42 protein-coding genes, 1 tRNA gene and 2 pseudogenes (1 of these 45 running past the window's edge) are annotated in these 41,853 nt (G+C 60.1%); 21 read left to right on the top strand and 24 right to left on the bottom strand.

The window, feature by feature from the left end; all coding sequences use genetic code 11:
- From EN861_RS35885 to EN861_RS27950, 5 genes are all read left to right on the top strand, one after another.
- Positions 1-211, top strand: a 211-nt coding sequence (locus EN861_RS35885; protein ID WP_210235195.1) for a hypothetical protein, incomplete at its 5' end; no start/stop codon positions are given.
- Positions 212-1,242: 1,031 nt separating this feature from the next.
- Positions 1,243-1,428 carry a hypothetical protein gene (locus EN861_RS27970; RefSeq protein WP_135866875.1) on the top strand — a complete coding sequence of 62 codons (186 nt, stop codon included), beginning with the start codon at positions 1,243-1,245 and terminating at the stop codon, positions 1,426-1,428.
- A 2-nt stretch (positions 1,429-1,430) separates the two neighbouring features.
- On the top strand, positions 1,431-2,807 hold the full coding sequence (locus tag EN861_RS27965; RefSeq protein WP_135866873.1) for a phenylacetate--CoA ligase family protein: 1,377 nt from the start codon (positions 1,431-1,433) through the stop codon (positions 2,805-2,807).
- Entirely contained in the window at positions 2,804-3,997 is a 1,194-nt protein-coding gene (locus tag EN861_RS27960; protein ID WP_135866871.1) for an AIR synthase related protein, read from the top strand. The genes EN861_RS27965 and EN861_RS27960 overlap by 4 nt, the downstream gene beginning before the upstream one ends.
- 1,267 nt (positions 3,998-5,264) lie before the next feature.
- Positions 5,265-5,972: an SDR family oxidoreductase gene (locus tag EN861_RS27950; protein WP_135866867.1), complete on the top strand. Its 708-nt coding sequence runs from the start codon at positions 5,265-5,267 to the stop codon at positions 5,970-5,972.
- A 201-nt stretch (positions 5,973-6,173) separates the two neighbouring features.
- Here the strand turns inward: EN861_RS27950 and EN861_RS27945 are convergent, their stop codons facing one another.
- Both EN861_RS27945 and EN861_RS27940 read right to left on the bottom strand, forming a co-directional pair.
- Positions 6,174-7,184, bottom strand: a complete 1,011-nt coding sequence (locus tag EN861_RS27945; RefSeq protein ID WP_135866864.1) for a hypothetical protein — start codon at positions 7,182-7,184, stop codon at positions 6,174-6,176.
- A gap of 688 nt (positions 7,185-7,872) precedes the next feature.
- Complete coding sequence (locus tag EN861_RS27940; protein ID WP_245512120.1) at positions 7,873-9,264, bottom strand: MBL fold metallo-hydrolase; 1,392 nt, start codon at positions 9,262-9,264, stop codon at positions 7,873-7,875.
- 316 nt (positions 9,265-9,580) lie between these two features.
- Between EN861_RS27940 and EN861_RS35595 the strand changes: the two genes are divergently transcribed.
- Entirely contained in the window at positions 9,581-9,718 is a 138-nt protein-coding gene (locus EN861_RS35595) for a hypothetical protein (protein ID WP_189343751.1), read from the top strand.
- Between the two features lie 273 nt (positions 9,719-9,991).
- Complete coding sequence (locus EN861_RS27935; RefSeq protein ID WP_135866860.1) at positions 9,992-10,450, top strand: MucR family transcriptional regulator; 459 nt, start codon at positions 9,992-9,994, stop codon at positions 10,448-10,450.
- A 238-nt stretch (positions 10,451-10,688) separates the two neighbouring features.
- On the opposite strand, the gene EN861_RS35590 is transcribed toward EN861_RS27935, so the two are convergent.
- On the bottom strand, positions 10,689-10,829 hold the full coding sequence (locus EN861_RS35590; protein ID WP_189343750.1) for a hypothetical protein: 141 nt from the start codon (positions 10,827-10,829) through the stop codon (positions 10,689-10,691).
- A 218-nt stretch (positions 10,830-11,047) separates the two neighbouring features.
- Between EN861_RS35590 and EN861_RS27930 the strand changes: the two genes are divergently transcribed.
- The 8 genes and pseudogenes from EN861_RS27930 (at position 11,048) to EN861_RS27895 (ending at position 16,870) form a co-directional block, all read left to right on the top strand.
- Positions 11,048-11,272: a helix-turn-helix domain-containing protein gene (locus EN861_RS27930; protein ID WP_135866858.1), complete on the top strand. Its 225-nt coding sequence runs from the start codon at positions 11,048-11,050 to the stop codon at positions 11,270-11,272.
- Between the two features lie 118 nt (positions 11,273-11,390).
- Positions 11,391-11,549 (top strand): annotated as a pseudogene (locus EN861_RS27925) (JAB domain-containing protein); the annotation flags it as partial.
- Positions 11,550-11,700: 151 nt separating this feature from the next.
- Positions 11,701-12,579: a cytochrome c oxidase subunit II gene (locus tag EN861_RS27920; RefSeq protein WP_127872643.1), complete on the top strand. Its 879-nt coding sequence runs from the start codon at positions 11,701-11,703 to the stop codon at positions 12,577-12,579.
- A 20-nt stretch (positions 12,580-12,599) separates the two neighbouring features.
- Positions 12,600-14,369, top strand: coding sequence for a cytochrome c oxidase subunit I (gene ctaD / locus EN861_RS27915; RefSeq protein WP_127872644.1), 1,770 nt, complete (start codon positions 12,600-12,602; stop codon positions 14,367-14,369).
- Entirely contained in the window at positions 14,366-15,070 is a 705-nt protein-coding gene (locus tag EN861_RS27910) for a cytochrome c oxidase subunit 3 (protein ID WP_127872645.1), read from the top strand. Before ctaD ends, EN861_RS27910 begins: the two co-directional genes overlap by 4 nt.
- 13 nt (positions 15,071-15,083) lie before the next feature.
- Positions 15,084-15,803 carry a heme-copper oxidase subunit III family protein gene (locus EN861_RS27905; protein ID WP_127872646.1) on the top strand — a complete coding sequence of 240 codons (720 nt, stop codon included), beginning with the start codon at positions 15,084-15,086 and terminating at the stop codon, positions 15,801-15,803.
- A 9-nt stretch (positions 15,804-15,812) separates the two neighbouring features.
- Positions 15,813-16,214 (top strand): cytochrome C oxidase subunit IV family protein, encoded by a 402-nt coding sequence (locus EN861_RS27900; RefSeq protein WP_127276671.1) that lies wholly within the window; start codon positions 15,813-15,815, stop codon positions 16,212-16,214.
- 182 nt (positions 16,215-16,396) lie between these two features.
- On the top strand, positions 16,397-16,870 hold the full coding sequence (locus EN861_RS27895; protein WP_127276669.1) for an aminoacyl-tRNA deacylase: 474 nt from the start codon (positions 16,397-16,399) through the stop codon (positions 16,868-16,870).
- A gap of 55 nt (positions 16,871-16,925) precedes the next feature.
- Here EN861_RS27895 and EN861_RS27890 read toward each other — a convergent pair whose 3' ends face one another.
- From EN861_RS27890 to tig, 5 genes are all read right to left on the bottom strand, one after another.
- A complete protein-coding gene (locus tag EN861_RS27890) occupies positions 16,926-17,738 on the bottom strand; it encodes a DUF2189 domain-containing protein (RefSeq protein ID WP_127276667.1) in 813 nt (270 codons plus the stop codon).
- Between the two features lie 482 nt (positions 17,739-18,220).
- Positions 18,221-19,156, bottom strand: coding sequence for a heme o synthase (locus EN861_RS27885; protein WP_135866854.1), 936 nt, complete (start codon positions 19,154-19,156; stop codon positions 18,221-18,223).
- A gap of 22 nt (positions 19,157-19,178) precedes the next feature.
- Positions 19,179-19,559 (bottom strand): cytochrome c family protein, encoded by a 381-nt coding sequence (locus EN861_RS27880; RefSeq protein ID WP_135866852.1) that lies wholly within the window; start codon positions 19,557-19,559, stop codon positions 19,179-19,181.
- A gap of 285 nt (positions 19,560-19,844) precedes the next feature.
- Complete coding sequence (locus EN861_RS27875) at positions 19,845-20,369, bottom strand: hypothetical protein (protein WP_167531454.1); 525 nt, start codon at positions 20,367-20,369, stop codon at positions 19,845-19,847.
- Between the two features lie 151 nt (positions 20,370-20,520).
- Positions 20,521-21,996: a trigger factor gene (tig, locus tag EN861_RS27870; RefSeq protein WP_127872647.1), complete on the bottom strand. Its 1,476-nt coding sequence runs from the start codon at positions 21,994-21,996 to the stop codon at positions 20,521-20,523.
- 359 nt (positions 21,997-22,355) lie between these two features.
- Between tig and EN861_RS27865 the strand changes: the two genes are divergently transcribed.
- Positions 22,356-22,438, top strand: a tRNA-Leu gene (locus EN861_RS27865).
- Between the two features lie 110 nt (positions 22,439-22,548).
- Here EN861_RS27865 and EN861_RS27860 read toward each other — a convergent pair.
- Together EN861_RS27860 and EN861_RS27855 are read right to left on the bottom strand one after the other, a co-directional pair.
- Positions 22,549-23,130 carry a GDYXXLXY domain-containing protein gene (locus EN861_RS27860; protein WP_135866850.1) on the bottom strand — a complete coding sequence of 194 codons (582 nt, stop codon included), beginning with the start codon at positions 23,128-23,130 and terminating at the stop codon, positions 22,549-22,551.
- Positions 23,127-24,245 (bottom strand): DUF2157 domain-containing protein, encoded by a 1,119-nt coding sequence (locus EN861_RS27855; RefSeq protein ID WP_135866848.1) that lies wholly within the window; start codon positions 24,243-24,245, stop codon positions 23,127-23,129. Before EN861_RS27855 ends, EN861_RS27860 begins: the two co-directional genes overlap by 4 nt.
- A gap of 234 nt (positions 24,246-24,479) precedes the next feature.
- Between EN861_RS27855 and EN861_RS27850 the strand changes: the two genes are divergently transcribed.
- From EN861_RS27850 to trmFO, 3 genes are all read left to right on the top strand, one after another.
- Positions 24,480-24,620 carry a DUF1127 domain-containing protein gene (locus EN861_RS27850; protein WP_013531315.1) on the top strand — a complete coding sequence of 47 codons (141 nt, stop codon included), beginning with the start codon at positions 24,480-24,482 and terminating at the stop codon, positions 24,618-24,620.
- 49 nt (positions 24,621-24,669) lie between these two features.
- A complete protein-coding gene (locus EN861_RS27845) occupies positions 24,670-24,810 on the top strand; it encodes a DUF1127 domain-containing protein (protein WP_013895120.1) in 141 nt (46 codons plus the stop codon).
- 567 nt (positions 24,811-25,377) lie between these two features.
- Entirely contained in the window at positions 25,378-26,790 is a 1,413-nt protein-coding gene (gene trmFO / locus EN861_RS27840; protein WP_135866845.1) for a methylenetetrahydrofolate--tRNA-(uracil(54)-C(5))-methyltransferase (FADH(2)-oxidizing) TrmFO, read from the top strand.
- 29 nt (positions 26,791-26,819) lie between these two features.
- On the opposite strand, the pseudogene EN861_RS27835 reads toward trmFO, so the two are convergent.
- From EN861_RS27835 to yajC, 5 genes and pseudogenes are all read right to left on the bottom strand, one after another.
- Positions 26,820-27,128, bottom strand: a pseudogene (locus EN861_RS27835) (sterol desaturase family protein); the annotation flags it as partial.
- A gap of 130 nt (positions 27,129-27,258) precedes the next feature.
- The gene (locus EN861_RS27830; protein WP_189343749.1) at positions 27,259-28,107 is read right to left on the bottom strand and encodes a phytoene/squalene synthase family protein; all 849 of its coding nucleotides are present in this window, start codon (positions 28,105-28,107) and stop codon (positions 27,259-27,261) included.
- 1 nt (position 28,108) lies between these two features.
- Positions 28,109-28,501, bottom strand: coding sequence for an Mth938-like domain-containing protein (locus EN861_RS27825; protein ID WP_127872650.1), 393 nt, complete (start codon positions 28,499-28,501; stop codon positions 28,109-28,111).
- A gap of 26 nt (positions 28,502-28,527) precedes the next feature.
- Entirely contained in the window at positions 28,528-31,077 is a 2,550-nt protein-coding gene (gene secDF / locus EN861_RS27820; protein ID WP_135866843.1) for a protein translocase subunit SecDF, read from the bottom strand.
- Between the two features lie 51 nt (positions 31,078-31,128).
- A complete protein-coding gene (yajC, locus tag EN861_RS27815; RefSeq protein ID WP_010909882.1) occupies positions 31,129-31,470 on the bottom strand; it encodes a preprotein translocase subunit YajC in 342 nt (113 codons plus the stop codon).
- 289 nt (positions 31,471-31,759) lie between these two features.
- On the opposite strand from yajC, the gene EN861_RS27810 reads away from it, so the two are divergent.
- Positions 31,760-32,650 (top strand): ATP-binding protein, encoded by an 891-nt coding sequence (locus EN861_RS27810; RefSeq protein ID WP_127872652.1) that lies wholly within the window; start codon positions 31,760-31,762, stop codon positions 32,648-32,650.
- A gap of 28 nt (positions 32,651-32,678) precedes the next feature.
- Here EN861_RS27810 and EN861_RS27805 read toward each other — a convergent pair whose 3' ends face one another.
- Positions 32,679-33,500, bottom strand: coding sequence for an AraC family transcriptional regulator (locus EN861_RS27805; protein ID WP_135866841.1), 822 nt, complete (start codon positions 33,498-33,500; stop codon positions 32,679-32,681).
- Between the two features lie 113 nt (positions 33,501-33,613).
- On the opposite strand from EN861_RS27805, the gene EN861_RS27800 reads away from it, so the two are divergent.
- Positions 33,614-34,504, top strand: a complete 891-nt coding sequence (locus EN861_RS27800) for an NAD-dependent epimerase/dehydratase family protein (protein WP_135866839.1) — start codon at positions 33,614-33,616, stop codon at positions 34,502-34,504.
- Positions 34,505-34,616: 112 nt separating this feature from the next.
- Here the strand turns inward: EN861_RS27800 and EN861_RS27795 are convergent, their stop codons facing one another.
- The 8 genes from EN861_RS27795 to scpB all read right to left on the bottom strand — a co-directional run.
- Positions 34,617-36,164: a peptidoglycan DD-metalloendopeptidase family protein gene (locus EN861_RS27795; protein WP_135866837.1), complete on the bottom strand. Its 1,548-nt coding sequence runs from the start codon at positions 36,162-36,164 to the stop codon at positions 34,617-34,619.
- Between the two features lie 166 nt (positions 36,165-36,330).
- On the bottom strand, positions 36,331-36,990 hold the full coding sequence (locus tag EN861_RS27790; RefSeq protein WP_127872656.1) for a protein-L-isoaspartate(D-aspartate) O-methyltransferase: 660 nt from the start codon (positions 36,988-36,990) through the stop codon (positions 36,331-36,333).
- Positions 36,987-37,745 carry a 5'/3'-nucleotidase SurE gene (gene surE / locus EN861_RS27785; RefSeq protein ID WP_127281111.1) on the bottom strand — a complete coding sequence of 253 codons (759 nt, stop codon included), beginning with the start codon at positions 37,743-37,745 and terminating at the stop codon, positions 36,987-36,989. The genes EN861_RS27790 and surE overlap by 4 nt, the downstream gene beginning before the upstream one ends.
- Positions 37,745-39,049 carry a serine--tRNA ligase gene (serS, locus tag EN861_RS27780; protein ID WP_135866835.1) on the bottom strand — a complete coding sequence of 435 codons (1,305 nt, stop codon included), beginning with the start codon at positions 39,047-39,049 and terminating at the stop codon, positions 37,745-37,747. Before serS ends, surE begins: the two co-directional genes overlap by 1 nt.
- Positions 39,050-39,148: 99 nt before the next feature.
- Positions 39,149-40,024: a twin-arginine translocase subunit TatC gene (gene tatC / locus EN861_RS27775; protein WP_127872658.1), complete on the bottom strand. Its 876-nt coding sequence runs from the start codon at positions 40,022-40,024 to the stop codon at positions 39,149-39,151.
- On the bottom strand, positions 40,021-40,737 hold the full coding sequence (tatB, locus tag EN861_RS27770; RefSeq protein WP_135866833.1) for a Sec-independent protein translocase protein TatB: 717 nt from the start codon (positions 40,735-40,737) through the stop codon (positions 40,021-40,023). Before tatB ends, tatC begins: the two co-directional genes overlap by 4 nt.
- Before the next feature lie 30 nt (positions 40,738-40,767).
- Positions 40,768-40,989: a twin-arginine translocase TatA/TatE family subunit gene (locus EN861_RS27765; protein WP_015317533.1), complete on the bottom strand. Its 222-nt coding sequence runs from the start codon at positions 40,987-40,989 to the stop codon at positions 40,768-40,770.
- Positions 40,990-41,168: 179 nt separating this feature from the next.
- Positions 41,169-41,853: the 3' portion of an SMC-Scp complex subunit ScpB gene (gene scpB, locus EN861_RS27760; RefSeq protein ID WP_127280243.1), read on the bottom strand. It continues 83 nt past the right edge of the window; 685 of the gene's 768 nt are visible here — the last part of the coding sequence; its start codon lies beyond the right edge, outside the window; its stop codon occupies positions 41,169-41,171.

Genomic DNA, 41,853 nt, shown 5'->3' with positions numbered 1-41,853 from the left:
TCCAAGTCTTTATGCTAAATCGGGACACTTTCGGGAATCCCAAGCAGTGACGTTGTTTCTGACAAAAGCTTCCCCGTTAGCAGACGATCTCTACAACAGCGCTGTATTGGCGGTAGCCCTCTCCCGCTACCATCAATACAGCGTTAGGCGCCTCTCCTGGTTTGCGGTTTGCCAGGCTGAGGAGCTCCGCCAGCGCGCCGTGGACCTTTAGCTCAATCTGCCCCCTGCCCTCGGTCGGAATGATCTCGATCTTCGCAAGTAGCGAACGGACAATCCTCGCTGCGTCGTGACCCTAGCTTTCGTCGGATTGCAGCGCCCGCTGAAGTTCCGACACCTTCCGGCGATAAGCCTCGACCGCCACCGGGTGAAACTCCACGATGCTTTCAGCGGCTGCCATGGCTTGAAGCTCTCGCGCTAGACTTTCCTTCTCGCTCTCGAGGTCCAGCAACTTTTGCGAAGCTGGTTGGTTGCTCCAGAATGCAAGTCTATCGGATCGTCCAGATCAATCGATAGGTTCTGCATCTCAGGACTGACAAAACCAGGCTGGCAACTCCGAGATAGTTAGCGCAGGAAGTTGCAGCATCACTGCCGCAAGCGCCTTGGTTGGGGGAACTCAAGAATCCGCTGGACTGCTCTGTCTCCACTACCGCGCCGTGAGAGCCTAGTTCGTTGTTGACCACAACCGGCAACCTAGAGAGCAGCGCTGAACAGGTGTTATGTAGGCGGGTTGAGGATCGGCCCTTCTGGGTCTGGGGGTACCCGCGATTCCTTACATACTATTTTCGAACTCTGGGTTTTCGTTCGTGCCAGGCACCGACGCCATCTCGAACCACCGACAATCTGCGGCTGCCGCTAGCTGAAAAGCATGGCTGGTGTTGTTTCGGTCAAAATCTGCGGCCAACCGGACCCGCAAGCCGGCGCCCCGGCGCCCACGAGACGCCACAAATTTGCGTGCTTCCACAAGTATGTAATAGTTTTTTATTTCAGAGCGCTTGGAGCACTTCTGACAGCAGCACATGAGCACAACAAATTGGTGTGATCAAACTAACGTAACAACATTTAGCTTCCGCTTGACCAGTGTGGACGTCGAAGTGAAATTCACTCTAAGCGCCGAAATCAAGCGGAATTGATAGCCCTTAGGATCATCAAAGTGTAAAAATATTTTCGGCATTCTATTGACGTGCGCCTCCAATTGTCAGCAGATATTGCCTGTACGAAATCATCGAGCCGGGAGGAAAACCGATGGAAGCTGAGTATATTAAGCGACTGGGTGAACTCTACCGCGCTGCGAAGAGTGGGGACGACTCTAACGCCCTGTCGCTGACGCAGAAGGCAATGGAGCACATGATGGTCGCCGAAGCGGCGATGACCAGCATGATGGTGGCGGAGTCCTTGGCGCTTGAAGCCTTGAAACCCCACGGAGGCTGAACGTGAGAGCGGTCGGGATATTTCCGGCCGGTGGGCTAAGGGAGACCGCAGATGGACTCCGCAATGAGTTGATCGGTCGGACGGTGCGCGACGCTGCGGGTCGCAGCCCGTTCTACCGGCGTCATTTTGCCGACCTAGACCTCTCTATCATCCACCGAATCGAGGACCTCGCTGTCCTACCCCGGCTCGCCAAGTCTGACGTGCGCGCGGCAGGCTACTCGATTTTATGTGGCGGTCAAATCCCGTCGCATGTTCAGAACACCTCAGGATCAACGGGCTCGCCATTGCTTCTCTTCCGGTCTCAGGAGGAGATGACTTTTATTCGGGCCTTCTTTAGCCACGTACATGGTGAAGAGGCTGGTGATCGGCTAAGACCTGTGGTGCTCGCATTGACCATTCCGCACCACGGAACACCCACTCCGATTCCCGGACATGCGTTCGTGTTGCAAACTGCGCTAACAGACGACGAACTCCTTGATCAGTCTATTACTCTACTCGAAAGCTCATTTGATCTGCACGGAGTGGAAAATCGCGTATCGGCTATTGTGGGATCGTTCTCTCAGATTTTAGTCCTTACCAATTATCTGCTTGAGAACGGCCGTATGGATCTTGCCGAGTCGATCCGGCACATTGAACTAACAGGAGACTATCTTACTCCTCGTTGGCGAAAGATTCTGGCGTCAGTCTGGCGTTGCTCAATCGTAGACCGCTATAGTTTGGCCGAAATCTTCGGCGGCGCGACGCATTGCCCCTTATGCGGCAGTTACCATTTCGATCCCCATGTCATACCGGAACTAGTAGTACCTGGAAAACAAGAGCCCGTGGAGGCTGGTGTGATTGGGGAGCTTCTACTTACCTCACTCAGCCCCTTCGTCCAATACCAGCCCTTCATACGTTACGTGTCCGGGGATTTATTTGTAAGGCGCGCTATCGGCTGCAGGCATGAGAGTTGGGAGTTCCGCGGACGCACCACGCACGCGCTCTTTGACCCGCGCGATCCGTCGCGGCTTTTGATTGACGGACGCGCCGTGATAGATGCCATCGACGTCCTGCCTACTGTATCGCGTCCTTCTCGCTACCGCGACCTGACAGCGTTAAGTTATTCGCGATCCTCGGGCCGGCCAGTCTATGCAGGCAGCGTTGAGGTCGTTGGCACGCGAGTCCGCGCCCGGCTGCGCATTGAACTCGCCCACACACCTGCGCTGTTCCCCGACGCCACGCGCGAAATTGTCGACGCAGTTGGCGAGGCGGTTCTGTCACAAGCCCCGGTCATGAGGAACGCTGTAGCAGCGGGCGACATTCACTTTGAAGTCGAATGCGTTCCGCCGGGCGTAATCCAGCCTTTAGAAAAGCGTAGCCAAGTTTGGGAGATTTCATGAAGAAACCGGGGCTAGGCACGGACGCGGACCTCTACCTCCAACGTGGCGTCTCTGCACGCAAGCCGGATGTCCAACGCGCTATCGCTAACATCGACCCCGGGCTTTTTCCTGGTGCATTCTGTAAAGCAATCCCGGACTACCTTGCCGGGTCTCCGGAGCATTGCGTTTTGATGCACTCGGACGGGGCGGGCACCAAGTCCTCGCTCGCCTACGTGCAGTATTGTCGAACCGGCGACGCACGAGTGTTCCGCGACATTGCCCAAGATTCATTGGTAATGAATCTTGACGATCTCTTGTGTGTGGGAGCAACCGGGCCTTTTCTAGTGTCGAATACGATCGGCCGCAACCTGAAGAGGATTCCGGGTGAGGCGATCAAGGCGTTAATCGAAGGATACGAGATGTTCGCCGACAAATTAGCGCCTTACGGCGTCGATTTGCGGCCTTGTGGAGGCGAGACTGCAGACCTTGGCGATCTCGTCCGGACCATCATAGCTGATTCCTGCATTACTGTGCGGATGCGACGAGACGAATTTATTGACGCTTCAAAAGTGAAACCCGGGCATGTCATAGTCGGAATGGCCTCAGCCGGCCAAGCGACTTATGAGGATAAGCTAAATTCGGGTGCCGGCACCAACGGATTCACCGCCCTTCGTCATTCGTTGTTTGGCGCCGAAGTGAAGGCGGAGTTTCCCGAAAGCTTCGCTCCCGAGATCTCCGATGTCGCCTATCTCGGATCACACCGCCCGGACGATCCTCTTCCAGGGTGTAGCATGACGTTGATAGAGGCATGCCTCTGTCCAACACGAACCTATGCGCCGATTGTACTTCGGATATTGGCTTCTTGCCGACCGGCGATTTCAGCCATCTTCCACAACACCGGAGGGGGCCAAACCAAGTGTCTGGGGTTCGGGAGCGACGTTCACTACGTCAAGGAAAACCTTATGCCACTACCACCTCTGTTCGCACATGTCAGGACAGTCAGTGGGATGAAGGACAGGGAGCTTTTGCAGGTTTTCAATATGGGGCATCGAGTTGAGGTGGTTTGCGACCCTGGTGTTGCGGATGAGGTGATTGGGGTGGCGCGTAGCTTCGAGGTGGATGCCCAAATTATTGGCAGGGTAGAATCCGGTAGTGGAAGGTCCCTGACCATCGCCTTCGATGGATCGAGGCTTGAATTCGTTGCCGATTGACACGCACCCAATCCCGCACCCAACCAACTTCCTCTTAGGGCTACCGAAGGGACGCTTCGAGTCGTGTACTCGGACTCTTCTTGGCAGTTTAGGCATCGTTTGGAAGGATCGATTATGCTACCGGGTGCCGGCTTGGCGTGCCACCGTCCTTCTGCTGAAAGCAAGCGACATTCCGCGCGCCGTTTCAGAAGGCCATATCGACCTTGCCGTCACTCCAGAGGAGTGGAGCCTGGAGCTTGATACGCAGGCACCCGGCACCGTGGTCCGGGTTGCTAAATTGCCAGGATGGTTACCGACGCGGCTTTCGTTTTTCGGTCAACCTGGAATCGCTTGGCCTCCGATTGGTCGGGCGCGGGTCGCCACGTGCTTTCCGGGGGTCGCAGTATCGCTACTCCACAGGTTGGGAGTAGCGGCAGACATTTTGCACGTAACAGGATCCACCGAGGCGTTCGTTGGAGTTCTCGCGGACTACGGTTTCGACTGCGTCGAAACCGGCATGTCTCTACGGCGCCATGGCTTAATTGAGTTGCACCAAGCAGTCCCAGCCCTCGGTATGGACGTTATTGCCGCCCCCGAATCTGTCAAACGCGTCGAAGGTTTAGTTCCGACGCTGATGCTCGCGATGGGAGAGGCAACACCTGCCTGATGCCATGATTCTTGCGAGCCTAAACCCTATCGAGCGTCTGATAGCGGTAAGCACCCTCCTCGAGACACGGGAGGCAAATGTATTCGAGAAAGCCCTTCGTCCGCTGCAGGTCGAGTTCCCAGACTTGGCAATGGGCACGTCCGCGATTAGCACAGTCTTTTCCGCGACCTTGATCCGCCTCAATGCCTTTGACCAAGTTGCGGCCCGTATCGCCCAATACTCAGGGCACATTTATCTGCTTGGTGATGAGCAACTCAGTAGGCTGCTTATCCTTCCACCGACATCAGAGGGCCTACACATCGATAATCCGACGAGCTTACTCGACATGGTTGCGACATGCGGCCTAGTTTATCGATTCAACGCCGCGCTTAAGTTCGGCTACCCTTCCCGAGCAGTAGTTCAATTCAGGCTGAATGGATGGGGCCGTGAACTCTGCGATCGCCTAGGCCTGGAGGCTGCAAGAGCGCAGACCCAGGTAGAGGCGCAGATCACAGAGCAACTGCAACCGTTTGCGCACGACTACAGGGGCCTGATTTCGCACTGCGCGTCATGTCTGAGACCGCTTAACACTGCCGAGATCCATCGGCTCAATCGGAATCTACCCTATGCGGTGGTTACCTGATGACGAACTTTGGAACCACAATGATAACTGGCGCCTCTTCAGGCATAGGTGAAGCTACTGCGCTGCATCTAGCCTCCCTTGGGGGCAGGTGCCTGATTCTCGGAGGTAGAGACGTTGATCGTTTGGAGACCGTAGCTTCGACCTGCCGTTCCCACGGGTGTCGAGTAGCGACGGTGCAAGGAGACCTTGCAACGAGGCCCGGCCTTGCTGCGGTCAAAGCAGCCATGACCCGCGAAGCGAAGATTGACGTGCTTGTCAACGCAGCCGGCTGGGGAGCATTCGCGCCACCCGCAAAGTTGAACCCCGAAACATTTCACAAGATTTTGCAGGTGAACCTCAGTGCAGCGTTCGAGCTATGTTGCCACGCCGCCGGGCTGATGCAATCGGGTGGCACGATAGTCAATGTAAGTTCCGATGCCGACTATGTCGGATTTCCTGGCGCATCCGCCTATTGTGCCAGCAAGGGAGGGCTTTTAATGATGTCGCGGGCTCTCCGAGAAGACCTGCGTCCAGCCGGTATCCGGGTTTGCGTCGTATCACCAGGACGGGTAGATACGCGTTTCAACGGCAAAACTCCCGGCATGCGTCCCGGGGCTCTGAGAGCCGACGAAGTCGCCGAAGCCATCGTCTTCGCGATCTGCTGCTCGTCCAACATAGATATACAAGAACTGCGCTTAGATAGTATGTCTCGCCTTTCAGCGAGTTGATTGTATCGCGTAGTGATAAAGTTTCTGATATTATCTTTTGCCTGGCGGCCGGAAGCAATACCTTACAGTCTTGCGGGATTCAGTTTTGGAAACCTCGCGGAACGCACTTCTACGCAAATCTCATGGGAGATCAGCGCGAAAACCTGACCGAAAACGGCAGGCGCCAGTGTGCTACACGCAGAAAGTCTTCGACACAAAATACTATTGAGAAATGGCCTTGGCAAAGAACGGCAGCACGTGCTTTAGCGCCACACCAGCATTGTGCGAGGACGGGAATTCTTGCGCGTACATGCTCTGCGCTTCGTCGGGAAAGTGGCAAACGCGATTTGGTATTGCGGTAACGTAGATGAATGGCGTCTCTTGCCATATTGAGCGAATAACGCCGTGCGTTGTTTCAACCGAAGTTATATTGGTGGCACCGGCGGCACGCGCTCGCACAATAGCGCCGGTATCGATATCGCAGTACGGAGCGTTTTTCGGGATATTTACCGAACTGATTCCGACGGCGTCAGGCGCTATGATGAGTTGCAGCACGCTGGCAGGATGAGTCAGGGGCGTGATCATTTCGAGATTGATGGCGGCCAGCGTTTTTTGATCGGCGGCCACGCTCTCAAAGAATGATGCCGGAGTTTTACTTGGAACCAATGCTTCCATGTAGCCGGGCCAGGACCAGTTTCCGTGGTCACCAACGGCATCATTTGAAGCGTCATGGATAAAAATCGTACCACCAATTGTTGCACATCCATTGTTGGAGGCAAGGCCCGGATAACCAGCGGTCCCGAACGCGACAACCCCATCTGGCGCGGTCCCATAGGCAGTAATCTTTTCCATAGCTTTTGCTTTGGCGGAGCTGTCGCCGTTTGTGTTGGCAAGATCGTCAATGCACCAAATCTCAACTGTGGCGAGTGTCGTTTTGTCTAATGGGGCACCAAGGACATCTATCAAGCAACGCGGTTTTTCGCTGTCTATGGGTGCGGCGTTTGGATCCGGATTGGTTGGGCGCGGCCAATCGATTTTGTATGGGGTGGTGAGGAAAGGACTGCGGGCCATCCGATTGCAGAGGGCTGCCATAAGTCCGTCGGCCTCGTGATATCGATTTGCCACGACGACAATTCGGTTGGTTTTGGCGGCGCTTGTTTGCGCAAATGATCTCGTGGAACCTGCGATGAGCGTCGCACCCGCAGTAGCTAGGAAAGCTCTTCTATTGAGCATTATTATCCCCTTTTCTAAAAGTCGCGATGAATGTGCACTATCCTCATGCCGTTGTCGAGTTGTTGATAAGCATTGTGTCGAATGACTAATCTTCGGTGCCGGCAATTTTATGGGATTACGAAGTGCACACGTGAATTTTTGCGAGTGGCAGGCGATGGAGCGATTGAGTTTTCCAAGAACAGGTCAGCGGCATGTCGAGCCTGTCACCTCAAGGTTTAGGCTCGACGCTAGCTTGTCACAAATAGTTGATCATGCTGGGGAAGTACGATGAGGCGTGGGTCCGGGTGCAGCGTGCAAGACGGCTCGCTCCAACCATTCTAGCTGCTCATGAAGCCGAAATTCTGTGCCTCGTGCGTTTCGGCCAGCTTGTAGAGACGCGGCAGAGATTCGAGAGGCTCGCAAAGTCCGACCCTGCGCTTGTGAGCATCGCAGTCTATGAGACAAGGTCGCGATTTCGTCGCCGTCGTGATGTCGATCACCTCGTTAAATTACTACGCAAAGCGGGACTGAAGGACTAGATCCCGATCTTTCGAGGCGAGCCCTAGACAAGGACTGCGTGCGCGGACGGCTTCGCTATTGTGCACACGCCTGCGGCGAGGCGCCTGACTAAGACCGCCCAAGGGCGAGGCAGTTGGTGTCGATTGCGCCGAAAGCCAGGGTTTTCGTGCTGATAGCGTCCGAATGCCAGCTATTTGAAACCCAATGTTGAGACCGAATATTCGCCAGCTTGAGTAGCGGTGACGATGATCGTTCCCTCCCACCCCGTGCCGAATACAGCGCGAGAGATATCCACGTTCTTGAAATCGCTCTTCTGTGCAGGCGCACCCCAAAAATGTCCTGCGGGATTGCGTTCGTCTGTGACGATTACAGGTTCCTCCTGCAGAATTTTTAGCGTCGTCAGCCGAGGGTGGCCGTATTGCCAGGCACTGGGCGATCCGGTGGATGCTTTTGTGCCCATTGAAATGATCGCGATGCGCGGCGATAGCACGTTCAACAAATCATCTGTCGTGTCCCCGTCTGCGCCGTGATGCGAAACTTGGAAAACGTCCACGTCGAAGACACCAAGATTTTCCTCATATTGCGCGAGCAGGTCCGCTGCCCCTTCATGCTGTAGATCACCTAGAAAAAGGAACGACGCCTGGCCGAAATCGATGCGCACGACCACACTGTGATTGTTCGGATTCTCGTAGCCAGACCTCGACAGCAGTTCATTTGCGCCACCCCAGAACGCAGAAATCGTAGCGCAGGCGAAAGGATCGATCGCTGCATTGGTGACACCGGTGGCGGTGGTCTGCCGCGCCAATTCGACCGCCGCATACTGGCCACCTTGGTCCTTAACCCATTGTCTAAAGGCGCTCTGTCTTCCCAACGTGCCTGAGTTGTTCGTTTGGCCATTGTCGACGATAGCACGGACTGCAAGACCACTCGTTTTCAGCTCGTCGCTGCCGTTGATGTGATCGGCATGAGGATGGCTGAGGATAAGGGTGTCAATCGTATTGTTGTATTGCGGGTTCTTAGCGAAGAAGTTCTTGAGATAGTCAACGAAGAGCGCTCCGCCGTCGACCTTACCATCGCCCGAGCCGTACTCTCCGCCCAGGTCGATGACGGCTATGCCGCACGGCAGCTCCACGACCGCGCCGGCACCCTGGCCAACAAACACGTAATGTACGCGCATGATACTCGCAGACACAGAGGTGACTTCTGGTACCTGCTGGCGGTGGAATTGCAGTCGTGGCACCTGCAATGGTTCGAACTGCTGTCGGATGTCGCGCAGCAAGGGAACCGTTGCCGGTACCTGACGATGCGCGGGTTCGTTCGGCAACGAGAGGTCTTGCACCCTCGGCCGGAAGGCCTCCTGGGTGAACAGGAGGAGATCGTCTGGAACCTGGATGCCGGCGTTGGGGCGAGCGATGTAAAGTGGAAGGCTTAGATTCCCCGCTGATTGCGGGACATAGTCTTTTCCGAAAATCTCTTCCCCGTTTTCATTGACGTACGGAAAGTCCAGGCCCTGCGCGTAACTAAGGGCAGGCAAGGACATAATCGACAGAAACGCTAGCCCTCTAATCGAAATGGTTCGCATGTCGGCCACTTTTATTTCTCGGATTTCTTATGTTACACGGATCGAAGATCGACGCAAAGTGGGTCAGCTTCAAAAGGAAGTCGGTAATTCTGTTGTCGTGCGGCAGATCAACTAAAGATCGGGTCCTGCCCCGAGCAGCGCGGCCATTTTTGGAGATAGCGGATTAGGGGGCGAGACCGCTTGGAGTCCAGCCGCCGCCTTTGATTGACGATGGGTTGCTGGCGCCAAGCGCAGCAATGACATCAGCGCCTCCGCCCCGTGACGGCATATGAGTCTCGGTTGGTGTCCGCTTTTGGCTATAAAGGAGGCCGGTGGAATGACCGACATCAGGCGCAAAGCTGCCGTTCAGCACGCTTGGAAGTTCGTGCTGACGCGCTATCTGGCGCATGTGCCAGAAGTCGCTGCCTTCAAAGCTATCCAAAAACCGAATCTAGTGTCCCACCTTTGTCCATAAGCAACCGCAATTCGGGCTGACGCGCGACGCAGAAAGTTCGAAAAGCTTCCAGGAACCCCAGCCAAACGGGATGATGGGCAGGCAACTTCGCTCCAGGAGCGTCTGTGGTTCTGCGGTAGCGACTACTTCTGAAAAACATCAAAGGGTTGTCCGAAGACCGTACGAATTCTGCGTCGGCTCCACTGCAGTTCGATAGACCAGACTTAGGGAGGGCGGTTGCGTCGTTGATCATCAAACAATAGAGAGGGGACGAATCAGTCAAAAGGACCACCAATGACCGACGAATCCGATACCCGCTCTGCCGAACTTGCTGAGCTGACCGCCGACATTGTCTCAGCATATGTCAGCAACAATCCATTGCCGGTCTCTGGCTTGCCGGACATCATAGCATCGGTTCATGCTTCGCTGTCCGGACTTGGCACGCCGATCCCGCCTGTCGTTGCGCCGCAAATTCCCGCGGTCAATCCGAAGAGGTCGGTGACGCCGGACTTCATTATCTGCCTCGAAGACGGCAAGAAGTTCAAATCCCTGAAGCGGCATCTTAGCACGGATTTCGGCCTGACACCGGACGCCTATCGCACCAAATGGAACTTGCCGCACGACTACCCTATGACAGCTCCGAATTACGCCGCTCAGCGCTCGCAACTGGCGAAGTCCATCGGGCTTGGCCGCAAGGCCGAACCCGTCGCAAAAGCCAAGAAGGCACCTGCGAAGCGCAAAACCAAAGCGTAGTCCGCCACCACCTGACGCAACGGAAAGACTCAGCTATGTCTGGAGAGCGGCGGACCTGAAAAGGACCGTCTGGCCGGCGCCATTCGGGCAACCTCCCAGTGAGGGCGCCGGCCTTGTTCCCTAGCGGGGCGGCAATACATGTCACTTCAATTGTCGGTCGGTTAATCTGCGGCAGTGCCGGTTTGGTGGTGACACGAGTAGCTGTGCACTGCCTGCGGCTACCGCCGGCGAACACGTCTCAGGCACCTGTCGCCAGCGCCTGATACTCTCGTACCGTGGTCACCGTGTGTTCGATGTTGAGAGTAGTTCGCCTCGCGTTTCTTGCGCTCGCCCCGGTCTGGCTCAACTCGCCGACAAGCGTCGCCTCATTCCAATTCATCGCCTCCCGCGTCAACTCGAAGCACGACGGGTCGGAGATCGCATTGGCAGTTAGTCCGATTTCTATCCAGGCATATCCCCTGCTTCTACTCCCTCGCTCAGCGGCTTTTATTTCCGATGCACATACCCACTCATGGCCGCGCAACTGCATGATCCAGAGTTTGAGAGCGTGCTTGGGCCTGCTCACTTGTTCTCGATGTCGGACATTTGGAGAGCTTGATGGACAACAGGAAGTTTTTGACAGCTGAGGAAGTGTCGGAACGCTATCGCGGCAGCATCTCTCTTGGAACGCTGCGAAATTGGCGAGCCAAGAGGATTGGGCCGGCGTACGTCAAGCTTGGCAAAGCCGTGCTGTACCGAATTGAGGAACTCGAGACGTGGGATCAAAAGAATACAGTGGCGTGCCGTGCGTCAAAGCGATTTAGCGTGAACGGCGGTGAGTAAGCATGATTCGTGACGGAGGAGCATCCAACACCGCTCCCAGAAGCCGCTCCTCACGTTCTCGGAGATTTATATTTTCTACAATAAATTCAACAATATAGCTTGCGGCGAGCGGAAGTTCCACAACCACCCTTCCGGCGATCCGACGCCGTCACGCGCCGATATCGAGATGACGAAAGAGATCATCGAAGCGGCCAAGCGGCTGGGCATCTCAGTCCACGACCACATCATCATCGGGCGAAAAGGCTATTCCAGCATGAAGGGCCTGCTGCTGATCTAGACGGCGGGACTGGCGCCAGGCCAAGGGCAAGAGCCGGGATTTTTCAATCAACATAGTCGGCTCTAGAATTGCGACCCCAAAATAAGCTATAATGGGCCAGGTATTTCCCTGGACGGCTTCGCGCCTCTTGGAATGCCTGGAGGAACGGGACATGGCCGTAGCGCTTGTACTCGTTTTGATCGTCGTGGGCTCAGTGTTGTTTCACCTGCTGAGCCCATGGTGGTGGACGCCGATTGCCTCGAACTGGGCCTATATCGACAATACCATCATCATCACCTTCTGGATCACCGGCATCGTGTTCGCCGCAGTGGTTCTATTCATGGCCTATTGCGTCTTCCGTTTCCGTCATCGGGAAGCCAACCGGGCTGCCTACGAACCTGAAAACAAGCGGCTCGAATCGTGGCTGACGATCGTCACCGCGGTCGGGGTCACGGCGTTGCTGGTTCCCGGCCTGTTCGTCTGGAGCCGGTTTGTCAACGTCCCAAGCGACGCAACCGACGTCGAAGTCGTCGGCCAGCAGTGGCAGTGGAGTTTCCGTCTGCCCGGCAAGGACGGCAAGCTTGGCACATCCGACACCCGCGACGTCTCCGCCGACAATCCACTGGGCGTGATCGGCGGCGATCCCAATGGTCAGGACGATGTCGTGGTCGAAGCGGCCGATCTGCATCTGCCGGTCGGCAAGCCGGTCAAGATGCTGCTCCGCTCCATCGACGTGCTTCATGATTTCTATATCCCGGAATTCCGCGCCAAGATGGACATGATCCCGGGCTCGGTCACCTATTTCTGGTTCACTCCGACCAGGACCGGGACCTTTCAGGTCTTGTGCGCCGAACTCTGCGGCCAAGGGCATCCCTTGATGCATGGCGTGGTCGTGGTCGACACGCAGCAGGACTACGTGGCCTGGCTTGGCCAGCAGCAGACTTTCGCGCAGTTGTCGGCGCCGCAGCAAACCGGTTCGGTAGAGCAGGCGCCGGGCAAGACGACGGGTTTGAAAATTGCAGCAAAGCTCGAAACGGCCGGAGCTCGCTGAGAAGGACCGGAGGTGTTCCTATGGTCGACATCACCCCTGCGGACGGCATCCCGCCCGCCGAAGTCGCGGAAGTGGAACTCTATCATCCGCGCAGCTGGTGGACGAAATACGTTTTCTCGCAGGACGCCAAGGTCATCGCGATCCAGTATTCGGCGACAGCAACGGGCATCGGTCTGGTCGCCCTGGTGCTGTCCTGGCTGATGCGGCTGCAGCTCGGCTTCCCCGGCACGTTCGACTTCATCACTCCGGAGGCCTACTACCAGTTCATCACCATGCACGGCATGATCATGGTGATCTACCTGCTTACCGCCCTCTTCCTCGGCGGCTTTGGCAACTACCTGATCCCGTTGATGGTCGGCGCCCGCGACATGGTCTTTCCCTATGTCAACATGCTGAGCTACTGGATCTACCTGCTCGCCGTGCTGGTTCTGGTGTCGGGCTTCTTTGCGCCCGGCGGACCGACGGGGGCCGGCTGGACGCTGTACCCGCCACAAGCCATTTTGAGCGGCACACCGGGTGGCCAGGGCTGGGGCATCATCCTGATGCTCTCGTCGCTGATCCTGTTCATCATCGGCTTCACGATGGGCGGCCTGAACTATGTGGTGACGGTGCTGCAGGGCCGCACGCGCGGAATGACGATGATGCGCCTGCCGCTGACCGTCTGGGGCATCTTCACCGCGACCGTCATGGCGCTGCTTGCCTTTCCGGCGCTGTTCGTCGCCAGCGTGATGATGCTACTCGACCGCGCGCTCGGCACAAGCTTCTTCATGCCGGCGATCTCCGAGATGGGCGAGCAATTGCCGCACAATGGCGGCAGCCCGATCCTGTTCCAGCATCTGTTCTGGTTCTTCGGCCATCCCGAGGTCTACATCGTGGCGCTGCCGGCCTTCGGCATCGTATCCGACCTGATCAGCACCCATGCCCGCAAGAACATCTTCGGCTACCGGATGATGGTCTGGGCCATCGTCGGCATCGGCGCGCTGAGCTTCGTGGTCTGGGCACACCACATGTATGTCAGCGGCATGCACCCCTATTTTGGGTTCTTCTTCGCCACCACGACACTGATCATCGCCATTCCGACGGCCATCAAGGTCTACAATTGGGTGCTGACACTGTGGCGCGGTGACATCCATCTCACCATACCGATGCTGTTTGCCCTGGCCTTCATCGTCACCTTCGTCAACGGCGGGCTGACCGGGCTGTTTCTCGGCAATGTCGTCGTCGATGTCCCACTGTCCGACACCATGTTCGTCGTTGCCCACTTCCATATGGTCATGGGTGTCGCCCCGATCCTCGTGGTTTTTGGCGCGATCTACCATTGGTACCCGAAGGTCACCGGCCGGATGCTCAACGAGATGCTGGGCCGGTTCCATTTCTGGGTCACCTTCCTCGGCGCCTATCTGATCTTCTTTCCCATGCACTATCTCGGCCTGATGGGCGTGCCGCGGCGCTATGCCGAACTGACCGACATGACGATCATGACGGAGTCGGCCCACCACCTGAACTCGTTCATCAGCATCATGGCGTTCATCGTCGGCTTTGCCCAAATGGTGTTCCTGTTCAATCTGATCTGGAGCATCCGCCATGGCCGCGAGGCCGGCGGCAATCCGTGGCGGGCCACGACCCTCGAATGGCAGACGCCGCATACACCGCCGGCCCACGGCAATTTCGGCAAGGATCTGCCGATCGTCTACCGCTGGGCCTATGACTACAGCGTGCCGGGCGCCAAGGAGGACTTCATTCCGCAGAACATGCCGGGCTCCTTCGGCCCCTCGAGGGAACCGGCATGAGCGTCATCCTGGTCTTCCTGCTCGTCATTGCCGGTTTTGCCGGATGGTGGCTTTCACACCAGAGGCTGATGGGCAAGCCATGGCTCGAGCAAGGCCTGGCCAGCGATTTTGTCGCCTTCGACAGGTCGGCGCTGCCCACCGCCAAGATCGGCCTCGGCGTCTTCCTCGCCGTTGTCGGCTGCCTGTTCGCGCTCTTCACCAGCGCCTATTTCATGCGGATGACGGTGTCGGACTGGCAGCCGCTGCCGCTGCCGCGGCTGCTCTGGTTCAACACCGGCGTGCTGATCCTGAGCAGCGTAGCCCTGCAATGCGCCTCGGTGGCGGCGCGCAGGGGCCAAGTCGACATGGTCAGGCTCGGTCTTGTCACCGCCGGGCTCACGGCGCTCGCCTTCCTGATCGGACAGCTCATGGCATGGCGGCAACTGACCGACGACGGCTATCTCCTGAGCTCCAATCCGGCCAACAGCTTTTTCTACCTGATCACCGGCATGCATGGCCTGCACATATTGGGCGGGCTTGTGGGCCTCGGCAGAACCACCGCCGGCGCCTGGAATGGAGCGCGGCCGGAGCGGCTTCGCCTCAGCGTCGAACTGTGCGCCATGTACTGGCATTTCCTGCTCTTCGTCTGGCTCGCCATCTTCGCGCTGCTGGCCGGCTGGGCCGCGACATTCGTCGACATTTGCCAACGATTGCTGACCTGAGAGGATCAAGCGGATGGCAGAGACACTGACACATATCGGCCAGACGGAACCACGGCCCACGGGCTGGCAAGGCATTGCCGCCGACTGGTCCTCAGATCAGCGTGCGTTCAAGAACGTGTCCTGGGGCAAGGCCATGATGTGGATCTTCCTGCTCAGCGACACCTTCATCTTCGGCTGCTTCCTGCTCTCCTACATGACCGCGCGCATTTCGACGCGTGTGCCGTGGCCCAATCCGAGTGAGGTTTTTGCGCTTCGCATCGGTGGCTCCGATATCCCGCTGATCCTTATTGCCATCATGACCTTCGTGCTGATCTCAAGCAGCGGAACGATGGCCATGGCGGTCAATTTCGGCTATCGCCGCGACCGCCGCAAGACGGCGATCCTCATGCTTGTAACCGCGGCACTCGGCGCGACCTTCGTCGGCATGCAAGCCTTCGAATGGACCAAGCTTATCACCGAAGGGGTGCGGCCCTGGGGCAATCCCTGGGGCGCCGCGCAATTCGGCTCATGCTTCTTCATGATCACCGGTTTCCACGGCACCCATGTGACGATCGGGGTGATCTTCCTGATCATCGTGGCCCGCAAGGTCTGGCGTGGAGACTACGACACCGGCCGGCGCGGATTCTTCACCAGCCGCACGGGCCGCTACGAGAATGTCGAGATCATGGGGCTGTACTGGCACTTCGTCGATCTGGTCTGGGTGTTCATCTTCGCATTCTTCTATCTTTGGTGAGAGGCAGATATGGCTGAAGCAACCGCAAACGGCCTGGGGCAACACGCACTTCACACTGGCCATGCACATGAAGCGCCGGCGGCCATCGTACATGCCGACTTGCATCAGGAACATCCGATCAAGCTCTATCTGGTGGTCTGGGCATGGCTGTTCATCCTCAGCACCTGCTCCTACCTGGTCGATTATTTCGGCCTTCACGGCTATCTCAGATGGTCGCTGATCCTGATCTTCATGATCCTCAAGGCAGGGCTGATCGTCGCTGTCTTCATGCACATGGCCTGGGAACGGCTGGCGCTGGCCTATGCGATCATTCTGCCGCCGATACTGGTGCTGGTGTTCGTGACCATGATGGTCTTTGAGGCCGACTACACGCTTTTCACCCGGCTGTCGTTTTTCGGAGCCGGCCCCTGACGCGCACACCGGATTTGCCCTTGGCATTTCCGGGCAGAACCCACGGATCTCGCATGCGTGCAGCCCTCTTGCCGGCGCCTTGAAACTATCGGCCGCTGGTCCAGTTTTCCTAAAAATGGACCCGGGTTTGCCGTGCTGATCTTCGGTTCGGAAAAGAACATGCTCAAACAAGGGAGGCCAGGATGACGATCGCAAACAAATTGAAGGACTTCATCGACGGCAAGGGAATTTCCTACGACACCGTCGCTCACCATCGCACGTCGACAAGCCGGCAGGCGGCACTAGCCGCGCATGTGCCCGGCAGCATCATGGCGAAATCCGTGGTCGTTCACCACGAGCTTGGCTATACGCTGGCCGTGGTTCCGAGCACCCACAGGATCGAACTTGGCAGGTTGCAAGACGTCATGGACAAGCGTCTTGGCCTTGCTTCCGAAGACGAGGTGATTTTGCTCTTCGATGATTGCGACACTGGCGCCATCCCGCCGATCGGCGCCGCCTACGATGTGCCAGTGATCGTCGATGAAAGCCTTGGCGACGCCGCCGACGTCTACTTCGAAGGCGGCGACCATCGAACGCTGGTGCATGTCAGCGGCAAGGATTTCCGCAATCTGACCATGGGCGCATACCAGGGCCGCTTCAGTCACCCGGCCTCCTGACGGCTTCGATCAGCCCTGCACCGGCACCTCGCCGATGCAGGGAGGCGCAACGTCCTCAACTCGCCGACCCGGCTGGCGGCTCCACGACCTTGCGGTAGACATGCCAGGTGGCGTGACCGAGGATCGGCAACACGACGGCCAGCCCGACGAACACCGGCAGCGACCCGATGATCAGGGCGACGGCGACAATCAGTCCCCAGACAGCCATGGTGATCGGGTTCGCCAGCACCGCACGCACCGAGGTGTGAATGGCTTCGTAGGCGCCGACGTCGCGATCGAGCAGCAATGGGAAGGCGACAACCGTTGTGCACAAAACCACCACTGCGAAGACGAAGCCTATGGCATGCCCCAGGACAATCAGCGACCAACCGCGTCCGGTGGCGAATATCTCATTGATGAAGCTGGATATCGATTCCGGCGGAGCCGGACCGAAGAGATATTCGTAGAAGAGTTTCGCCGTCAAAAGCCAGGTGATGAAGATTGCCAGAAGCATGATCCCGACCGCCGCGATGGCGGGGAGCGCCGGAGAATTTCTGACTTCGAATGCGTGCCGCCAGGAAGTGTCGAGCCCGGCTTCCCGTCTGCGGCTAATTTCATAGAGGCCTATCGCCGCGAACGGGCCAACCAGCGCGAAACCCGAGACCAGTGGAAACAACAACGGCAAAGCATTGGCGCCGGAAGTCCAGGCGGCGAGCACGACTCCCACCAGCGGATAGATCAGGCAGAGAAAAACGATGTGCGATGGTTTGACCATGAAATCGTCGACGCCCCGCTTGAGCGCGTCGAAAAGGTCGGAAACACCGATTTTTCGAATTCCGATATGTTCCAGCGTCTCGCTGGAACCTGCAATCACGTGAAAGCTTGCCATGACCGTTCCTCCAGACCTGGTCCGGTAAAGTCGCGGTTTCGTGGTGCTGCCGTTCTGTGTGACTGGCCACGCAAAACCGCGACCTGCACCGCAAACAACATACTCTCTTGCCGGAGACTTGTCGCGCTTTGTCAGAGGGAGACCCGCCGGTCTGGCTAGCTCCGGCGGGGTTTTTTCGATATTCTGGTACAGCGCCGCGTGCCCTTTTTAGACACGCGAAGGGCGCCGTACCACGTTGATTGACGCATGGTTCCTGCTGAAGATCGATTTTCGATTTTCAGGACCATGCGCCGGGTCAAGGGTGAAGGTCATGGACGGAAGGACGCTTCTCATACTCGGCCTTGGCATAGTCGCTTTGCTGATCCTGGGATTTTGGGCAATACCATCTTGATATCGGAGCCGATCCTGGTCTGCTCGCAGGGTCTTCAACGCAACAATTGCGGACTGGCGGTGTCGAGCCGGCGGGTGTGGCAACAACGGCGTCAACCTCCGGCTGACATGAACGCCCGTGTTGCGACGGTGTCGGCAAGCAGTGTGGCAAAGATCGCGAAAAGATAGAAAATCGAGAAGGCAAACAACGCTTTCGCAGGCTTCGTCTCCTTGTCTGCAACGACCAGAACCTTCCAGGCGTGCCAGATAAAACCCGCGCCCAATGCAGCCGACGCAATCCCATAAAACGCGCTCGCGAATCCGAGCATCCAGGGCAGCACGCCGATCGGCGCCAACAACAGTGAATAGGCGAATATCTGTTTTCTGGTCGAGGCCTGGCCGGCCACGTTCGGCATCATCGGAATGCCGGCAGCCGCGTAGTCGCCGACCTTGAACAGCGCCAGTGCCCAGAAATGCGGCGGCGTCCACAGGAAGATGATCAGAAACAGGATCAAGCTCTCAATGCCGATGGCGCCAGTCGCGGCCGCGCAGCCAATGACCGGAGGAAGGGCACCCGCCGCACCGCCGATGACGATGTTCTGCGGCGTCGAGCGCTTCAGCCACATCGTATAGATGACGATGTAGAAGAAGATGGTGAAGGCCAGCAGCAGCGCGGCAAGCCACCCCACCAGCACGCCGAGCGTCATGACCGAAAGCGCCGAAAGCACCAGGCCGAAGCCGAGAGCTTCGCCTGGCGTGACGCGGCCCGACGGAACGGGCCGCTTTGATGTGCGAGACATCAGCGCGTCGATGTCGGCGTCGTACCACATGTTGAGGGCCCCGGCCGCCCCTGCCCCGACTGCAATCGCACCGATTGCAATCACGGCAATGACCGGATTCATCGCGCCGGGCGCCACCATCAGGCCGACGAAAGCAGTGAATACGGCCAGCGCCATCACTCGCGGCTTCAAGAGCGCGAAGAAGTCGCCCGCTGTCGCTTCCGAGAGGCGGATGCCGGTATCCTTGAGGCGGCCTTCCTGGGTCGACATTTCAGCCGGTGAAAGAACAGGGTTACGGAGAGAATTGTTTCAGATAGGCAATGACGTTGGCCACGTCCGCATCGGTCTTGAGGCCGGGAAACGTCATCTTGGTCCCCTTGACCATGGCCTTGGGGTCATGAAGGTAGGTCGTCAATGTCGGTTCGTCCCATTTGACGCCGGATTTGCCGGCGGCGATCATGGCATCGGAATATTTGAAATCCGGATGCGTACCGGCGGCGCGGCCGATGACGCCATGCAGCGATGGACCGATCTTGTTCTTGTCCTCGTCCGCGATGTGGCAAACCTTGCATTTGGTGAAGACCTTCTCACCAGCCGCAGCGTCCTGAGCTTGCGATGGATTGGCGATGAAGGTTGCAAGAGAGGCGACGGCGAAAAACGCGATCAAGCGCATGGCATTTCCTCCTGATCGTCAAATGTCCCTGAGACGATCTGCGCGCATGTCGGTACCATGCGCCTTGCACGGGAGAACAGATTATCCGCTTCTCCCCATATGGAATTGCGGCATCTATATACCACAGAATCTGGCTGGCAGGTAGAAGAGGTCGACCGTACGAAGGTTTGATGCATGTCGCCCAAAATTGATTACGGTTTCGGGAACAACGACATGCATGGAAGCAAAGGCCAAAAGCGCGTCAAACCGTTGCGACGCGACGGGCTTTAGGCGGTCTGCGGTGGCTCAGGGCACTTCCGTCTGACAAGTCGCGGCAATCTGGCTGACCGCCTCACCGAAGCCGGCCAGGTCGAAATCGGCCTGACCGCGCCCGGACAGCAGTCCGAAACGCCACGACAGCAGCAGGCGATTTGCCGGAACGAGGCGCTTTATGCCGTCGGCGCCATCGCGCATCAGCATCCTGGCGCGTGTGCCGACCGACCAGCTCTCGTCGAATTTGCTGTCCCTGTCGATCGTGACCGACATGGTGATTTTCCGGCTGGCGGAAACCGCGTCGTTCAACTGCAGCCATTCGGTCCAGGCGGGCTCGCCGTCCGCCCGGCAGGCAATTGTCAGCACCGGGCTGTAGCTCAGCGCGCCGCCCCCGGTGATCAACTTGTTAGTGGCATAGAGAGAGGCGGTGACGAGGCCGTCATTGCCGGTATCGAAACGCCAATTGTCCGTGCCGGCCCCGGCAGCGCCGCAGGCCAAGGCCAGGAAAAACACGGTGGCGGCAGCGCGCCTCAGTTCCACGAACACCCGCAACGACATTGCCAACTACCTCTGGTCTTCCAACCAACCAGATAATGATCAAGGCTTCGCACCGCCACCGGTGCCCACCAGGAACGAATCCGATGTTGCAATTTCGCAACGAAAAAGGCCGCCCGGAGGCGGCCTTTCGGAATTCGTTGGAATGTCCGGTCTATTCGGCGTCCTTGGCCGCCTTTTTCTTCGGTGCGGCCTTCTTCTTCGGCTCTTCCGCGTCGTCGGCTTTCTTGTCGTCAGCCTTCTTCGCGGCGGCCTTCTTGGCCGGCTTCGCCTTGGTCGCGGTTTCGGCCTCCTCGTCGTCGGCCATCAGCTCTTCCTTGCTGACCTTGACGTCGGTGACCGAGATCTGTTCGAGCAGGTGGTCGACAACCTTCTCCTCGAACATCGGCGCCCTGAGCGCGTTGAGCGCCTCGGGGTTGCTGCGATAGAACTCGAAAGCTTCCTGCTGCTGGTTGGCCGGGAAGCGACGAACCTGCTCGAACAGGCCGCGCTGCAGTTCCTCATCCGACACGGTGACGCCGGCCTTCTCGCCGATCTCGGCCAGCACCAGGCCAAGGCGCACGCGGCGCTCGGCAAGACGCATGTACTCGGCGCGCGCCTCTTCCTCGGTCGTCTCTTCGTCGGCGAAGGTGCGGCCGGCGGCTTCCAGGTCGCGGTTGACCTGTGCCCAGATGTTGTTGAATTCCGCCTCGACGAGCTTCGACGGTGCTTCGAACGAATAGGCCGCATCAAGCTGATCGAGCAGCTGGCGCTTGACCTTCTGGCGCGTCATCGAGCCGAACTGGTTCTCGATCTGGCCGCGCACGATGTCACGTAGGCGCTCGAGCGACTCCAGGCCAAGATTCTTGGCGGTCTCGTCATTGATTTCCAGTTCGCCGGGCTTCGACACTTCCTTGACGGTGACGTCGAAGGTCGCTTCCTTGCCGGCCAGATGCGCCGCCTGGTAGTTTTCCGGGAAGGTTACGGTGACCTGCTTCTCGTCGCCGGCCTTGGTGCCAATCAGCTGTTCCTCGAAGCCCGGAATGAACTCCTTGGAGCCCAGCACCAGCGGCTGGTCGTTGCCGGCGCCGCCGGCGAAAGCCTCGCCGTCGATCTTGCCGACATAGTCGATGCTGACCCGGTCGCCCTCGGCGGCCTTGCCGGCCTTCGGCTCGTAGCTGCGTGCCGATTCCGCGACGCGCTTGACCTGGTCGTCGATTTCCGAATCGGGAACGTCGAACACCTGCCGCGTCACCTTGATGTCGGAGAAATCCTTGATCTCTATCGCCGGAATGACCTCATAGTTGAGGCGGAATTCGAAGTCGGCGCCGCCGGCCAGGATCTTCTCGGCTTCCTTCTCGTCCTCGGTCATGATGACCTCGGGCTGCATGGCGGCTTTTTCGCCGCGCCCGGTGATGATGGAACGGGTCGAGTCGTTGAGGATCTCGTTGACCACTTCGGCCATGAACGACTTGCCATAGACCTTGCGCAGGTGCTGCACCGGCACCTTGCCCGGACGGAAGCCGTTGATGCGGACCTTGTCGCGGGCATCCGACAGCCGGGCCATCAGCTTGGCTTCCATATCACCGGCCGGCACGGTGATCTTGATCTCGCGCTTGAGACCGGAATTGAGTGTTTCGGTGACCTGCATCGTAAAACCTTTGTTTTCACCAATGAGACTGCCAAACGGCTCCCTGCCGTTCACAGCCTGCCGGTAATTCTTGCCGGGAATGGCTTTTGGTACGGAACCTGGCGATTTGACCGGAAATGCGGCTCAAACTCTCCCAAACTGCGTTCCAAAATGTGAATAAGTTCTTGTTTTTCCTACTTCTTATCACATTCTGCAGAAGCGGATCGTCGCGTCCCGTCACATTTGACACGCCTTTTGTCACAGGCGAGCCTAATTTTCAACAGTCTTCGCGTTTAGGCGAATAACCACATTTCGGTCCTGACCCGACATGTTGTCTCCGACATTGACAGAATGATGGCTACATGGGATTGCCGGGCCACGCGGGTATGGCGGAACTGGTAGACGCACCAGATTTAGGTTCTGGCGAGAGATCGTGGGGGTTCGAGTCCCTCTACCCGCACCACCCTTCGCTCTTCGAACTTTGGGTGGCAGGCCACACGAAGCTCGTTAGACGAAGGAGTGTCCTCCGAAGCCTTGGCGAACGAGGACCGGCGTTATCGTGCCTCCCACGACCTAGTAAAGCGGCTCCTCGAACAGCGTCTTGTCGCCATCCACCAGCGCCTTGATCTGCGCCGTGCCATCGGCGGCGAGCGCCAGCTTGATCCCGAATGGCCGCACCCGCATGTCGGTCTGGATCGCCAGTCCCTCGCCTTCGGGCAGATAAAAGCGTTCGATGCCGTAATCCGGCGCGATTGTCATGCCTTCGCCACGCAGGTCCCAACCGGCGGCGACATGGCCCGAAATGTCGGCCTCCTCCGCGGCGGCCGGCGTCGGCGCCTTGCCGAACCAGGCGATGGTCGGTGTCCAGTAGCCATCGGCGCCCTTTTTCAGCCGGACCACGATCGAGGTATCGTCGCTGGAGAATTTGTCGGCCGGAATGTTGGCGATCATCTTCACCGGTATGCGCGAGATGTCGTAGCCGAGGATGATATAGTCGCCGCGCAGCAGATCGCGTGGGTCGACGGGCTCGATCTTCAGCAGCACTTCCTTGCCATTGCGCAGGATCGCCGCCCCAGCGATGATCCAGCTCAGGAATCCGATCTGGACGAGCGCCAGCACCAGCGCCGAGATGACAAGCCTCTTTCCGGTCATCATGCCGTGGCTCCCCCGCTGACTGGACCCTTCATGCGTTTTTCGACGCGGATGATGACGATCGCAAGCACGCCGAGCAGTACCGCGGCAGCAAGGAAGAAGCCGGCCGTATCGAGCATCGACTGCAAGGTCACGACGTAGATGATGGCGAGTTCGAAGGCGAAACCGAGATAGGCAAGCCAGCGCAGGCCCCGGCTCTCGCGCCCTGCGAGCACGATAGCCGCGACGATGCCGGCCAGCGCGACGACCGAAGCGATGGCGAAGCCGCTGTTGTAGGTACTTTCGTCGGCCAGTTCGAACTGGATGATGGCCAGGCCGGTGAGGAAGCCGAGCAATGCGTGCAGCGGCAAGCGGCCGCCGAGCTGCACGATCCTGTCGACAGGTTCCGGCGCAAAGACCGAACCCGCGAAAAGCAGCGCCGAAACGATGACCTGCGGGATCGCTACCGGCAGCGTCGCATGATCCATCGCCAGCAATATGAGATAGAAGAGCAGCGACAGGATGATCAGGTGCCGCGCCGGCTGGCTGCGGGTCCAGAACGAGATGGCAAACAGCACGATCGCCATGACGACGAAGGCATGCGGAAAGCCGCTGCGGCTGTAATAATCGAACCCTTTCAGGAACAGCCAGGCGTCGGCGATGCCAACTGCTGCCACGGTCAGCGGGTTTGAGCGCAGCGCCACCGCCGCCAACGCCGTGCCGGCGCCCCAGGTGACCAGAGCCGAAGCCTCGTCGCCAGACAAATGGTACATCTGGCCGATCAGCGCGATCGAGCCGCCGAACGCGGCCGCCGCCACGATCCACAGCGCTTCGCCGATTGCCGCGTGGTCGCGCGTCTTCAGCACCGCGCCGCCGACATAGCCGCCGAGGATAATGGCAAAGAGCGCCGCCACTCGCGCCAGGCGCGGAATCGCATCCCAGTTGGCGGCGACGAAGATCAGGATGGCGGCTCCAAAGAGAAGGGCCGCCATCATTGCGAGGATCGAGCCGAAGCTGAGCGACTGGCGTGCGTTGGCCTCGACGTCGCGCCTCAGCACGTCGGCCGTCGAGGCGTCGATCAGTCCTGCCTGCCGCCACCGCTCGATGTCGGCCCTGATCCGTGTCGAGTACCCCGCCATGTCCTCTCTCCCCACCCGGTCGTCATTTTAACCGACGCACCCAAACCGTTGACGTCACGGCACTTTCTGATTCTGGCTTCTTTGTGTCAGGTCCGTGAAGGCGCGTTAATGTTGCATTGCACAATTTGCATTGCTGCCATGCAGCCATAGCGCTTTTAAATCGATATGGGTCCCCCTACTTATGGTTCGTACACAAACGGAATGATCCGCAAGAAAGACGAAACGAGAACTACCATGAACTTGATCCGCAACTACCGCAACTGGCGCCGCTACCGGGACACCGTTTCCGAGCTGAGCCGCCTGAGCAACCGTGAACTGACCGACCTCGGCATCAGCCGCAGCGACATTCCTTACGTCGCTCGCAAGGCGGTCTAATTCTTCGGACCGCGAATGGTCCGAACCAGTTTTGAAAAAGAGAACGACAATGAACCTGATCCGCAACTATCGTAACTGGCGCGTTTATCGCGAGACGGTTACCGAGCTGGGTCGCCTTTCGAACCGCCAGCTGCATGATCTCGGTATCGTCCGCGACGAAATCAAGATCGTCGCCCGCAGGGCGATCTAACAGAATTTCGCTGAGGTCGACCTCCTCCCCGACCTCAAGCGAATACGGTCAGCCCTTACCTCCTCCCAAGGGTTGACCACCAAAACGGCGCCCGCCGCACCTCCTCCCGCGGCGGGCGTTGTTTCCCCGGGGCAAAACGAATTTGCCCCAGAGGCTTCGCCCCTCTTTAAAGTTGCGAAAAGAATTTCGTCAAAGCCGACCTCCTCCCCGGCGATGACGAATAGGCCCAACCTTCACCTCCTCCCGAGGGTTGGCCACCCAAACGGCGCCCGCCGCACCTCCTCCCGCGGCGGGCGTTGTTTCCCCGGGGCAAACGAATTTTGCCCCAGAGGTTTCGCCCTCTTTAAAAAATGCGAAAGGAATTTCGTCTGAGCCGACCTCCTCCCCGGCGATGACGAATACGGTCGATCTTCACCTCCTCCCGAGGGTCGACCCCCAAAACGACACCCGCCGGACCTCCTCCCTCGGCGGGTGTTGTTGTTTTCAGAAGAGGCTTTCCCGACCAGCGTTTGCGTTACCGCCGCGCGACAATTGCAATCGCGGCTGCAAGCGATTATTCCGGCGGCCATGAGCAAAAATCCAATCCATATCATCGGCGGCGGCCTCGCCGGTTCCGAAGCGGCATGGCAGGTGGCGCAAGCCGGCGTGCCCGTCATGCTGCATGAAATGCGCCCGGTTCGCGGCACCGACGCCCACAAGACAGGCGGCCTGGCCGAACTGGTCTGTTCCAATTCCTTCCGCTCCGACGATGCCGAAAACAACGCCGTTGGCCTTCTGCACGCCGAAATGCGGCTGGCGGGCTCCTTGATCATGAGTGCCGGCGACGCCAACCAGGTGCCGGCCGGGGGCGCGCTGGCCGTCGACCGCGACGGTTTCTCCGAGGCGGTGACCAAAAAGCTCGAGGCGCATCCGCTGATCACGATACAGCGTGAGGAAGTGCCAGGGCTGCCGCCGGCGGAGTGGGACCAGGCGATCATCGCCACCGGGCCGCTGACCGCACCGTCGCTTGCCCAATCAATCGCCGAGGCGACCGGCGCCGATGCGCTGGCCTTCTTCGACGCCATCGCGCCGATCATCCATTTCGACACGATCGATATGGATACCTGCTGGTTCCAGTCACGCTACGACAAGGTCGGGCCTGGCGGCACCGGCAAGGACTACATCAACTGTCCGATGGACAAGGACCAATATCTCGCCTTCGTACAGGCGCTGATCGACGGCCAGAAGACCGAATTCAAGCAGTGGGAAGGCACGCCCTATTTCGACGGCTGCCTGCCGATCGAGATCATGGCCGAGCGCGGCGTCGAAACGCTGCGCTACGGACCGATGAAGCCGATGGGCTTGACCAACGCGCACAATCCGACCGTGAAGGCCTATGCCGTGGTGCAGTTGCGCCAGGACAATGCGCTGGGCACGCTCTACAATATGGTCGGCTTCCAGACCAAGCTGAAGCACGCCGAGCAGGTGCGTATTTTCCGCACTATTCCGGGCCTGGAAAACGCCGACTTCGCCCGCCTCGGCGGCCTGCACCGCAACACCTACATCAATTCTCCGACCTTGCTCGACGCCTCGCTGCAGCTAAAGTCGCGGCCCGGCCTGCGTTTTGCCGGCCAGATCACCGGCTGCGAAGGCTATGTCGAAAGTGCAGCCATCGGCCTGCTCGCCGGGCGCTTTGCCGCAGCCGAGCGGCTTGGCCACGCACCGTCCCTGCCGCCGCTCACCACCGCCTTCGGCGCGCTGCTCAACCACATCACCGGCGGCCACATCGTTTCCGACGACGAGCCCGGGAAAAGATCCTTCCAGCCGATGAACGTCAATTTCGGCCTGTTCCCGCCCGTCGAAGCGCCGAAGACCGAAGGCAAGCGCATGCGCGGCAAGGACAAAACCGTGGCCAAACGGCATGCGATCACGTCGCGAGCGCGGAGTGACTGTCGACAGTGGCTGGGTTTGCCGGCGGAGACGGCTCAGGCGGCGGAGTAGCGGACAGCCCGATCAGTCCTCAGGCGATATTATTCCGCGGCCTCGACACCTGCCGACGGCAGTCCGGGCTTGCCCGCCTCCCCCGGATTTCTCCGCAGATACGCTGCCTTCAGCGTCTCCGACGTGTCGCGCGAACCGTCATGGCTCCATCCCGGCGGCTTGATCAGGTAGTTCAGGCGCTCGCGCGGCGTCAGATCGGGTGCGAAGGCGTCCCTGAACATGCCGATCCATTCGTGGAACGCCACCTTCAGCGGGTTGAAGGTGCCCAGGTTCTTGACGATCCCATAGCGCGGCCGATCTTCTTCCAGCTCCTCGACGAAGGTGCCGAACATGCGGTCCCGACAGCGCCATGCCGAGCACGACGATCGCAACCAGTACGGACAAGCTCATGGATTTCCTCCCGGCCGGCCCGTCGTCTTCGGCGACAGTTCTCGGCAGGCGGACTCCTTAACACGATTGACGTTTACGTCAAAGTGCTGGCCAACCCTTGCCTGCACGACGCAGCAGCAACCAATGCCGGCGCAACGCCGACAGCCGTGCCACGCCGCCGAGCGGTGAGTGGCGCGAGCCTTCCATCTTGGCGAGATAGGCGCGTGACAGCGCCAGCGGCAGGAATGCCGAACGCAACGACCCCGGCAGCGCCGCAGCGCCTTGCTCGAAGGCCGACAGGTGTTCGCGCGCCAGCGCGATCATCGCCGCCACCGCGCGCCGGGCACCAGGCCCGCCGTCGCCGGCAACAAATTCTTCCGGCGACGAGCCCGCCGCCGCCAGGATGTCGGCCGGGATAAAACACTGTCCACGCCTGCGGTGCAGCGGCAACAGAAGCAAAAGCCCCGTAATCGCCTGCGCACAACCCGCCCTACCCGCCAGTTCGGCAAACCCTGGCGCGTCGGCGGGATCGAGTACCATCGCCGCGAGTTGGATGAGGGCGGCCGCCGTCTCGCCGCAATAGCCCTCCAGATCGGTGCGCGATGGCATCGGGTCGTCGTAGAGATCGAAGATGCGCGCCTCGAGCATGTTCTCGAAGGCCAGTTTTGGCAGCTTGAATGCTGTAATGGTGAGGTTCAAGGCGTCGGCAACGGGATGGCCCGCGCCCGCCTCACCGCCGGCGGCAATGACATCGCGCCACCATTGCAGCCGCACCTCGCCGGGTAACGGCTCATGGATGCGGTCACGGATGCCGGCGATCTCGGCATTGAAGGCGTAGAGCGAAAACAGCGCGTCGCGCTTGTCGGCAGGCGCGTAGAGCGCGGTGAGATACCTGTCATGGTCGGCGGCGCGCACCGCGTCCATGACGATTTTGGCGTTCTGCAACATATCAATCGACGGCGATGAGCGCCGCGGCCACGGCGCGGTCTTCCGCCAGAAGGACATTGTAGGTCCGGACCGCGGCCCCGGTCGACATCGGGTCGGACGTTATGCCGGCCTCTTTCAGCGCCGCCCGCAGCGCCGCCGGCAAGGGCCGCAAATCCCTGCCCATGCCGACCAGCAGGATCTCGACCTTGTCGGCTTCCGCCAGAAGCTTGTCGAAATCCGCGACGGTCAGCGCCAGGGGATTTGCCGGCTCCCAGCCATGGATGCCCGTGGGCAAGCAGAGCAGCGAGCCGCGATGCGACATGTCGGCAAAGCGAAACCCGCCATTGCCATAGGCCTCGATCGGCGCGCGGCCGGGGAAATGCGCCTCGCGGATGACGATGCCTTTGCCGGTCACCACTCTGTCACCCTTCGGGCCGCGCGTCAGGTCGCGACGGCCTTGCCGCCGTTCACCGGCTTTTCCTCATCGGCCGAAGCCTGCGGCCGCAGCTTGAACAGGATCAGCAACGGCGCCGCGATGAAGATCGACGAATAGGTACCGAACACGACGCCGAACAGCATCGCCAAGGTAAAGGAGCGGATCACTTCGCCGCCAAACAACACCAGCGCCAGCAGCGCCAAGCTGGTCGTCACCGACGTCAGCGTCGTTCTCGACAGCGTCTCGTTGATGGCGTTGTTCAGCAGCTGCGGTAGAGGCATTCGCTTGTATTTTCGCAGATCCTCACGGACGCGGTCATAGACGACGATCGTGTCGTTCAGCGAATAGCCGATGATGGTCAGGATCGCCGCCAACGACGACTGGTTGAACTCGAGCCCGGAGATGACGAAGAAGCCGAGCGTCATGACCACGTCGTGCACCGTCGCGATGATGGCGCCGACCGCGAACTGCCATTCGAAGCGGAACCAGACGTAGACCAGGATGCCGAGCAGCGCGACGATCATGGCGATGGTGCCTTGCTTGGCCAGTTCACCGGAAACCGTCGGTCCCACCACTTCGACGCGGCGGAAATCATACTGGTCCTGCAGCTCGCCGCGGACCTTGTCGATGACCGTCTGCTCGGCATTTTCGCCGCCATCCTGCGTGCCGACGCGGATCAGCACGTCGTTCGGCGCGCCGAACTGCTGAACCTGCACTTCGCCGATGTTGAGTTCCGACAGCCTACCGCGAATGTCGGCAAGATTGGCATCACCGGTCTTGGACTGAACCTCGATCAGCGAACCACCCTTGAAATCGATGCCGTAATTGATGCCGACACTCATGAACGCTACCACGGACAGTATCGACAATGCGCTCGACAGCGCGAACGTCCACCGACGGATGCCCATGAACGGAATTTTCGTGCCGGGCGGTACGAAGGTTATCGGTGCGCGTGGCAACTCCTTCGGGCGGGCACGGCGCAGCCAGATCGACACCAGCAAGCGGGTGAAGGTGAAAGCGGTGAAGACCGTGGTCAGGATGCCGATGGCGTAAGTGATGGCAAAGCCCTTCACCGGTCCGGTACCGAGATAGAACAGCACCACTGTCGCAATCAGCGACGTGACGTTGGAATCGACGATGGTCGCCAGCGCCTTCGAGAAGCCGGTGTCGATCGCCTGGATCACCGAGCGGCCGGCTCGTCGCTCCTCGCGGATACGCTCGTAGATCAGCACGTTGGAATCGACCGCCATGCCGATGGTCAGCACGATACCGGCGATACCGGGCAAAGTCAGCGTCGCGCCAAGCAGCGACAGCAGCCCGACGATCATCGCCACGTGCACCGCCAGCGCGATGTTGGCGAGGAAGCCGAGGAAGCCGTAGGCGACGAACATGAACGCCACGACGAGGATCGAACCGATGATGCCGGCGACCTTGCCGGCATGGATCGAATCCTGGCCCAGGCCCGGACCGACGGTGCGTTCCTCGATGACGGTCAATGTCGCGGGCAGCGCGCCGGCGCGCAGCAGCACGGCGAGGTCGTTGGCGCTCTGGGCAGTGAAATTACCGGAGATCTGGCCGGTACCGCCAAGGATCGGCTCGCGAATCTGCGGCGCCGAGATCACCTGGTTGTCGAGGATGATGGCGAACAGCTTGCCGACATTCTGCGCGGTGGCCTGGCCGAAGCGGGCAGCGCCCTTCGAATCGAAGCGGAACGAAACCACCGGCTCGTTGTTCTGCGAATTGTATGTCGCCTGTGCGTCGACGAGGTTTTCACCCGATACGATGACGCGGTTCTCGATCAGGTATGGAACCGGCGGATCGTCCTGCGAATAGAGCACCGAAGAACCGGCCGGCGGGCGTCCCCTGAGCGCATCCTGCACCGGCATCGACTGGTCGACCATCTGGAAGGTCAGCTTCGCGGTCTGGCCGAGGATTTCCTTCAGCCGCTGCGGATCCTGCAGGCCGGGCACCTGGACAAGGATGCGGTCGTCGCCCTGCCGCTGCACGATGGGCTCGGTCGTGCCGAGTTCGTTGACGCGGCGCTCGACCACTTCGATCGACTGCGCCAATGCGGTCGATGTGCGATACTTGATACCGGCGTCGGTGACGGTGAACTTGAGCAGCCCCGGCTCGGAATCGTCGAGCGACATTTCCTGGATGGAGCCGCCTGTGAACAAGCCGGCTGCGACAGGATCGGTCAAGCTCTTCAACGCCTTCTTGGCGGCATCGAGCTGAGCGGGATCGGTGATGCGGACCTGCAGGGTCTTGCCGGTACCGGCAAGACCCGTATAGCCGATCTTGGCATCGCGCAGCAGTGTGCGGATTTCATCGCGCGTCGTCTCGAGCCGATCCTTGATCAGATCGTTCTGGTTCATCTCCAGCAGGATGTGCGAGCCGCCCTGGAGATCGAGGCCGAGCGTCATCTGCCGCTTCGGCACCCAGCTGGGGAGCTGGGCCAGCGTGCTGGCGGGGAACAGATTCGGCGCGGCGAGGACCACTGTGGCGGCCACGGCCAGCCAGATCAGGATCATCTTGAAGCGCGAGAAATAAAGCATATGGCGTCGTCCGTCAGAGCGTGTCCGCGGATCGCTCCGCCTGGAATTTGGTTATTTCTTGGCGTTCTGGTTGGCGACCGGTTCGCCCTTGACGCGCACGTCGGCAATCGTCGAGCGCAGCGCCGTCACCTTGGTGCCGCCACCAAGGTCGATCTCGAGTTCGTTGTCGTCGATCACCTTCGTCACCTTGCCGACGAAACCGCCGCCGGTGACGACCGTGTCGCCGCGGCGAACCGCCGCCAGCATCTCGCCGCGCTTCTTCAGCTGCGTGCGCTGCGGGCGGATGATCAGAAAATACATGATCACGAAAATCAGGACAAACGGCAAAATGCTGATGAACATATCGGGAGAGGCGCCGCCGATGCCTTGGGCGTATGCCGGTGTCACGAACATCGAGGTACTCCTGAATTTTGAAAACAGCCGCCAAACCGTCTTGTGGAATTTGGCGGCCCCTAGAAATTTGGCCGGAATATAGTCGGTAAAGTTGTCAATGCAACTGCGCGACCGGGCAAATCCGCCGCTTTTCCGGCCTGTTTAGCCGTGTTAGAGCAGGATCGCGAAAAGCGCGAGCCGGTTTTCGGAAAAGATCACGTTCGAACAAATGGTTGCAACCGGTTTCGAAACCGCCGGTATCGAACCGGGTCCGCCTGCCACTGCAAAAACCAAAGCAAAAAGACCTGATATGACCGATACCAGCATCGATGCCTTGAACCAGAAACTCGACCGCCTGATCGAAGCGGTCGGCCGCCTCGCTCCGCCGCCGGTCCCTGAAACCGACCTCGACGTGGCCGACTGCTTCGTCTGGCAGGCCGATCCCGGCTATCTGGAGCCGGTGCGCAAGGTCAATCGCGTCGACATCGGCCTGATCCGCGGCGTCGACCGCGTCCGCGACATCCTCGTCGACAACACCGAGCGCTTCGCCGCCGGCTTCGCCGCCAATAACGTCCTGTTGTGGGGCGCGCGCGGCATGGGCAAATCGTCGCTGGTCAAGGCCGTGCATGCCGAGATCAATGCCAAGGCCAAATCACAAAAGCCCAAGTCCGACCTGCCGCTCAAGCTGATCGAAATCCACCGCGAGGACATCGACACGCTGCCGAAGCTGATGAGCTTGCTGAAGGCGGCCCCTTTCCGCGTCATCCTGTTTTGCGACGACCTGTCCTTCGATCATGATGATACGTCCTACAAGTCGCTGAAGGCGGCGCTTGAAGGTGGCGTCGAGGGACGCCCGGCCAACGTCATCTTCTACGCCACATCGAACCGCCGTCACCTGTTGCCGCGCGACATGATCGACAATGAGCGCTCGACCGCCATCAACCCGTCCGAAGCGGTCGAGGAAAAGGTCTCGCTATCCGACCGTTTCGGCCTCTGGCTCGGCTTCCACAAATGTTCGCAGGACGAATATCTCGACATGGTCAACGGCTATGCCAGCCATCATGGCCTGGATATAGACCCCGAGCAGTTGCGGGCGGAGGCTCTCGAATGGGCAACGACGCGCGGCAGCCGCTCCGGCCGCGTCGCCTGGCAGTTCACGCAGGATCTGGCCGGCCGGCTTGGCAAGCCGTTGAAGGATTGATGCGTTTGATCGCGTCGCGGGCGCAACGTCATCCGGGCGGTTGAGCCCGTCGCAGATCGCCCGGCGTTTGGCCGATCTCGCGGCGCATCCAGTGCGCCAGGTGTGACTGGTTCGCGAAGCCGGTCAATTCCGCCACTTCGCTTGTGCTGAGATCGCCTCGCAACAGCAGAACGCGTGCGCGTTCGACGCGACGTCGCAACACGTAGCGGTGCAGGGTGACGCCCGTCGCCACCTTGAACCATGTCCGCAAATGCGAGCTGCTCGCGCCGGCAACCCGGCTTAGTCGATGGGTCGAAAGCGGCTCGTGGAGAGCCGCCTCGATGTACTCCAGCACGCGTTTCAGCTGGGTATCCGACAAACGGTTCGTTCGACCGATATCAGGTTCGCCGAGGCCAAGCAGCCTCACCGCCAGTGCGGCGCCAATGCTGTCGGCAAACAAAGGGTCACTCGGCGAGTTCGACTTCAATTCGCTCTCGAGCGCCCGGGCGAGATGTTCGATGCGCTGGTCACGAAGCAGGTGACGCGTGTCGAACCGCACTGCTTGTGCCTTGCCGCCAAGTTCCGCCGCCACCCTTTCCATCAGCGCCGGCTGCAACGCAATCTCTATCGTGTCGAACGGGGTTTCGGCCTCGAAGCCGCCTTCCTGGCCGGCCGGCACCAAGTCGATATCACCAGCGCGCCTGACGAAATATCGTCCGACCTGATTGCAGTAGGAACGCGTCGCCGCGCTGGCATGCACCATGATGCGATGGTGTGGCGCCCGGGACAGACGATGGACGCCAGCTTCGACATGCCGGGAGGCCATTGTTACGTCGGACGCGGCTTGGGCCGAAGCGTATTGCGAACGCATGCTCTCTCGATTCATGGCAAAACCTGTTCAAGATTTGGCAATTCCCGCGCGATTTTCAATGCCGTGGACCTGTACTCACGCCTCTCCATCAAACCTGGAAGAGAGGCTATGCCATGAGTTTCTATGTTGTTGTCGGAGCCGGCCCGGTCGGTCGCGAAACCGCTCGCCTTCTTGGCGAGGAAGGACATGACGTCGTTCTCACCAGCCGAAGCGTCGGTTCGAACGGATTGCGGAATGTGCGGGCCGTACAAGCCGACGCCACCGATGCCTCGGACCTCGCGCGTGTCTGCCAAGGCGCCGATGCCATCTTCATGTGTGCCATGGCCACCTATCACAGGTGGCCGACCGACTTCTTCCCCATCATCGACGGTACCGTGCGCGCGGCCGAAACGGTGGGCGCCAAGCTCATCGTACTGGGAAACCTGTATGGCTATGGGGAAAATGCCGACAGCCCGCTTCGCTCCGACCTTTCCCTGGACCCGACTTCGAAGAAAGGAACCGCCAGGACGATCATGTGGCAGCGGGCGGTTCGGGCCAATGTACCGGCGATCGAAGTGCGGTCGAGCGACTATCTCGGACATGGCGCCATCAGCTACTTCTCGCTTGTTGCGCTGCCTTCCATCATCGAGGGGAAACCCACCGCTTTCATTGGAAACCTCGATGCGACGCATGCCTGGGCCTTCACCAAGGACGTCGCCAGGACGCTTGTCGCGGCCTCCCGCTACACGGGCGAATGGGGGCGCGCGTTTCACGTTCCCTCGCAATACGCCTCACCCAGGGAGCTCATCCAGAAAACCGCTGCGATGCTTCGGCGAGAGATTTCAGAAACGCGTTCCTATTCCATCGCCGAGATGGAGGCATTGGGCATGCATGAGCTGATCGAGATGAGTTATCTTTTTGAGAACCCCTTATTGGTGGATTCTTCCGACGCGGAGGTCCTTCTCGGCATCAAGGCCAGCAGCCTCGAGGTCATGATCGCCGACACCCTGCGCGATCACCTTTGAGCCTTGAGCAACAGGCATCCGACAAAACTGAAAAAGCCCGCTCCTTTCGGGGCGGGCCTGAGCCGGCGGGCTGGACTGGAGGTCAGGCGGCCCGCAAATCGCTTTTTTTATTCTATTCGAGATAACCTGACGGGTCGACCGGAGCCGAGTTCTTGCGCACTTCGAAGTGCAGCTTCGGCGAGTCCGTCGTGCCGCTCATGCCGGACAGGGCAATTTCCTGGCCGCGCTTGACCTTCTGGCCGCGCTGCACCTCGATCGAGCTGGCGTGGCCATAGACGGTGACCAGACCATTCTCGTGGCGCACCAGCACCGTGTTGCCGAATTCCTTGAGCCCATCGCCGGCATAGATGACGACGCCGTTCTCGGCCGCCTTGACCGGCGTGCCTGACGGCACGGCGATGTCGACGCCGTCCTTGCCGGATCCGAAACCGGAAATCACCCGGCCGCGAACCGGCCAGCGCATCTTGCCGATCCCCGTGGCACCCGGCGCCACCGCGTCGTCGTCCTCAGCCTGCTGGATGACCTTCGCGTCCTTCTTCGGCGGCGTGTAGGAAGCCAGCGTTTCCGACGGCGTGGCCTTTGCCGCGGGCTGCGTGGTGGCCGTGGTCACCGGATCGATCTTGGCCGGCTTGGCGCTGGCGACTGTCGCCGTTCCGCCGGCCGGCACCTTCAGCGTCTGGCCAATCTTCAACAAGCCATCCTTCATGCCATTGGCCTGCTTCAGCGCGACGACGCCGACACCGGTCTTCCTGGCGATCGAGGACATCGTGTCGCCCGACTGAACCGTGTAGGTACCGGCGGCGCCGGTTGCCTTGGCCGCCTGCGCCGGCTTGGGCTCCTTGGGCAGGCTCGCGGCGGCCGACGCATCGACCTGAGCGGCGGACTTGCCTTCCTTCAGCTTCGGTTGCTGCGGCAGCACGGCCACCTTGTCCGGCGCGGAAGCCGGGAGATCGTGCTTGCCGTCCTTCGCCGGCCCATCCTTCAACTGCTTTGCGTCGGCAACCTTCGGCTCGCTTTTGCTTGAATAGGCATAGGCCGGGATGACGATCTTCTGACCGGACTTCAGCCCCTTGGTCGGGCTCAGGCCATTCACCTTCATGATGACATCGGCCGGCACCTTGTAATGCGTCGCCAGGCCGGAAATGGTCTCGCCGTCCCTGACGACGATTTCGGTGGCGTGCGGCGTGCCTGCCTGGGCCATCTTCGGCTCGTCGGGCTGGGCATTCTTGAAAGGCTTCGCGGCCGGCGCGACGGTGCCGGTCGTCGTCCTGTCGACGTGAGGAGCGGGCCGAACCAGGGCCGGCGCCGATGCGACACGCACCGGATTGGCGGCAGGCGCGAGCGCTGGAGCCGGCTGCGCCTGCGCGGAAGCCGGCGGCGGCAATGGCCGGCTCGAAACCGGTTCGAGACTGGAGCGGCTCACCGACTGCGTGTGGGTGCCGTCGAGCGGAGCAGCCGAGACATCGCCCGGATAGGGCTGCGCCGCATCCTGTTTGTTGATGATGGCGCGCTGGTTGTTCGTCGAGGAGGTAAAGACGTCATCGACACTGTTGAACCGCGAAGCCTGGGAACTGCATCCGGCCGCCGCGCCCGCAATCATCAGAACAGCGCAGCCCCGCGCCAGATTGCGACTATTTGCCTTCAAAACACTGAGTTGCATCGCACTAACCCGCACAAAACGCTGCACCAACTGGACAGGATTAAAGCGCGTTAATGTTACTGGGCGGTTAACCCATTAGAATCCGACGAAAATTTTCTTAAAACATTTGAGGATGGTCAGCGATACGGATAGCTGGGCCGAAATGAGATCCGCAGCCTGTCCGAAACTAGATAACCGCTGCCATGCTGCGCAGGATTGGTTGCAGCCGCACCATGCCGATATCCTCGCGTTCGAAACGGCTGCCGACCTTGGTGAGCTTGGCCAGCACCTGCTCGCCCTCTTCCGGCCCAATCGGCGCGATGACGATGCCGCCGCTCGACAACTGGTCGAGCAGGAAGCGCGGCAGGCTGTCGAATGCCGCCCAGGCCACGATGCGGTCGAACGGCCCTTCATTGGGCAATCCGTTGGAGCCATCGGCCTGGCGCACGATGGCATTGCCGATGCCGAGCGCCTCGAAACGCTGCCGGGCTTGCTCGACCAGCGTCTTGTAGCGATCGACGGTCACAATGCGCGCCGCCAGCCGCGACATGACAGCCGATGTGTAGCCGGAACCGGTGCCGATCTCGAGCACACGGTTTCCCGTTTCGATGGCGAGTGCGGCGATCACCGCCGCCTGCATGTCGGCGCCTTCGATCGCTTCGCCGCATTCGATCGGCAGCATGCGATCCGACCAGGCGATCTGGTGGAACTGCGCCGCCAGGAAACCGCGCCGCGGTGTCGCTTCGAAAGCCGCGATCAGTGCCTTCGGCACCGTTCCCCTGCCGCGCAGGCGCAGCAGGAAAGCGGCAAATCCTTCGCGATCATCGATTGGAAAGCCTTGGTTCATGCAAGCGCCTTGCTCAGCTGGTCACGGATCTCATGCGCGGTAAGGTCAAGCTGCAACGGCGTTACCGACACCAGCCGGTTGCGCAAGGCAAAGAGGTCGGTGCCTTGCTTGCCTTCGACCGGCTCGCGGCCGAAGCGAAGCCAATAGTAAGGCAGGCCGCGCCCGTCTCGGCGCTCGTCGACCCACAGGCTGTGCACCAGCTTGCCCTGCGTGGTGACCACTGTGCCGGCCACCTCCTCGGGAAGGCAGTTGGGGAAATTGACGTTGAGCAGGACGCCGTCGGGCAATGGCGTCGCGACGAGCTTCTTCAGCAGCGCCGGCGCCAGCGCCTCGGTGGTCTCGTAAGGGACGACCCGGTCCTCGCCGACATAGCTGTAGCCCTGGCTGAGCGCGATCGACCTGATGCCGAGCAGCGCGCCCTCCATGGCGCCGGCGACGGTGCCGGAATAGGTCACGTCGTCGGCGATGTTGGCGCCCGAATTGATGCCGGACAGGATCAGGTCGGGTGCACCGGGCAGGATCTTCTTGACGCCCATGATGACGCAATCGGTCGGGGTGCCGCGCACGGCAAAATGCTTCTCGCCGATTTTTCGCAACCGCAGCGGCTCCGAAATCGACAGCGAATGCGCGTAGCCCGATTGGTCCTGTTCGGGCGCCACCACCCAGACATCGTCGGACAGTGTGCGGGCGACGCGCTCGAGCGACGCCAGGCCCTCGGCATGAATGCCGTCGTCATTGGTCAGAAGAATGCGCATTATTTCGATTCGATCTTTTCCAGACCGCCCATGTAAGGCCGCAGCACTTCAGGAATGGTTACGCTGCCATCCTCATTCTGGTAGTTTTCGATGACAGCAATAAGCGCGCGGCCGACAGCGGTGCCCGAACCGTTGAGCGTATGGACGAAACGGTTGCCCTTGCCATCCTTGTCCTTGTAGCGGGCGTCCATGCGGCGCGCCTGGAAATCGCCGCAGACCGAGCAGGACGAGATTTCGCGATAGGCGTTCTGGCCGGGCAGCCAGACCTCGATGTCATAGGTCTTGCGGGCGCCAAAACCCATGTCGCCAGTGCACAGCACCATGGTACGGAACGGCAGCTCGAGCCGCTTCAGGACCTCCTCGGCGCATTGCGTCATCCGCTCGTGCTCGGCGAGCGAGGAGTCCTGGTCGGTGATCGACACCAGCTCGACCTTATAGAACTGATGCTGACGAAGCATGCCGCGCGTATCGCGTCCCGCCGAGCCTGCCTCCGAACGGAAGCAGGGCGTCAGCGCGGTGTAGCGCAGCGGCAGCTTTTCGTGCGCCGTGATTTCCTCACGCACGAGGTTGGTGAGTGGCACTTCGGCGGTTGGGATCAGGCCAAGCCTGCCCTCCCCGTGTGGCGTGAAGAACAGATCCTCCTCGAACTTCGGCAACTGGTTGGTGCCGAACAGAACGTCGTCCTTCACCATCAACGGCGGGATGATCTCCTCATAGCCGTGTTCGGTCGTGTGGAGGTCGAGCATGAACTGGCCTATCGCGCGCTCCATCCGCGCCAGGCCGCCCTTCAGCACGGTGAAACGCGAGCCAGACAGCTTTGCCGCGCGCTCGAAATCCATCATGCCGAGCGCTTCGCCGATCTCGAAATGCTCCTTCACCCAGTTCGGCCGCGTCGGCACCTTGCCGACGATATGCCTGACGACATTGTCGTGCTCGTCCTTGCCGACCGGAACGTCGTCGAGCGGCACATTGGGCAGCACCGCCAGCGCGTCGTTCAGCGCCTTGTCGAGCTCTCGCTCGCGCGCCTCGCCATTCTGGATAAAGGTCTTGATCTCGCCGACTTCGGCCTTGAGCTTTTCGGCAAGGGCAGCATCGCCCGAACGCATGGCATTGCCGATCTCCTTCGAGGCGGCGTTGCGGCGCTCCTGCTTGGTCTGCAGTTCGGTGACGTGCTCGCGCCGCGCCTCGTCCTTGGCGATCAGCCCGTCGACCGTGGATTGCGCCTCAGCCGACGGCCACGAGCGCTTGGTGAGCGCCTCGACGAGAGCCTTCGGGTTGTCGCGAATCCATTTGATGTCAAGCATGGTTATCCGTCCTCAAACTAGGCAGGAGGGCGTAAACCGCATCCTCGATCGATGCAAGATGAGGCGGGGCGGCGGTTGTCGTTTTCCGCCGCTGGCGTCTTACGAGGCAGCCGGCGCCGGAGGCTCGTCCGGCGCCTTGTCCGCCACGGTCTCGCCGGCTTCCTGCTTCTCGCGCGCCAGCCGCTGTTTTTCCTGATCCCGCTCGATCCATCGCGCGGCCCAGATGGAGACCTCGTAGAGAACGATGGTCGGAATGGCCAGGCCGATCTGGCTCATCGGATCCGGAGGTGTCAGCACCGCGGCCACGATGAAGGCGATGACGATCGCCCATTTGCGTTTTTCCGCCAGCGCCTTGGACGACAGCATGCCGACACGCGTCATCAGGCTGGTCACCACCGGCAACTGGAACACCAGGCCGAAGGAGAAGATCAGCGTCATGATCAGGCTGAGATATTCCGACACTTTCGGCAGCAGGGAAATCTGTACCTGGTCGTCCGTGCCTACCTGCTGCATGGCGAGGAAGAACCACATCACCATCGGCGTGAAGAAGAAATAGACCAGCGAGGCGCCCATCAGGAACAGGATGGGCGATGCGATCAGGAACGGCAGGAAGGCATTGCGCTCGTTCTTGTAGAGGCCAGGCGCGATGAATTTGTAGATCTGCGTGGCGATCAGCGGAAAGGCAATGACCATGCCGCCGAACATGGCGAGCTTGACCTGCGTGAAGAAGAATTCCTGCGGCGCGGTGTAGATCAGCTCGACCTTGTGCGGGTCGAGCCCCGCCCATTTCGTCGCCCATTTGAACGGGACGACCAGAAGGTTGAACAGCCGCTTGGCGAAGAAGAAACAGACCAGGAAAGCGACGAAGAAGCCGCCGAGCGACCAGATCAGCCGTCGGCGTAACTCGATGAGATGCTCGATCAGCGGCGCGGACGATTTCTCGATCTCGTCCTTTTCCTTGTCCGAAACGCTCACTTGGCGGCTCCAGCCGTCTTTTTGGCTCCCGGCTTCTTCGCCGGAGCAGGCTTCGGTTCGGCTTTTGCTGACGCTTTGGCAGCAGTCGCCTTGGGTGCAGGTGTCGCTTTCGCCTTCACCGCGGGTGCGGCTTTTGCCGTCACCGCCTTCGCAGATGTCGAGGCCATGGACGGCGCCTTCGCGGCCGGGGCCGCCTTGGCGGTTTTCTTGGCCGCAGCTGCCTTCGGCGCAACGGCAGGATCCGTGGATGCCGCCACAACCGATTCATCGGTCATTGCCGGGAAAATCGGGGCTGGTGTCGTGGCTTCAGGCCCGTTGACGCCAGGCATTTCAGTCGCGCCGTTCTTCAACGGCTCGGCCGCCTGTGGCGTCGAAGCGGCAGGGGCCGACGGATCGGCGGCCGGCTTCGGCTTCATCGCGGCATCGACACCGGCGCGCACATCGGCCGCCGCCTGCTCGAACGGATTGAGCTGCTTTCGGATTTCGGCAACCGGGCTCAGGCCCCTGAGCTCGTCGACCGACTTCTTCACGTCGTCGAGCTCGGCTTCCTTCAATGCCTCGTTGAACTGTTTCTGGAAGTCGGCGGCCATGGCGCGCAGCTTCGCCGTCGTGCGGCCGAAGGTGCGCAGCATGTTGGGCAAATCCTTCGGCCCGACGACCACGATCATGACGATCGCGATCACCAGCATTTCGGTCCAGCCGACTTCAAACATGGCAATCCGTTCCGACTAGAACTTCTTGGCTCAGCTCTTGCTGGCCTTTTCCTTCGCGGCCGAAACGGTCTCATCGGCACGGTGTTCGACGGTGCGCTTGTCGTCGGCAACGTCGTCGTCGGCCATGCCCTTCTTGAAGCTCTTGATGCCCTTGGCCATGTCGCCCATCAGCTCGGGAATCTTGCCGCGACCGAACACCAGAAGCACGATGACCAACACGATCATCCAGTGCCAAATCGAAAATGAACCCATAGCAAATCTCTCTCGAATGTTTTCCCTGGCGATGATCTATGCGTTTTCGCGTTGGGATTCAAACACAACCGCGACAGAGTTTATGAAAGGGTGTCGGATGTCACGCATTTTCAGCGATGCGGCCCGCTACCAAACGGCACATCTAAAGGTGCAAGACGGCTTTTGATAGGCGCTCGTGGTCAATCTTCCGTGACGCGCGGCGTCAGCAGACCGAGCTCCTCGAGATCGATGTCGGTCAGCGGATCCTCGTCCTCGGTCAGCGCGTCGGGATCGGCCGGCGGCTGCGGGATGGAGAAGTTCGACGGCATGCGGCCTGACAGCAGGCCGGCGCCCTTCAGTTCCTCCATACCCGGAAGATCGCGGATCTCTTCGAGCGCGAAATGATCGAGGAAGGTTTCGGTGGTGCCATAGGTGACGGGACGGCCGGGCGTTTTGCGCCGGCCGCGCATGCGCACCCATTCCGTCTCGAGCAGCGTATCCAGCGTCCCCTTCGAGGTCTCGACGCCTCTGATGTCCTCGATCTCGGCGCGCGTCACCGGCTGATGATAGGCAATGATCGCCAGCACCTCGAGCGCCGCCCGCGACAGCTTGCGCTGCTGCACCGTATCGCGGCTCATCAGAAAGGCGAGGTCGCCAGCGGTGCGGAACGCCCAGGCGTCGCCGACCCGGACCAGATTGACGCCGCGCCGGGCGTAGATCTGCTGCAGCTCTGTCATGGCGAGGGTAAGATTGATGCCATCGGGAAGGCGTGCGGCAAGCTGCTTTTCGCTGACGGGTTCGGCGCTGGCGAACACGATCGCCTCGGCCATGCGCACGGCTTCCGCCAGATACAGCCGCTCGGCCGGGTTCTGTACCGGATTCCCG

Source organism: Mesorhizobium sp. M8A.F.Ca.ET.218.01.1.1 (assembly GCF_004791165.1).
Taxonomy (GTDB): Bacteria; Pseudomonadota; Alphaproteobacteria; order Rhizobiales; family Rhizobiaceae; genus Mesorhizobium.
This window is presented reverse-complemented; position numbering and strand designations above follow the sequence as displayed.

Coding starts and splice junctions, on each gene's coding strand:
- EN861_RS27805 (WP_135866841.1), bottom strand. CDS start 33,500: ATGCGTTCGCAATACGCTTCGGCCCAAGCCGCGTCCGACGTAACAATG.
- EN861_RS27950 (WP_135866867.1), top strand. CDS start 5,265: ATGACGAACTTTGGAACCACAATGATAACTGGCGCCTCTTCAGGCATA.
- EN861_RS27895 (WP_127276669.1), top strand. CDS start 16,397: ATGACGATCGCAAACAAATTGAAGGACTTCATCGACGGCAAGGGAATT.
- EN861_RS27855 (WP_135866848.1), bottom strand. CDS start 24,245: ATGGCGGGGTACTCGACACGGATCAGGGCCGACATCGAGCGGTGGCGG.
- trmFO (WP_135866845.1), top strand. CDS start 25,378: ATGAGCAAAAATCCAATCCATATCATCGGCGGCGGCCTCGCCGGTTCC.
- EN861_RS27845 (WP_013895120.1), top strand. CDS start 24,670: ATGAACCTGATCCGCAACTATCGTAACTGGCGCGTTTATCGCGAGACG.
- EN861_RS27930 (WP_135866858.1), top strand. CDS start 11,048: ATGGACAACAGGAAGTTTTTGACAGCTGAGGAAGTGTCGGAACGCTAT.
- EN861_RS27960 (WP_135866871.1), top strand. CDS start 2,804: ATGAAGAAACCGGGGCTAGGCACGGACGCGGACCTCTACCTCCAACGT.
- EN861_RS27900 (WP_127276671.1), top strand. CDS start 15,813: ATGGCTGAAGCAACCGCAAACGGCCTGGGGCAACACGCACTTCACACT.
- EN861_RS27910 (WP_127872645.1), top strand. CDS start 14,366: ATGAGCGTCATCCTGGTCTTCCTGCTCGTCATTGCCGGTTTTGCCGGA.
- EN861_RS35595 (WP_189343751.1), top strand. CDS start 9,581: ATGACCGACATCAGGCGCAAAGCTGCCGTTCAGCACGCTTGGAAGTTC.
- EN861_RS27800 (WP_135866839.1), top strand. CDS start 33,614: ATGAGTTTCTATGTTGTTGTCGGAGCCGGCCCGGTCGGTCGCGAAACC.
- secDF (WP_135866843.1), bottom strand. CDS start 31,077: ATGCTTTATTTCTCGCGCTTCAAGATGATCCTGATCTGGCTGGCCGTG.
- EN861_RS27860 (WP_135866850.1), bottom strand. CDS start 23,130: ATGATGACCGGAAAGAGGCTTGTCATCTCGGCGCTGGTGCTGGCGCTC.
- EN861_RS27875 (WP_167531454.1), bottom strand. CDS start 20,369: ATGTCGTTGCGGGTGTTCGTGGAACTGAGGCGCGCTGCCGCCACCGTG.
- EN861_RS35590 (WP_189343750.1), bottom strand. CDS start 10,829: ATGAATTGGAATGAGGCGACGCTTGTCGGCGAGTTGAGCCAGACCGGG.
- EN861_RS27810 (WP_127872652.1), top strand. CDS start 31,760: ATGACCGATACCAGCATCGATGCCTTGAACCAGAAACTCGACCGCCTG.
- EN861_RS27880 (WP_135866852.1), bottom strand. CDS start 19,559: ATGCGCTTGATCGCGTTTTTCGCCGTCGCCTCTCTTGCAACCTTCATC.
- EN861_RS27890 (WP_127276667.1), bottom strand. CDS start 17,738: ATGGCAAGCTTTCACGTGATTGCAGGTTCCAGCGAGACGCTGGAACAT.
- surE (WP_127281111.1), bottom strand. CDS start 37,745: ATGCGCATTCTTCTGACCAATGACGACGGCATTCATGCCGAGGGCCTG.
- EN861_RS27970 (WP_135866875.1), top strand. CDS start 1,243: ATGGAAGCTGAGTATATTAAGCGACTGGGTGAACTCTACCGCGCTGCG.
- EN861_RS27920 (WP_127872643.1), top strand. CDS start 11,701: ATGGCCGTAGCGCTTGTACTCGTTTTGATCGTCGTGGGCTCAGTGTTG.
- ctaD (WP_127872644.1), top strand. CDS start 12,600: ATGGTCGACATCACCCCTGCGGACGGCATCCCGCCCGCCGAAGTCGCG.
- EN861_RS27790 (WP_127872656.1), bottom strand. CDS start 36,990: ATGAACCAAGGCTTTCCAATCGATGATCGCGAAGGATTTGCCGCTTTC.
- EN861_RS27935 (WP_135866860.1), top strand. CDS start 9,992: ATGACCGACGAATCCGATACCCGCTCTGCCGAACTTGCTGAGCTGACC.
- serS (WP_135866835.1), bottom strand. CDS start 39,049: ATGCTTGACATCAAATGGATTCGCGACAACCCGAAGGCTCTCGTCGAG.
- EN861_RS27795 (WP_135866837.1), bottom strand. CDS start 36,164: ATGCAACTCAGTGTTTTGAAGGCAAATAGTCGCAATCTGGCGCGGGGC.
- EN861_RS27940 (WP_245512120.1), bottom strand. CDS start 9,264: ATGCGAACCATTTCGATTAGAGGGCTAGCGTTTCTGTCGATTATGTCC.
- tatB (WP_135866833.1), bottom strand. CDS start 40,737: ATGTTTGAAGTCGGCTGGACCGAAATGCTGGTGATCGCGATCGTCATG.
- EN861_RS27885 (WP_135866854.1), bottom strand. CDS start 19,156: ATGTCGACCCAGGAAGGCCGCCTCAAGGATACCGGCATCCGCCTCTCG.
- tig (WP_127872647.1), bottom strand. CDS start 21,996: ATGCAGGTCACCGAAACACTCAATTCCGGTCTCAAGCGCGAGATCAAG.
- EN861_RS27765 (WP_015317533.1), bottom strand. CDS start 40,989: ATGGGTTCATTTTCGATTTGGCACTGGATGATCGTGTTGGTCATCGTG.
- yajC (WP_010909882.1), bottom strand. CDS start 31,470: ATGTTCGTGACACCGGCATACGCCCAAGGCATCGGCGGCGCCTCTCCC.
- EN861_RS27850 (WP_013531315.1), top strand. CDS start 24,480: ATGAACTTGATCCGCAACTACCGCAACTGGCGCCGCTACCGGGACACC.
- EN861_RS27830 (WP_189343749.1), bottom strand. CDS start 28,107: ATGTTGCAGAACGCCAAAATCGTCATGGACGCGGTGCGCGCCGCCGAC.
- EN861_RS27905 (WP_127872646.1), top strand. CDS start 15,084: ATGGCAGAGACACTGACACATATCGGCCAGACGGAACCACGGCCCACG.
- EN861_RS27945 (WP_135866864.1), bottom strand. CDS start 7,184: ATGCTCAATAGAAGAGCTTTCCTAGCTACTGCGGGTGCGACGCTCATC.